Source organism: Ruegeria sp. AP7 (genome assembly GCF_056539905.1).
On record NZ_JBQFVT010000006.1, the window covers coordinates 109,575 to 164,669 of the forward strand.

Annotated in this window: 57 protein-coding genes, 1 other RNA gene and 1 riboswitch (2 of these 59 running past the window's edge); of the genes, 32 read left to right on the forward strand and 26 right to left on the reverse strand. The window is 56.6% G+C overall.

Annotation, left to right across the window (positions count from 1 at the left end; genetic code table 11):
* From ACR0KN_RS13035 to rarD, 3 genes are all read left to right on the forward strand, one after another.
* Positions 1–130, forward strand: the end of a protein-coding gene (locus ACR0KN_RS13035; protein ID WP_480654071.1) for a GlxA family transcriptional regulator. Its footprint begins 851 nt before the window's first position; only the last 130 of its 981 coding nucleotides appear in the window; its start codon lies beyond the left edge, outside the window; its stop codon occupies positions 128–130.
* A gap of 89 nt (positions 131–219) precedes the next feature.
* On the forward strand, positions 220–2,673 hold the full coding sequence (locus tag ACR0KN_RS13040; protein WP_170545184.1) for a GcvT family protein: 2,454 nt from the start codon (positions 220–222) through the stop codon (positions 2,671–2,673).
* A 160-nt stretch (positions 2,674–2,833) separates the two neighbouring features.
* Positions 2,834–3,739 (forward strand): EamA family transporter RarD, encoded by a 906-nt coding sequence (gene rarD, locus ACR0KN_RS13045; RefSeq protein ID WP_480617772.1) that lies wholly within the window; start codon positions 2,834–2,836, stop codon positions 3,737–3,739.
* Here the strand turns inward: rarD and ACR0KN_RS13050 are convergent.
* Both ACR0KN_RS13050 and ACR0KN_RS13055 read right to left on the reverse strand, forming a co-directional pair.
* Positions 3,730–4,365, reverse strand: coding sequence for an SGNH/GDSL hydrolase family protein (locus ACR0KN_RS13050; RefSeq protein WP_480654074.1), 636 nt, complete (start codon positions 4,363–4,365; stop codon positions 3,730–3,732). The genes rarD and ACR0KN_RS13050 overlap by 10 nt on opposite strands.
* A gap of 77 nt (positions 4,366–4,442) precedes the next feature.
* Positions 4,443–4,853 (reverse strand): nuclear transport factor 2 family protein, encoded by a 411-nt coding sequence (locus ACR0KN_RS13055; RefSeq protein WP_480654076.1) that lies wholly within the window; start codon positions 4,851–4,853, stop codon positions 4,443–4,445.
* Between the two features lie 97 nt (positions 4,854–4,950).
* Between ACR0KN_RS13055 and ACR0KN_RS13060 the strand changes: the two genes are divergently transcribed.
* Positions 4,951–5,598, forward strand: a complete 648-nt coding sequence (locus ACR0KN_RS13060) for an RluA family pseudouridine synthase (RefSeq protein WP_480654078.1) — start codon at positions 4,951–4,953, stop codon at positions 5,596–5,598.
* Between the two features lie 2 nt (positions 5,599–5,600).
* Here the strand turns inward: ACR0KN_RS13060 and ACR0KN_RS13065 are convergent, their stop codons facing one another.
* On the reverse strand, positions 5,601–5,792 hold the full coding sequence (locus tag ACR0KN_RS13065; RefSeq protein WP_480654080.1) for a hypothetical protein: 192 nt from the start codon (positions 5,790–5,792) through the stop codon (positions 5,601–5,603).
* A gap of 104 nt (positions 5,793–5,896) precedes the next feature.
* Here ACR0KN_RS13065 and ACR0KN_RS13070 point away from each other — a divergent pair, with 104 nt between their 5' ends.
* The 3 genes from ACR0KN_RS13070 (at position 5,897) to ACR0KN_RS13080 (ending at position 8,018) form a co-directional block, all read left to right on the forward strand.
* Complete coding sequence (locus tag ACR0KN_RS13070; protein ID WP_170476214.1) at positions 5,897–6,589, forward strand: helix-turn-helix transcriptional regulator; 693 nt, start codon at positions 5,897–5,899, stop codon at positions 6,587–6,589.
* A 118-nt stretch (positions 6,590–6,707) separates the two neighbouring features.
* Complete coding sequence (locus ACR0KN_RS13075; RefSeq protein ID WP_480654082.1) at positions 6,708–7,379, forward strand: YiaD family glycine zipper/OmpA-like lipoprotein; 672 nt, start codon at positions 6,708–6,710, stop codon at positions 7,377–7,379.
* 96 nt (positions 7,380–7,475) lie between these two features.
* Entirely contained in the window at positions 7,476–8,018 is a 543-nt protein-coding gene (locus ACR0KN_RS13080) for an NAD(P)H-dependent oxidoreductase (protein ID WP_170476210.1), read from the forward strand.
* Positions 8,019–8,021: 3 nt separating this feature from the next.
* Here the strand turns inward: ACR0KN_RS13080 and ACR0KN_RS13085 are convergent, their stop codons facing one another.
* Both ACR0KN_RS13085 and ACR0KN_RS13090 read right to left on the reverse strand, forming a co-directional pair.
* On the reverse strand, positions 8,022–8,501 hold the full coding sequence (locus ACR0KN_RS13085; RefSeq protein WP_480654085.1) for a GNAT family N-acetyltransferase: 480 nt from the start codon (positions 8,499–8,501) through the stop codon (positions 8,022–8,024).
* Positions 8,498–9,532: an NAD(P)/FAD-dependent oxidoreductase gene (locus tag ACR0KN_RS13090; RefSeq protein ID WP_480654087.1), complete on the reverse strand. Its 1,035-nt coding sequence runs from the start codon at positions 9,530–9,532 to the stop codon at positions 8,498–8,500. The genes ACR0KN_RS13085 and ACR0KN_RS13090 overlap by 4 nt, the downstream gene beginning before the upstream one ends.
* 55 nt (positions 9,533–9,587) lie before the next feature.
* Here ACR0KN_RS13090 and mnmC2 point away from each other — a divergent pair, with 55 nt between their 5' ends.
* Positions 9,588–10,253 (forward strand): tRNA (5-methylaminomethyl-2-thiouridine)(34)-methyltransferase MnmC2, encoded by a 666-nt coding sequence (gene mnmC2, locus ACR0KN_RS13095; protein WP_480654089.1) that lies wholly within the window; start codon positions 9,588–9,590, stop codon positions 10,251–10,253.
* A complete protein-coding gene (locus tag ACR0KN_RS13100) occupies positions 10,250–11,128 on the forward strand; it encodes a DMT family transporter (RefSeq protein WP_170476201.1) in 879 nt (292 codons plus the stop codon). The genes mnmC2 and ACR0KN_RS13100 overlap by 4 nt, the downstream gene beginning before the upstream one ends.
* Here ACR0KN_RS13100 and ACR0KN_RS13105 read toward each other — a convergent pair.
* Positions 11,093–13,066, reverse strand: a complete 1,974-nt coding sequence (locus ACR0KN_RS13105) for a lytic transglycosylase domain-containing protein (protein WP_480654091.1) — start codon at positions 13,064–13,066, stop codon at positions 11,093–11,095. The two genes, ACR0KN_RS13100 and ACR0KN_RS13105, sit on opposite strands and share 36 nt — an antisense overlap.
* Positions 13,067–13,188: 122 nt before the next feature.
* Here ACR0KN_RS13105 and dapA point away from each other — a divergent pair, with 122 nt between their 5' ends.
* Positions 13,189–14,061, forward strand: coding sequence for a 4-hydroxy-tetrahydrodipicolinate synthase (dapA, locus tag ACR0KN_RS13110; protein WP_480654093.1), 873 nt, complete (start codon positions 13,189–13,191; stop codon positions 14,059–14,061).
* A 131-nt stretch (positions 14,062–14,192) separates the two neighbouring features.
* Here dapA and ACR0KN_RS13115 read toward each other — a convergent pair whose 3' ends face one another.
* The 5 genes from ACR0KN_RS13115 to pdxR all read right to left on the reverse strand — a co-directional run bounded on the left by ACR0KN_RS13115 (position 14,193) and on the right by pdxR (position 22,172).
* A complete protein-coding gene (locus ACR0KN_RS13115) occupies positions 14,193–15,080 on the reverse strand; it encodes a dimethyl sulfoxide reductase anchor subunit family protein (RefSeq protein WP_480654095.1) in 888 nt (295 codons plus the stop codon).
* Complete coding sequence (locus tag ACR0KN_RS13120; protein WP_480654097.1) at positions 15,080–15,829, reverse strand: 4Fe-4S dicluster domain-containing protein; 750 nt, start codon at positions 15,827–15,829, stop codon at positions 15,080–15,082. Before ACR0KN_RS13120 ends, ACR0KN_RS13115 begins: the two co-directional genes overlap by 1 nt.
* The gene (locus tag ACR0KN_RS13125) at positions 15,826–18,642 is read right to left on the reverse strand and encodes a molybdopterin oxidoreductase family protein (RefSeq protein WP_480654099.1); all 2,817 of its coding nucleotides are present in this window, start codon (positions 18,640–18,642) and stop codon (positions 15,826–15,828) included. The genes ACR0KN_RS13120 and ACR0KN_RS13125 overlap by 4 nt, the downstream gene beginning before the upstream one ends.
* A 169-nt stretch (positions 18,643–18,811) precedes the next feature.
* A complete protein-coding gene (gene xsc / locus ACR0KN_RS13130) occupies positions 18,812–20,587 on the reverse strand; it encodes a sulfoacetaldehyde acetyltransferase (RefSeq protein ID WP_010440889.1) in 1,776 nt (591 codons plus the stop codon).
* A gap of 124 nt (positions 20,588–20,711) precedes the next feature.
* Positions 20,712–22,172 (reverse strand): MocR-like pyridoxine biosynthesis transcription factor PdxR, encoded by a 1,461-nt coding sequence (gene pdxR, locus ACR0KN_RS13135; protein WP_480654101.1) that lies wholly within the window; start codon positions 22,170–22,172, stop codon positions 20,712–20,714.
* Between the two features lie 125 nt (positions 22,173–22,297).
* On the opposite strand from pdxR, the gene ACR0KN_RS13140 reads away from it, so the two are divergent.
* Both ACR0KN_RS13140 and ACR0KN_RS13145 read left to right on the forward strand, forming a co-directional pair.
* On the forward strand, positions 22,298–22,606 hold the full coding sequence (locus tag ACR0KN_RS13140; protein ID WP_170476167.1) for an ArsR/SmtB family transcription factor: 309 nt from the start codon (positions 22,298–22,300) through the stop codon (positions 22,604–22,606).
* The gene (locus tag ACR0KN_RS13145) at positions 22,599–23,630 is read left to right on the forward strand and encodes a permease (protein WP_480654104.1); all 1,032 of its coding nucleotides are present in this window, start codon (positions 22,599–22,601) and stop codon (positions 23,628–23,630) included. The genes ACR0KN_RS13140 and ACR0KN_RS13145 overlap by 8 nt, the downstream gene beginning before the upstream one ends.
* A gap of 42 nt (positions 23,631–23,672) precedes the next feature.
* Here the strand turns inward: ACR0KN_RS13145 and ACR0KN_RS13150 are convergent, their stop codons facing one another.
* Together ACR0KN_RS13150 and ACR0KN_RS13155 are read right to left on the reverse strand one after the other, a co-directional pair.
* Positions 23,673–24,062 carry a hypothetical protein gene (locus ACR0KN_RS13150; RefSeq protein ID WP_480654106.1) on the reverse strand — a complete coding sequence of 130 codons (390 nt, stop codon included), beginning with the start codon at positions 24,060–24,062 and terminating at the stop codon, positions 23,673–23,675.
* A 54-nt stretch (positions 24,063–24,116) separates the two neighbouring features.
* Entirely contained in the window at positions 24,117–24,878 is a 762-nt protein-coding gene (locus ACR0KN_RS13155) for a DUF1013 domain-containing protein (RefSeq protein WP_170476161.1), read from the reverse strand.
* Between the two features lie 130 nt (positions 24,879–25,008).
* Between ACR0KN_RS13155 and ACR0KN_RS13160 the strand changes: the two genes are divergently transcribed.
* Positions 25,009–25,650, forward strand: coding sequence for a ribonuclease T2 family protein (locus ACR0KN_RS13160; RefSeq protein WP_480654108.1), 642 nt, complete (start codon positions 25,009–25,011; stop codon positions 25,648–25,650).
* Here ACR0KN_RS13160 and ACR0KN_RS13165 read toward each other — a convergent pair.
* Positions 25,647–26,135 (reverse strand): hypothetical protein, encoded by a 489-nt coding sequence (locus tag ACR0KN_RS13165; protein ID WP_260023241.1) that lies wholly within the window; start codon positions 26,133–26,135, stop codon positions 25,647–25,649. The genes ACR0KN_RS13160 and ACR0KN_RS13165 overlap by 4 nt on opposite strands.
* 149 nt (positions 26,136–26,284) lie before the next feature.
* Here ACR0KN_RS13165 and ACR0KN_RS13170 point away from each other — a divergent pair, with 149 nt between their 5' ends.
* Complete coding sequence (locus ACR0KN_RS13170) at positions 26,285–26,623, forward strand: ArsR/SmtB family transcription factor (RefSeq protein WP_260023239.1); 339 nt, start codon at positions 26,285–26,287, stop codon at positions 26,621–26,623.
* Positions 26,616–27,098 carry an SRPBCC family protein gene (locus tag ACR0KN_RS13175; RefSeq protein ID WP_480654110.1) on the forward strand — a complete coding sequence of 161 codons (483 nt, stop codon included), beginning with the start codon at positions 26,616–26,618 and terminating at the stop codon, positions 27,096–27,098. Before ACR0KN_RS13170 ends, ACR0KN_RS13175 begins: the two co-directional genes overlap by 8 nt.
* Positions 27,099–27,121: 23 nt before the next feature.
* Here ACR0KN_RS13175 and recR read toward each other — a convergent pair whose 3' ends face one another.
* The 3 genes from recR to ACR0KN_RS13190 form a co-directional block, all read right to left on the reverse strand.
* Positions 27,122–27,715 (reverse strand): recombination mediator RecR, encoded by a 594-nt coding sequence (gene recR, locus ACR0KN_RS13180; protein ID WP_170780804.1) that lies wholly within the window; start codon positions 27,713–27,715, stop codon positions 27,122–27,124.
* A gap of 64 nt (positions 27,716–27,779) precedes the next feature.
* On the reverse strand, positions 27,780–28,124 hold the full coding sequence (locus ACR0KN_RS13185) for a YbaB/EbfC family nucleoid-associated protein (RefSeq protein WP_039539825.1): 345 nt from the start codon (positions 28,122–28,124) through the stop codon (positions 27,780–27,782).
* A 200-nt stretch (positions 28,125–28,324) separates the two neighbouring features.
* Positions 28,325–30,085 carry a DNA polymerase III subunit gamma/tau gene (locus ACR0KN_RS13190; RefSeq protein WP_480654113.1) on the reverse strand — a complete coding sequence of 587 codons (1,761 nt, stop codon included), beginning with the start codon at positions 30,083–30,085 and terminating at the stop codon, positions 28,325–28,327.
* Positions 30,086–30,255: 170 nt separating this feature from the next.
* On the opposite strand from ACR0KN_RS13190, the gene ACR0KN_RS13195 reads away from it, so the two are divergent.
* Entirely contained in the window at positions 30,256–30,759 is a 504-nt protein-coding gene (locus tag ACR0KN_RS13195; RefSeq protein ID WP_480654115.1) for a protein-tyrosine phosphatase family protein, read from the forward strand.
* A 3-nt stretch (positions 30,760–30,762) separates the two neighbouring features.
* Here ACR0KN_RS13195 and ACR0KN_RS13200 read toward each other — a convergent pair whose 3' ends face one another.
* On the reverse strand, positions 30,763–31,170 hold the full coding sequence (locus ACR0KN_RS13200; protein ID WP_480654117.1) for a hypothetical protein: 408 nt from the start codon (positions 31,168–31,170) through the stop codon (positions 30,763–30,765).
* Positions 31,171–31,257: 87 nt separating this feature from the next.
* Positions 31,258–31,478: riboswitch (cobalamin riboswitch) on the reverse strand.
* Between the two features lie 121 nt (positions 31,479–31,599).
* Here ACR0KN_RS13200 and ACR0KN_RS13205 point away from each other — a divergent pair.
* A complete protein-coding gene (locus ACR0KN_RS13205) occupies positions 31,600–32,457 on the forward strand; it encodes an alpha/beta hydrolase family protein (RefSeq protein ID WP_480654119.1) in 858 nt (285 codons plus the stop codon).
* 34 nt (positions 32,458–32,491) lie between these two features.
* Here ACR0KN_RS13205 and rsgA read toward each other — a convergent pair whose 3' ends face one another.
* The 3 genes from rsgA to ACR0KN_RS13220 all read right to left on the reverse strand — a co-directional run bounded on the left by rsgA (position 32,492) and on the right by ACR0KN_RS13220 (position 35,733).
* Positions 32,492–33,520 (reverse strand): ribosome small subunit-dependent GTPase A, encoded by a 1,029-nt coding sequence (rsgA, locus tag ACR0KN_RS13210; protein WP_480654121.1) that lies wholly within the window; start codon positions 33,518–33,520, stop codon positions 32,492–32,494.
* A 158-nt stretch (positions 33,521–33,678) separates the two neighbouring features.
* Positions 33,679–33,777, reverse strand: an RNA gene (ffs, locus tag ACR0KN_RS13215) — signal recognition particle sRNA small type.
* A gap of 39 nt (positions 33,778–33,816) precedes the next feature.
* A complete protein-coding gene (locus ACR0KN_RS13220; protein ID WP_480654123.1) occupies positions 33,817–35,733 on the reverse strand; it encodes a bifunctional 2',3'-cyclic-nucleotide 2'-phosphodiesterase/3'-nucleotidase in 1,917 nt (638 codons plus the stop codon).
* Positions 35,734–35,870: 137 nt separating this feature from the next.
* On the opposite strand from ACR0KN_RS13220, the gene nudC reads away from it, so the two are divergent.
* Genes nudC through ACR0KN_RS13240 form a run of 4 tightly spaced genes read left to right on the forward strand, consistent with a single transcriptional unit; the run spans position 35,871 to position 38,441 of the window.
* Positions 35,871–36,854, forward strand: coding sequence for an NAD(+) diphosphatase (gene nudC, locus ACR0KN_RS13225; RefSeq protein ID WP_480654125.1), 984 nt, complete (start codon positions 35,871–35,873; stop codon positions 36,852–36,854).
* 39 nt (positions 36,855–36,893) lie between these two features.
* Positions 36,894–37,361 (forward strand): SRPBCC family protein, encoded by a 468-nt coding sequence (locus ACR0KN_RS13230; protein WP_480654127.1) that lies wholly within the window; start codon positions 36,894–36,896, stop codon positions 37,359–37,361.
* 14 nt (positions 37,362–37,375) lie between these two features.
* On the forward strand, positions 37,376–37,861 hold the full coding sequence (locus ACR0KN_RS13235; protein WP_480654129.1) for an N-acetyltransferase family protein: 486 nt from the start codon (positions 37,376–37,378) through the stop codon (positions 37,859–37,861).
* A gap of 37 nt (positions 37,862–37,898) precedes the next feature.
* On the forward strand, positions 37,899–38,441 hold the full coding sequence (locus ACR0KN_RS13240; RefSeq protein ID WP_480654131.1) for a chloramphenicol phosphotransferase CPT family protein: 543 nt from the start codon (positions 37,899–37,901) through the stop codon (positions 38,439–38,441).
* A 13-nt stretch (positions 38,442–38,454) separates the two neighbouring features.
* Here ACR0KN_RS13240 and ACR0KN_RS13245 read toward each other — a convergent pair whose 3' ends face one another.
* Positions 38,455–39,288 carry a prephenate dehydratase gene (locus ACR0KN_RS13245; protein WP_170476131.1) on the reverse strand — a complete coding sequence of 278 codons (834 nt, stop codon included), beginning with the start codon at positions 39,286–39,288 and terminating at the stop codon, positions 38,455–38,457.
* Positions 39,289–39,407: 119 nt separating this feature from the next.
* Here ACR0KN_RS13245 and ACR0KN_RS13250 point away from each other — a divergent pair, with 119 nt between their 5' ends.
* The 5 genes from ACR0KN_RS13250 to ACR0KN_RS13270 all read left to right on the forward strand — a co-directional run bounded on the left by ACR0KN_RS13250 (position 39,408) and on the right by ACR0KN_RS13270 (position 45,777).
* Positions 39,408–39,917: a c-type cytochrome gene (locus tag ACR0KN_RS13250; protein WP_029621890.1), complete on the forward strand. Its 510-nt coding sequence runs from the start codon at positions 39,408–39,410 to the stop codon at positions 39,915–39,917.
* Positions 39,918–40,092: 175 nt separating this feature from the next.
* A complete protein-coding gene (locus tag ACR0KN_RS13255) occupies positions 40,093–42,000 on the forward strand; it encodes an extracellular solute-binding protein (protein ID WP_480654133.1) in 1,908 nt (635 codons plus the stop codon).
* Position 42,001: 1 nt separating this feature from the next.
* Positions 42,002–43,096, forward strand: coding sequence for a microcin C ABC transporter permease YejB (locus tag ACR0KN_RS13260; protein ID WP_170476127.1), 1,095 nt, complete (start codon positions 42,002–42,004; stop codon positions 43,094–43,096).
* Entirely contained in the window at positions 43,097–44,203 is a 1,107-nt protein-coding gene (locus ACR0KN_RS13265; protein ID WP_170476125.1) for an ABC transporter permease, read from the forward strand.
* Entirely contained in the window at positions 44,200–45,777 is a 1,578-nt protein-coding gene (locus tag ACR0KN_RS13270) for an ABC transporter ATP-binding protein (RefSeq protein WP_170545080.1), read from the forward strand. The genes ACR0KN_RS13265 and ACR0KN_RS13270 overlap by 4 nt, the downstream gene beginning before the upstream one ends.
* Before the next feature lie 22 nt (positions 45,778–45,799).
* Here ACR0KN_RS13270 and ACR0KN_RS13275 read toward each other — a convergent pair whose 3' ends face one another.
* A complete protein-coding gene (locus ACR0KN_RS13275; protein WP_170476120.1) occupies positions 45,800–47,725 on the reverse strand; it encodes an elongation factor G in 1,926 nt (641 codons plus the stop codon).
* A gap of 212 nt (positions 47,726–47,937) precedes the next feature.
* Positions 47,938–49,293: an oxygen-independent coproporphyrinogen III oxidase gene (gene hemN / locus ACR0KN_RS13280; protein ID WP_480654136.1), complete on the reverse strand. Its 1,356-nt coding sequence runs from the start codon at positions 49,291–49,293 to the stop codon at positions 47,938–47,940.
* Positions 49,294–49,354: 61 nt separating this feature from the next.
* On the opposite strand from hemN, the gene fnrL reads away from it, so the two are divergent.
* Both fnrL and ACR0KN_RS13290 read left to right on the forward strand, forming a co-directional pair.
* Complete coding sequence (gene fnrL / locus ACR0KN_RS13285) at positions 49,355–50,098, forward strand: transcriptional regulator FnrL (protein ID WP_480654138.1); 744 nt, start codon at positions 49,355–49,357, stop codon at positions 50,096–50,098.
* A gap of 45 nt (positions 50,099–50,143) precedes the next feature.
* A complete protein-coding gene (locus ACR0KN_RS13290; RefSeq protein ID WP_480654140.1) occupies positions 50,144–50,398 on the forward strand; it encodes a GlsB/YeaQ/YmgE family stress response membrane protein in 255 nt (84 codons plus the stop codon).
* Between the two features lie 38 nt (positions 50,399–50,436).
* Here ACR0KN_RS13290 and ACR0KN_RS13295 read toward each other — a convergent pair whose 3' ends face one another.
* Complete coding sequence (locus ACR0KN_RS13295) at positions 50,437–51,276, reverse strand: universal stress protein (protein WP_010440955.1); 840 nt, start codon at positions 51,274–51,276, stop codon at positions 50,437–50,439.
* A 193-nt stretch (positions 51,277–51,469) separates the two neighbouring features.
* Between ACR0KN_RS13295 and ccoN the strand changes: the two genes are divergently transcribed.
* The 4 genes from ccoN to ccoP are packed head-to-tail and all read left to right on the forward strand — an operon-like array spanning position 51,470 to position 54,898.
* Positions 51,470–53,077 carry a cytochrome-c oxidase, cbb3-type subunit I gene (gene ccoN, locus ACR0KN_RS13300; RefSeq protein WP_010440957.1) on the forward strand — a complete coding sequence of 536 codons (1,608 nt, stop codon included), beginning with the start codon at positions 51,470–51,472 and terminating at the stop codon, positions 53,075–53,077.
* A gap of 14 nt (positions 53,078–53,091) precedes the next feature.
* Complete coding sequence (gene ccoO, locus ACR0KN_RS13305; protein WP_170476112.1) at positions 53,092–53,820, forward strand: cytochrome-c oxidase, cbb3-type subunit II; 729 nt, start codon at positions 53,092–53,094, stop codon at positions 53,818–53,820.
* A gap of 11 nt (positions 53,821–53,831) precedes the next feature.
* Positions 53,832–54,038, forward strand: a complete 207-nt coding sequence (locus ACR0KN_RS13310; RefSeq protein WP_480654143.1) for a cbb3-type cytochrome c oxidase subunit 3 — start codon at positions 53,832–53,834, stop codon at positions 54,036–54,038.
* The gene (ccoP, locus tag ACR0KN_RS13315; RefSeq protein WP_480654145.1) at positions 54,035–54,898 is read left to right on the forward strand and encodes a cytochrome-c oxidase, cbb3-type subunit III; all 864 of its coding nucleotides are present in this window, start codon (positions 54,035–54,037) and stop codon (positions 54,896–54,898) included. Before ACR0KN_RS13310 ends, ccoP begins: the two co-directional genes overlap by 4 nt.
* A gap of 152 nt (positions 54,899–55,050) precedes the next feature.
* On the opposite strand, the gene ACR0KN_RS13320 is transcribed toward ccoP, so the two are convergent.
* On the reverse strand, positions 55,051–55,095 hold the 3' portion of the coding sequence (locus ACR0KN_RS13320; RefSeq protein WP_480654147.1) for a hypothetical protein. The gene runs 114 nt beyond the window's last position; 45 of the gene's 159 nt are visible here — the last part of the coding sequence; the start codon falls outside the window, past its right edge; the stop codon is at positions 55,051–55,053.

A 55,095-nucleotide genomic window follows, 5' to 3' on the forward strand; every position in this document is an offset into this window, starting at 1 on the left:
GACGATGAGCGTGCGGGAAATCGGGCTGGTTTGCGGTTTTCCAAACGGATTTTCATCCGTCTACAAAAGTTTTTTTGGCATCACACCGTTTGTTCTGAGACGCCAGAAAAGACGCCCGGAATATCGGTGATTTTTGTATTTAAGCTGACGCTTTTGATGCTTTTATTGTCGATCCTTCGTGGCATTTTGCAGAAAACCTGAATCAGCGGAGACGTCAGGATGGTTGATCTTCCCACCAAGGCCCGAGTGGTCATCATCGGCGGCGGCGTCATTGGATGTTCGGTTGCGTATCATCTGACCAAGAAAGGTTGGGGCGATGTCGTTCTGTTGGAGCGCAAGCAACTGACCAGCGGTACGACATGGCACGCGGCGGGACTGATCGCGCAGCTGCGCGCGACGGCGAATATGACCAAACTGGCCAAGTACAGCCAGGAACTATACGGCGCGCTTGAAGAAGAGACTGGTGTTGCTACTGGGTTCAAGCGCTGCGGATCGATCACGGTCGCTTTGACCGACGAGCGTAAGGAAGAGATCTATCGTCAGGCCGCTATGGCCCGCGCTTTCGGGGTTGAGGTCGAAGAGATCGGCAATGACCGTGTGCAGGAGCTATATCCCCATCTTAACCTGGAAGGGGTTAAAGGGGCAGTTTACCTGCCATTGGACGGGCAAGGTGACCCGGCAAATATCGCTCTGGCTTTGGCCAAAGGCGCGCGTCAGCGCGGTGGTATCGTCAAGGAACGTGTGAAAGTCACCGACATCGTCAAACAAGGCCGTCAGGTGACGGGCGTTGATTGGGTCGCAGATGATGGCAGCGCTTCGGGCCATATCGAGTGCGACATGGTGGTGAACTGCGCAGGGATGTGGGGCCACGAGGTTGGCAAGATGGCAGGTGTGAACGTACCGCTTCACGCTTGCGAGCATTTCTACATCGTCACCGAGGGGATCGACGGTCTGACCCAATTGCCCGTGCTGCGCGTGCCGGACGAATGCGCCTACTACAAAGAGGATGCAGGGAAAATCCTGCTAGGTGCGTTTGAGCCGAATGCCAAGCCCTGGGCAATGAACGGCATCCCTGACAGTTTCGAATTTGACCAATTGCCTGAAGATTTCGACCATTTCGAACCCATCCTTGAAGCAGCCTGCAATCGGATGCCAATGCTGGCCGAGGCCGGGATTCACACGTTCTTCAATGGTCCTGAATCCTTTACACCGGACGACGCCTATCATCTTGGCCTCGCACCCGAGATGGACAATGTCTGGGTCGCGGCCGGGTTCAACTCAATCGGTATTCAGTCGGCGGGTGGTGCCGGCATGGCACTGGCCGAATGGATGGATTCGGGTGAAAAGCCATTTGATCTGGGCGATGTGGACATCAGCCGCATGCAGCCCTTTCAGGGCAATAAACAATACCTCTTTGAGCGTTCGAAAGAAACGCTTGGCCTGCTTTACGCTGACCATTACCCCTACCGCCAAAAGGCTACCGCACGGGGCGTCCGTCGGACACCATTTCACCATCATCTGTTGGAACAGGGTGCGGTCATGGGCGAAATTGCCGGGTGGGAGCGCGCCAACTGGTTTGCCAATGACGGACAGGAACGTGAATACCAATATAGTTGGAAGCGCCAGAACTGGTTTGAAAACGCGGCCGCAGAACACCGCGCAGTGCGCGAAAATGTAGGCATGTACGACATGTCGTCCTTCGGCAAAATCCGTGTCGAAGGGCCGGATGCCGAGAAATTCATGAACTATATTGGTGGCGGCGATTATTCGGTGCCCAATGGTAAGATCGTCTATACCCAGTTCCTAAACCGCGCTGGTGGTATCGAAGCCGACGTGACCGTCACGCGCCTGACCGAGACGGCTTATCTGGTCGTCACCCCAGCGGCGACCCGTCTGGCGGATCAGACCTGGATGATGCGTTATGCGGTCAATTTCAACGTCGTCGTCACGGATGTCACCTCAGGCGAAGGCGTTCTGGCTGTCATGGGGCCAAATGCCCGCGCACTTCTGGAAAAGGTTTCACCAGCGGATTTCTCGAACGCGACCAACCCCTTTGGCACCGCGCAGGAGATTGAGATCGGTATGGGCCTCGCCCGTGCCCACCGCGTGACATATGTGGGCGAGCTTGGGTGGGAGATCTATGTTTCATCCGACATGGCGGGTCACGTGTTCGAAACGCTGCATCAGGTCGGTCAGGATATGAACCTGAAGCTTTGTGGTATGCACATGATGGACAGCTGCCGTATCGAGAAGGGCTTCCGCCATTTTGGCCATGACATCACCTGTGAAGATCACGTGGTCGATGCAGGATTGGGCTTTGCCGTCAAAGTGGATAAGGGCGGTGATTTCATTGGGCGTGAGGCGGTTATAGCCCGCAAAGAAAGCGGGCCTCAAAACCGTTTGGTCCAGTTCAAGCTGACCGACCCCGAGCCGCTGTTGTTCCACAATGAGCCGATCATACGCGATGGAGAATATGTGGGGTATCTCAGTTCTGGCAACTATGGGCATACACTCGGCGGCGCGATTGGTCTGGGCTATGTACCCTGCCAAGGCGAGAAAGCGGCAGATGTTCTGGCTTCGAGCTATGAAATAGACGTTTGCGGCGTGAAAGTGAAAGCTGAGGCATCGCTCAAACCGATGTACGACCCAAAGTCCGAACGCGTAAAAGTATAGCCAAACTGTCGGGGCGCTGTGGCGCCCCGAATTGTTTGTTTGGCCTGCCTATTTCAGGTGAAACATATCAGGATTCCTGATGACCGGCTTCACAGTTTTGATGGTTCCCAAGCCCGTCTGATTTGCCGTAGAGAAATACAGTATCAGTCGGAGACCCATCGTGGCAGAGACCCCTGTAACGCCAAACAACACGGATACGCCCAAAGGGCTTGTGCTGGCCGTATTGGCCTATGTCCTTTGGGGCTTCCTGCCGCTGTACATGAAGGCGATGGAACATATCGGCCCGATAGAGGTCGTTGCACATCGCGTCATCTGGTCGGTTCCGGTGGCTGGGTTGCTGTTGGTTGCGCTTGGGCGTACCGGTGATCTTAAAGCTGCACTTCGCAATCCGAAGATGTTGGGCATGGCAGCGCTGACTGCGGCTTTGATTTCGGTGAACTGGGCGATTTATGTTTGGGCGATTTCATCTGGCCACGCGCTGGATGCGGCACTTGGCTACTATATGAATCCTTTGTTCAGTATTGCGCTCGGGGCGATCCTGCTACGCGAACCCTTAACCCGTACACAATTGGTCGCAGTCGGGCTGGCCGCATTGGGCGTGTTGGTTCTAGTGTTTCAAGCCGGAAGCCTACCTTGGGCTGCTTTGGGATTGATGATCAGTTGGGGATTCTATGCATTCTTCAAACGCTCTCTTCCGATTGGACCCAATCAGGGATTTTTGCTTGAAGTCCTGATCCTGCTTATCCCGGCTTTGGCCTATGTTACATGGTTGGGCGCAAGTGGAACGGGGCATTTTGGGGCGGCTGCGTCAGACACTTTGTTGCTGGCAGGTGCGGGTATCGTAACAGCCGTACCCTTGTTGATCTATGCAAACGGGGCAAAACTGGTACGCCTGTCGACCATGGGCATATTGCAGTACATCGCGCCCACTATGATCTTTATCACTGCGATCACCCTGTTCGGAGAACATATTGACCAGGCAAGAATGATAGCCTTCCCTTTGATTTGGTCCGGGTTGGTCGTCTATTCGATTCCGATGATCCGGCAGATACGGTCTCAGGCCTGACGAATAAGTCGAGTGATTTCGGCAGCCCAGATCGCGTAGGTTTTAGGGCTTGGATGATACCCATCCGGGGCGGCGAGGGACGGATCGTCGGGCAGATTCAATGACAGATGGGAAACCTGCTGGAAACCAGCAGCCACCTTTTGCAATCCTCGGTCCAACCGCGCGGCCTGTTGCCCCAATACCCATGCCAAGGGCTGAGGCAAGGCTGGGAATCGCGCCATCTGGGGAACGGCCGTCACGATTACATTTCGTGCTCCGATTTGCCCGGTCAGCAAGGCCAGAAGGCGTGATTGCTGATCTTCAAAGCGTTGTGCGGTCACGGCACGGGTCACGTCATTCACGCCAAGGGCCGTAACCACTACATCAAATTGGTCTTTTAGTCTCTGCAATCGGGCAATTGTATCTTGCGTGGTATATCCGGTCGTAGCTTCCAACCGCCATTCTACGGTGTGGTGTTTTGCCAGTAGGCTGACCAGTTGCCCCGACAGCGCTTGTTTTTGCGTACCTGCGCCTACACCGGCGGCCGAGCTGTCCCCGGCAATCAACAAGCGCAATGGCGGACCGCGCCCTTCACGCCCATCGCGAGGACCTTCTGGTTCAGGCAGCAAGCGGGCATTGCGTCGCACAGAGTGGCCCTGAACAGCCAGTACGGGCAATAACGGGATTCGGAGAATTTGGTCCGCAGCAACCGGGAAAGGCATCTTCAGTTCAGCGCATCCTTGAATTTCAGAAAACGCGCATCTTTCATGACCCGCGCCATCATGGCTTCACGCAGGGCGCCGACAGTCTTGTAGGGGCGCATGACAACTTCGAATTCTTGAATGAGGCCATCAGCGTTCAAAGTGATCAAATCAACCCCGACTGCGTCCAGATCTCCGACCTTGCATTGAAATTCCAACGCCCAATCGTTGCCGTCACCCATGATCCGGCGATACCGAAAATCTGAGAATACCTGACCTACATGACCCAGAACCGTCGCAACCGGTTCACGCCCTGTCCAGGTGCTATAATAGGTTGGGGGCAAAAACCGCACGTCCTCTGCCAGCAGCTCGTGGATCAAGCTTTCATCGCCTTTTGCGACAACGTCCTGCATTCGTTTGATCGTCGGGTGCATGCCATCTTCCTTCTTGTTGACCCGAGAGTTGCTGAACCGTTTCGTTGAGGCAAGGACGACGTTGCGGGAGGTAACGGGCTGGGATAGGCAGGCACGCATGAGCGAGACCTATGATCCCCCGCAAACACCTCTGGACGTGCTGTATGAAGACACACAGTTGATCGTGGTGAACAAGCCATCGGGTTTGCTGTCTGTGCCCGGACGGGGGGAGCATCTGGCCGATTGCCTGCTGACCCGTGTCCAGGCAGCGTTTCCTCAGGCTCTGCTGGTGCATCGTTTGGATCGGGACACATCGGGTGTCATGGTTTTTGCCCAGACGCCGCATGCGCAGCGGCATCTGGGGCTGCAGTTTGAAAACCGTCAGACCCGTAAGACCTATATCGCCCGTGTTTGGGGACAGGTCGAAGCGAAAACGGGGACTGTGGATTTGCCTTTGATCGTTGATTGGCCCAATCGCCCACGCCAGATGGTGTGTCGCGAGACGGGAAAGCCAGCGATCACCGAATGGCGTGTTGTAAAATACGAAGGTCAGTCGACCCGTATCCGCCTGTTTCCCAAAACCGGGCGATCGCATCAATTGCGTGTACATATGCAGGCGCTGGGCCATCCGATCCTAGGTGATCCATTTTACGCGGACGGCGCAGCGCGCGATTTTCCGAGGCTAATGCTGCATTCCGAAGAATTGCGACTGAAAAACCCAGAAGGCGGTGTATCAATGAAATTCCGCGCCCCAGCTGAGTTTTAAAGTTAGGCGGTGCTGGTCCACAATATCTTCAGATTACCTAAAGAAAACCGCTTGGTACGTTTGATGGGTCGCGCGGCTTTGCATTCTCGGGCAGCAGCCAGTTCGCGCTCGATTTCGAAGCCGCGTAATACGTGATCCTGAGACCAGCGATCTAACTTCAGGGTCATCATGACGTGATTGTCGAGGTAAGGCATGGGCAATCTCCTGATTGGTGTTTGACCTATCTTCGCTCAACACTCCTGACACCACCTTGTCAGTGGGGTGTGCTAAGTTGTCAGCAGATCGCAAGGAGCTTCTGATGCGTCGTTCAACCCGTCTGTTCGAAATCATACAGATTTTGCGTGCTGCCGAGACACCTGTGACTGCTGATGCACTGGCTGCAAAGCTCGAGGTGTCGGTGCGTACTGTCTATCGTGATATTGCTGCGTTGCAGGCGCAGCGTACGCCGATCGAGGGTGAGGCAGGTGTCGGATATCTGATGCGGCGGGGATATGATTTGCCGCCACTGAATTTTGACGCCGAAGAGGTTGAGGCCCTTTGGGTCGGTCTTTCGATGTTGGCGCGTACGGGCGACAGCACCTTGCAGCAAGCCGCAGACAGGGTATGTCGCAAGATCGAAGCGTTACGGGTTCCTGCGGATTGGCTGCAGGTTGCTCCATGGGGGGCTCCTATGGATGATCCTGAAAAGGGCTGTGTGCCAGTCGTAAACTATCGAGAAGCGATCAGGGCTGAACAAAAGATCCGCATCACCTATGTGAATTCGGAAGGTGAACGCAGCGAACGAACGGTGCGACCCGTTGCCCTGATCTACCACATTGAATGCACAATGTTGGCCGCTTGGTGCGAGCTGAGAAATGGGTTCCGCCACTTCCGCACCGATCGGATTTGGGCCTGCGAATTGACGGAAGATCACTTTTGTGGGCAGGGAGAGCCATTGCGCGCGATCTGGCAGGAGCAAAATCACTGGAGCGACCCTGTCGGAGCGGCCTAAATGGCGAGTATTCGCCGATCTCACCCAATTGTTGCTTGAGGCCCATTGTTCTCACCATGTTATACTGCGCGCAACGAGGCAAACCCGGTGAACGGGTACGTGAGCAGAAGGTGAATTTATGACGATTTCCAAATGTGTACTAACAGCCGGGCTGTGTTCGGCGTTTTTTTTGGCTGCGTGTACCGACCCCGCCACTCTAACCGTGCAAGAAGATCCCAATAAGAATGCGAAACAAGGCGCATTGCTTGGGGGTCTGATCGGTGCGGGTGTGGGCGCAATCGCTAATGATTCAGATCCGTTGCTGGGGGCGCTGGCCGGCGGTGCGATCGGTGCCGCAGGCGGTGGCGTGATCGGCAACCAGCTTGACCGGCAGGCGGCTGAGTTACGGCAACAGTTGGCCAATGACGGCATCACTATCGTCAACGCGGGTGATCGCCTGATCGTTACAGTACCGAATGATATCACCTTCGATACAGATAACTCCACCGTGCGTCCGGCCCTCCGCGCTGATCTGGTGAAGGTTGGACAGAACCTGGTTAACTACCCGAACTCGAACGTGCAGATTATCGGTCATACCGACAGTGACGGAGAGGCGTCATACAACCTGGGTCTGTCCGAGCGTCGCGCGAATGCTGTCGCCGATATTCTGCAGGCCAACGGTGTCAGCTTTTCCCGCATCACGACCGTGGGGCAGGGTGAAAACAATCCGATTGCGTCGAACCTGACACCGGAAGGAAAAGCCCAGAACCGACGGGTTGAGATTGTGGTCGTTCCCAGCGGCAATACCTGACCGGATGTTTCGCGCACAGTGACTGCGCGTCACGTGGGCTTTGGTTCAGGATCATCCCGGTCTAACAAGAGGGAAACACCACAGCGGAGTTTCCCCATGTCCGAACCGATCCTTCTTGGCCTTTCCGGCTCACTGCGAAAAGATGCCACCAATCGCAAACTTCTTCGCGAGGCTGCGCGTTTATTTGATGCCGGTACGTTCATCGAGGCAGATTTGAATCTGCCTCTTTATGACGGCGATGTTGAAGTTGGTGAGGGTATCCCCGAAGCGGTACATGTGTTGGCTGATCAGATTTCGCAGGCTCATGCGGTGATCATTTCGACGCCGGAATACAACAAGGGGCCTTCGGGTGTTCTGAAAAACGCGCTGGATTGGGTTAGCCGGACCAGCGGCAGGCCTTGGATGGATAAGCCTGTGGCAGTGATGTCTGCTGCAGCCGGTCGTGCCGGCGGTGAGCGGGCTCAGATGATCCTGCGGTCTTTCATGGTTCCTTTTCAGCCTCGCATTCTGCAGGGGCCTGAATTGCATTTGGCCGACAGTTCCAACGAATTCGATAGTGAAGGACGATTGTCTAATGAGCGCTACGAAAACACACTGAACGCGCTGATGAAGAAGCTGCGGGCCGAAGCCGGGTTTTGAACTTCAGCCCAACCTTTTTTGCATGGTAATTGAGGTCGGCCGATCAAAGCCCGGATGGGCCGTCTCACCGGTCTTTGAGAATCCAAGCCGGGCAAAAGTCGCGTGGTTTTCGACAAGCTCAACCCGGGACTGTAGTTCCAGTATATCAATCCCGTACCTGCGTGCTTGGACCTGAGCTTGTTCGATTAGTATACGGGCCAGACCGCGACCGCGCTGTCGAAGGTCTACAGCCAGTTTGCTAAGATATAATCGACCCGGTTTGGGTGTCAGAAAAACAACAGCGTCGGGGCGGTCTCCGATCACCCAAATCTCGCCCTCATCGATCTGCCTGCGCAGACTGTCCAGAGTTAGGCGGTGCATAGAAGAAGGCGGATCAATACGACCTTCCATATACGCAAAGCTTTCACGGATCAGGCGTAATACCTCAGGCAGCACAAGGCTGTCGCGGTTCAGTCGTGTGGGTTCAGAGTATGCGGCGTTCACAGCGACGCCTCGGGGTGAAAACCATCTGGTATTGCATCGCGATTGTCGAGAATCAGATCGGCGATGACCTCAGCTACCTTCGGGGCCATGCCAAAGCCGATTTTGAAGCCACCATTTGCGATAAATTGTCCTTTGTGCAACGGATGTGCACCCAGCATTGGCGCGCGGCTCTTGCTGCGCGGGCGAACACCGGCCCAACGCTCAATCACCTCGGCCCCGTGCAACACTGGCACTGCCCGCATCGCGCGATCCAGCAGCTCTTCCAATGCCGCATCCGTGCTGGTTGGGTCATCATACTCACGCTCGGACGTTGAACCGATGGCGAGTGTACCATCCGTATGGGGCACAAAGTGAATAGCATCAGCAAACAGCTGCGGGACGGCACCCGCATCAAATCGCAATAGCGCCGCCTGTCCCTTGACGCCATTACCGACTGTTTTGCCAAATGCTGCGCTTAGCTCCAGCAGGCCTGCAAGCCCTGTCGCGTGGACGACTTGCCCTTTGTCGGGTGCATTTGTGGTGACCTCGACTCCCATTACCGCGAGCGCTGCAACCAATGCGGCGCAGGCGCGCCGAGGGTGCATGCGGGCACTCAACGTATCGTGTATGACAAATCCTGTTGGGCTGGGTGGGCACCACGCACCGATCTCTTCCAACGCTCTGACGTTCCAGTCGGCTTGTCCCTGCCAGAGTTCCTTGGCCGTCAGTTCGCGTGCGCGGGCCAAGTCCAATGTCCGAGCGTCTGCAATGGGTTGCAGCCTGCCAAGCCGCGCGTATGTTGGTGACACCCCGCCTGTGGCCTCGACATGCTTCCAGAACGGTTCGGCCATGATGAGGCTTTCGAACTGAAACGCTTTTTTAGCGTTCCAGTTTTCGGGGACGTGTGGGGCCAACGCGCCGACCAAGCCGCCGCTGGAGCCCGCCCCGGGGCCAAAGGGATCAACGATCTGGACTTTGGCGCCGCGTCTTGCGCAGGTCCAGGCGATCGATAGGCCAAATATCCCTGCGCCGCGCACCGTCACATCGACCATTGCCAATCCCCTTTTCCTTGTTCAGTGTCGCGCCGCTTAGCTACAGGATTCCCCGATGGTAGACCAGCGTGCCGAACTCACTTGGACAGAGGATCAGATTCCGGTCTCTGATCGGTTCGATGATCCCTACTACTCGTTGCAAAACGGGTTGGAAGAAACGCGACATGTGTTTCTGGCGGGCAATGACCTGCCTGCGCGCTTTGCACCGGGATTTCATATCGCCGAGCTGGGCTTTGGCACCGGGCTGAACCTGTTGACCGTCTGGTCGGCCTGGGAAGCAGCGGGTCAGACCACGCCTCTGCGGTTCACGAGTTTCGAAGCCTATCCGATGGCGCCCGATGATATGGAGCGCGCATTGGCCGCTTTCCCCGAGGTGATGCCGTGGGCTGAGCGCTTTCTGAATGCCTGGAATGGGCAGAAATGCGTGCTGGATACATTGCATCTTGAGGTCATGGTCGGAGATGCACGTCAGACATTGCCCAATTGGGATGACACTGCAGAGGCGTGGTTTCTGGATGGCTTCTCACCGGCGAAGAACCCCGAACTGTGGGGTGCTGACTTGATGCAGCAGGTTGCTGATCACACGGCCCAAGATGGCACTGCGGCAACGTATACCGCCGCTGGTTTTGTGCGTCGCGGTTTGACCGATGCGGGGTTCGAGGTGACACGCACCCCCGGTTTTGGTCGCAAGCGGCATATGACGCGGGCGGTGAAGACATGAGTCAGAAAAACAACGTTAACGCTGGCATTGCCTTGATGATCGCAGCAACGATTGTCTTTGCGTTACAGGACGGGATCTCACGGCATCTGGCGGGCACCTACAACACCTACATGGTTGTGATGATCCGGTACTGGTTCTTTGCCGCTTTCGTGATTGCCGTGGCTGCAAGGTCAACCGGGGGACTGCGGGCGGCGGCGAAAACCGAGCAGCTCGGGCTGCAGATTTTCCGTGGCCTTCTGCTGGCCGGTGAGATTTGCGTGGCAGTTTTCAGTTTCACCATCCTGGGGCTTATTGAAAGCCAAGCGGTGTTCATCTGCTATCCGCTGCTAATAGCCGCCCTCAGCGGCCCTGTTTTGGGCGAGAAAGTCGGCTGGCGCCGCTGGGCCGCTATAGGTGTCGGTTGCATCGGCGTCCTGATAATCCTCCAGCCCGGTGCGGGAGTGTTCAACCCCTGGGCCGTGGTGCCATTGATCTCGGCATTCATGTTCGCGGTCTACGGCCTTCTGACTCGATACGCTGCACGGCGCGACAGTACCGCGACCAGCTTTTTCTGGACCGGCGTGGCTGGCGCAGTCGCAATGACGGCTGTTGGAGTGTGGTTCTGGGAACCGATGGCCAGAACCGACTGGCTATGGATGGGTTTGCTCTGCATCACAGGCGCGTTGGGGCATTGGCTGTTGATCAAATGTTATGAGATGGCCGAGGCCAGCGCAGTGCAACCTTTCGCCTATTTCCATCTGATGTGGAGCGCCATTCTGGGCATCACGATCTTCCACGAAACGCTGCGCCCTGAGGTGGTTCTGGGCGCAGCAATTGTGATTGCCGCGGGTCTGTTCACCCTATGGCGCGAAAGACGAAAGAGTCGAGCCGGTTAGCTCTTGTGAGAATGGCACCGGGAGCGCTGGCTGACCTAGCCGCGCGCGATAGACCGGCAGGCTTTCAGCGACGCGCATCACATAGTTGCGCGTTTCCTTGTACGGGATGGTTTCGATCCAGTCGATCACGTCCACCTGACCCCGACGCGGGTCGCCGTAGCGTTCCATCCACGAGATTGGACGCCTTGGCCCGGCGTTGTATCCAGCCGCCATCATCACAACATTGCCGTTAAAGTCCTCGGCCAGTGTCGCAAGATAATTCGCCCCAAGTTTGGCGTTATACTGCCAGTCCGAGGTCAGACGCCCTGTCTTGTGCCCTCCTAGTATGCCCAGATCCTGCGCCACAAGTTTGGCAGTGGCTGGCATGACCTGCATCAATCCGCGCGCGCCAGCGCCGCTGATAACAACTGGATCGAACTCGCTTTCACGTCGGGCAATTGCAAGTGTCATCTCCTTCGCCATGGGCAGACCCATATCAGCCACCGGATGCACCGGGTAATAGGCGGCAGGCAAAACCATGCCGGTGGTTGCAGCTCGTTTGGCGATCATAACGGCCAGATGCGGTTCATTCAGTTCGATTACGAGATCACCTAACTGAGCGGCTTGCGTTTGATCAAGGCTCTCTACCAGATGGGTCAGGAACCGCTCAGACAGGTTACCCTCGCCAGCGCGCAGCAACAGCAACCCAGCCTCAAGCACGCTTGAGTCCGCAAACGCGGCCTGTTTCCAATGCGGTGCACGGCGTGGACTAGCCAATTCGCTGTCAAACGGACGGCCGATCTGCTCTGCAGCGAGCAATCCGTAGAACGAGGTCTGATATTTTGCGCCTTCTGCATAGGCCTCGTGCGCCTTGTCCGCATCACCTTGCGCCGCGTGGGCACGACCCAGCCAATATCCACCGCGACCCTTCGAGATCGGCGATTGCACGGCACCCGAGAAATTCTGGAAATGCCGTACTGCTGTGGCCGGATCATTCAGTTTGCGCAGGGCCAGAAATCCGGAAAGCCATTCCAGATCTGCATAGCCATAGCCCATTTCAGGCGTCATGTGATGATTTGCGGCAATCGCATAGGCGCGCTCTGCATCACCGGTACGCATCTCGAGCCGCGCCAGCCGACGCCGGCCTTCCGCCCATTTGTCAGGCTCGCCCAGCGACTTTGGTCCGGTGGAACGTGCCAGCATCAGATCAATGGCACTGTCGTCCAGTTCCTTTCGATCCCGCCACACGAAACGATCAAAGGCCAGACCGGGATCCTTGGCCAGTGCCTTAGGTACGGCAGCGACCTTGCCATCCACGCCGTTCTGGCGTTTTTGCAGGGCAATACGGGCCTGGGCCAGTTTGCGATAGTCGGCATCGACAAGGGGCAGCATCTGCCCTGCACTGACCAAATGCCCGTCCCACAGCATCCGGTCCAATCGCGCCTCGTGATGCGGTTTCAGGAGTTTGCTAAAGTTCTCCAGGTAGCTCTTTTGCAGACCTGACCCCATCGGCATTGTCCGCCACGCCGTTACGATGTCGGCTTCGGCCTCACCGTTGCGGCCTTTGCTTTTCAATGCCACGGCATAGTTCAACGCGCCTTCGGCGGTTTGCGGAGGCATCCCCTCGTAGAAATTCAGAACCCGATCCGGATCGGCTGCGGTGAACGATGGCTCGCTCTTACGGCGCAACCAGGCCAGACCGGGCCAATCCGGACGCCGCTCCAGAAATACCAGCACGTCACCAGAGCTGCCAAAACCCTCGCGCAACCAATGCCAGACAATGATGTCCCGCGCCACCGATCCACGGTGACCTGCCACGCGCAGCGCGGCATTCCAGTCACCCTTGCGAATCTCATAGAGCCCCGCGCGCAAATCCTGCGTCGCATCCGCCCGAGTGGCCTGCGGCTGTAGCGCCAGCGCCAGAATCATCGCTATTCCAAGCGACAGAATACGTCTCATCCCTTGCATTCCCCAACAAACCAAGGATACAGCCATGCAGGATAAACCTTGCGCCGCCGGGATCAACTCACAAACCCTTAATCGTGACGGACCGGTGCGCAAAAACACCTAAGGAGCGTTCCATGTTTAAAGGCTCAATGCCAGCCCTGGTCACCCCGTTCAGCAACGGCGCGTTGGACCTGGATACGCTCAAACACTTGGTCGAATGGCAAATTCAGCAAGGTTCGACCGGTCTGGTGCCGGTTGGTACGACCGGCGAAAGCCCGACACTCAGCCATGAAGAGCATGAAACGGTGATTGCCGAGGTGGTCAAAGCCGCCGCGGGTCGCGTACCTGTCATCGCTGGTGCCGGGTCCAACAACACGGTCGAGGCCATTCGGTTTGTTCAATTTGCCCAGAAAATCGGTGCGGATGCGGCGCTGGTCGTAACGCCCTACTACAACAAGCCGACCCAGAAAGGGCTGCTGGCGCATTTCCAAACTCTGCATGACAGCGCCGATATCCCGATCATCATCTACAACATCCCGGGTCGTTCGGTCATCGACATGGCCCCTGCAACGATGGGTGAGCTTGCAAAACTGCCGCGCATCATAGGGGTCAAGGACGCGACCGGCGATCTGGCACGCGTCAGCCAGCAGCGCGCGAGCTGCGGGGCCGATTTCTGTCAGCTGTCCGGGGAAGACGCGACTGCACTGGGCTTCAATGCTCATGGCGGAGTAGGTTGCATCTCGGTCACCGCAAACGTGGCCCCGAAGCTCTGCGCCGAATTCCAGCAGGCTACGTTGACAGGCGACTATACTAAGGCTTTGAATTATCAGGACCGGCTGATGCCGCTGCACGAAGCGATCTTCATCGAGCCTGGCTTGGTCGGCGCAAAATACGCGCTCAACAAACTTGGCCTATGCAGCACCGAAGTGCGTTCGCCTTTGACCGAGCTGGAAGACAGCACCAAAGCCGCTATCGAAGCCGCAATGGCGCATGCTGGACTAATCTAAAGTCAACACACAGAATCGAAAGGGCGGCCTCGAAGATCGAGCGCCGCCCTTTTTAATTCGGGATCCAAACTTCATCTGGCCAAAAATATCTCGGGGGAGGCGCGGCTTGCCGAGACGGGGCAGAGCCCCCATCAGCGCTTGCCGTAGTACAACCCCACCACATGCTCAGCTTGCGCAAAGAACAACCAGCGTGAAACCGCGACGCCGGTCAGATGTAACATGACAGCAAACAAAGCCAGGATGTGTTTCAGGACAACGCCATCTGCTGGAAGGATAAGCAGCAGGATCGGCAACACGAAGGCCAGCGCGAAAGAGATGGCCCGCAGCTTTTGCGCGTGTTTGCGCCCGACCACATGCACGAATTCCCGCAGCAGATAGTTTGTACCGGTATGTGGCGGCTCGAACGCACGCACCGTGCCACGATTGCCAAGGCCGGTTGCGGTGCCCAGATCGGTACCAGCGTTTTGAAACGCATTGTCGCCCATGACCCAGTAAATCAGTTGCACAATGGCGGCGACGACCAGCAGCGTGGGTGCAATACTTTCCGCACCAGCGAGCAACGCGCCGCCGGCAAGGCTGAAAGTAATGAACATCGCCGGGGTCGCCCACATATTCCAGCGCGGGATGGTTTTGAGCTGGGTGTAAATCATCGAGGTCGTGAAGACCGTTGCAAGACTAAGGATGGAGCCGACAACCCCGAGAAGCGTCCACTGCTGCCCAAGGAATATCACGCCGATGGCATAAAGCCCCATCACCGACAAAGCTGCAACGGCGCAGACGCCTTCTCGGCTGAGCCAACTTGTTTTCCACTGGCTAAAGGCTTTCCATGCCCTTTCCGGGTGGCCGAGGTGGAAAGTAGAGGCCAGCAGCCCACCGATGGCCAGCGCAAAGGCGATGGCGAAGAACACGAAAGCGGTGATGCCCGAGACGTCAGGGGTGCCAAAGCCCAGAAAGTACAGCAGGCCAAAGCCGAGGCCGGACAGTGTGGTAAAGATGATAACGGAAGGGGCCGGGTGCATCAGAGCTTCTCCAGGGTCTTGTCGAGCCAGCCAAGGAAGCCCTTGGGCTCTTCGGCGACCGGGGCCAGCAGAGGGGCCAGAATGTCAATCTGCTCCTCAATTTTGTCCTTGGGTCGGGGCGGCAGGTATTTGTTGACGGGTTTGGTGCCCATTTCGGGCATCAGGTCCATACCGTCGCGTACGGCGACCAGCTTGCTGACATCGCTGTCAGGATCCCCGAGGTCTCCAAAATGACGCGCGCCCGCCGGGCAGGTGCGCACGCAAGAGGGTACACGATCCACTTCGGGCAGGTTCTCATTGTAGATCCGATCGACGCAAAGGGTGCATTTTTTCATCACACCTTCGGCTTGATCCAATTCGCGCGCACCATAGGGGCATGACCAGGCGCAAAGGCCACAGCCGATACAGTCGCTTTCGTTAACGAGAACGATACCGTCCTCAGCCCGTTTATAGCTGGCGCCGGTTGGACAGACCGTGACACAGGGCGCGTCTTCGCAGTGCAGGCATGATTTGGGGAAGTGGATCAGTTGGGCGTGCCCTTCCGCTGGCTGCACCTCGTAGGAATGCACGCGGTTGAGGAAAGTACCCGAGGGGTTTGCGCCATACGCATCCTGATCTGAAAGAGGTGCACCATAATTCTCGGTGTTCCAGCCTTTGCAAGAGATCACACAGGCATGGCATCCGACGCAGGTGTCCAAATCGATGACCAGACCCATTTTGCGGTCGGTAGATGTGGGGAGTTGGGTCATTTTCCTACCTTCCACGCCAGATTTTTGGGACCGGTGCCAACCGGGGATTTAATCGGATCGAACTCGGGTTGGCTTTCGGCGTCGCTTGGTGCGGCGGCTTTTTCGATCTTTACCTTCAGATCGAACCACGCAGCCTGACCGGTGATCGGATCAGAGTTTGCCCAGCGCAGACCGTCACCCTTCGGTGGCAGCAACTCGTGGATCAAGTGGTTGAGCAGAAAGCCCTTTGTGGCCTCAGGCGCATCTTCCTGAAGTGCCCAAGCGCCTTTGCGCTTCCCGATGGCGTTCCAAGTCCACACGGTATTGTCATTCAGTGCTGCCATTTCCATGACCGGCACGGTGATCTCACCATGCGGAGAGCTGACTTTGGCCCAGTCGCCGTCTTCCAGCCCATGTTCACGCATAAGCTTGGTCGGGACGTAAAGTGGGTTACGCCCGTGCAATTGCCGCAGCCATGCGTTTTGGGTGCCCCAGCTGTGGTACATCGCCATGGGGCGCTGCGTCAGGGCGTTGACAGTAAAGCCTTCATTACCGGTCTGGTCGGTTTCGTACCAGATAGGTAGCGGGTCCATCGTGTCTTTAATGCGCTGGCGCAGGTGTTCGGGTGGTTGCCGTTCGCCATGACCTTCGGCTGCCAGCTGGAACTTTCTCATGGGTTCGGAGTAGAGCTGGAACAGATAAGGTTGCGGGCTGTCATATATGCCCATGCCAACAGCCCAATCCTGATAGGCATTGTTCCACGGCTTATAGTAGTCGGCACCGTCGGGTATATGCGCGACATAGAAACCACCGTTCTCGATGTAGCAGTTTAGCTGATCGGGATTGACTTCGCCGCGGCCTTCCTTGTCGCCGTTTTCGCCCCGGAAACCGGCCAAAGGCCCGATGCCAGGTTTGCGCTCGTGATTCACAATGTAGTCGGCGTAATCCGTCCACTTGGCGCTGCCGTCTTCGTTGGTAAAGCCGGGCAGGCACATGCGGTTGGCCAGATCGATCAGAACTGACTGGAAGCCGCGCACGTCGCGGTCCGGTTCAATCACCGGCCAGCGGATCGCGTCTGCGGCTGCCTCGGCCTCGCAGATCGGGCGGTCCAGCAGAGAGATACAGTCGTGCCGTTCCAGATAGGTGGTGTCGGGCAGGATCAGGTCGGAATAAGCCACCATTTCCGAACTGTAAGCGTCGGAATAGATGATGTGCGGGATCACGTATTCGCCATTCTCATCCTTATCCGTCAGCATCTCCATGACACCTTTGGTGTTCATGGTCGAGTTCCAGGACATGTTCGCCATGTACATGAACAGCGTGTCGATCTTGTAGGGATCGCCCGCATGGGCGTTCGAGATCACCATATGCATCAGCCCGTGGCTGGACATCGGGTTTTCCCATGTGAACGCTTTGTCGATCCGCGCTGGGCTGCCGTCTTCTTTGAGCGCCAAATGCTCGGGGCCGCGAACAAACCCCAGATGCGGTCCGTCCAGAGGTGTATTCGGCGTCACCTTACAGTGCGGTGTCGGATGCGCCTCAACCGGCTTGGGGTAGGGTGGCTTGAAGCGGAAGCCGCCGGGGACTTCGACCGTTCCAAGCAGGATCTGCAACACATGCAGGGCGCGGCAGGTCTGGAAACCGTTCGCATGGGCCGAGACGCCGCGCATCGAGTGCATCGCGACGGGGCGACCGATCATCTTCGAGTGTTTCTCACCCCGGAAATCGGTCCATTCATGGTCCAGTTCGAAGGCTTCATCAAAGGCCACGCGGGCCAGTTCGGCTGCGATCGCTCGAATACGGTTCGCTGGTACGCCGCATTTATCTGCGATCGCCTCCGGCGCGTATTCGTCGGCCAGATAGCGTTCGGCCATCTGATGGAAAACCGGACGGTGCGTGACCCCATCTTTTTCGTATGTTGCCGAGAGATCGGGCCGCACGCCCGGTTTGTCGAACGCTGTCAACTCGCCGGTTTTGCGATCAATGACCAGCGGTTTGTCGTCTTCGTCTTTCAGGAACAGACCTTTTTCCGGGCCTTCGGATGCGTTGATCAAGACCGGTGCGTTGGTGTAGCGGCTGAGGTAATCCAGATCGATTTTACCGGCCTTCATAAGCACATGGATCAGCGACATGATGAACAGGCCATCGGTTCCGGGGGTGATGCCGACCCAATCATCAGCCACCGCGTTGTATCCCGAGCGGATCGGGTTGACCCCGATCACACGCGCGCCGCGGGCCTTGATCTTGCCGATGCCCATCTTGATGGGGTTTGAATCGTGGTCTTCTGCCACGCCGAACAGCATGAACAGCTTGGTGTGATCCCAGTCGGGCTGACCGAATTCCCAGAATGCGCCGCCCATCGTGTAGATGCCACCGGCTGCCATGTTGACCGAGCAGAACCCGCCATGGGCAGCATAGTTACAGGTGCCAAAATTCTGTGCCCAGAAACTGGTGAAGCTCTGGCTTTGGTCGCGGCCCGTGAAAAAGGCCAGTTTCTCGGGATTGTCTTCGCGGATCGGTTTTAGCCAACCGACAGCGATCCCCAGCGCCTCGTCCCAGCTGATTTCCTCGAACTCACCCGAACCGCGCGGCCCTACCCGTTTCAGTGGTGCGCGCAGCCGCGACGGTGCGTTCACCTGCATGATCCCTGCGCTGCCTTTGGCGCAAAGCACCCCTTTGTTCACCGGATGATCCCGGTTGCCTTCGATATAGGCGACCTTTCCATCCTTCATGTGCACGTTGATACCGCAGCGGCAGGCGCACATGTAACAGGTGGTGCGGCGAATCTCATCTGACACAGGCGGGGATAGGTTGAGGTTTGGTTGTTGGTTCACGTTTTCTCTCTCCCTGTGGCGAATCGCCTTGGTGCCTGCGCGCGTTGGACGCTCTGGGGCGTAGGAACGCGGGGCTTAACCACTCAGAGGAAGAGAGCGCGAAAGCCTCTTCCTCTGCTTTTGTTTGACGGACCGGTTGAACCCGGTCCGGACTTTGACTTTACAGCGATCAAACCTGCTGTGGTCGCATGTCGGCCGCGTCGATTCCGGCAACTTCAACTGGCTTCTTCATCGCGTCACGGCGGAAGGGTTCACCCAGTTCCTGGTTGATCATTGCTTCGATCAGTGTGGTGATGCCGTTCTTCTGGTCTTCGATCGCCTGGCTCAGCGCAGCGGTTAACTCGTCCTGAGTGCGTGCGATGACGCCTTTCAGGCCGCACGCATTGGCGATGCCAGCATAAGACACTTTGGTGTCCAGCTCTGTGCCGACGAAGTTGTCATCGAACCACAGGGTCGAGTTGCGCTTTTCCGCACCCCACTGATAGTTGCGGAACACAACCTGCGTGATGGCGGGCCATTCTTCGCGGCCGATGGCGGTCAGTTCGGTAACTGCGATGCCGAAGGCACCATCACCCGAGAAACCGACAACAGGTACATCAGGGCAGCCGATCTTGGCGCCGATGACCGAAGGCAGACCATAGCCACAGGGGCCGAACAGGCCGGGGGCCAGATATTTGCGGCCTTCTTCGAATGAAGGGTAGGCGTTGCCGATGGCGCAGTTGTTGCCGATGTCGGACGAGATGATCGCCTCTTTTGGCAGAGCGGACTGGATTGCGCGCCATGCTTTACGGGGGCTCAGCCAATCCGGCTTGGCAGCACGGGCACGTTCGTTCCAGGTGGTGCCCGGATCGTCCTGCTCGTGATCCATCGAGGTCAGTTCTTGTGCCCAACGCGATTTGGTTTCTGCGATCTTCGCTTTGCGCGCATCACGACCTTCGTCACCGGCTGTATCAGACAGCTGATTCAGAATGTTGGTGGCAACAGTTGCCGCATCGCCCACGATACCAACCGAGACCTTCTTGGTCAGGCCGATACGGTCAGGGTTGATGTCGACCTGAATGATCTTCGCGTCTGCCGGCCAGTACTCCATGCCGTAACCCGGCAGGGTCGAGAACGGGTTCAGGCGGGTGCCGAGGCACAGAACAACGTCTGCTTCCTTGATCAACTGCATACCGGCTTTCGAGCCGTTATAGCCCAGCGGGCCAGCGAAAAGCGGATGCGAGCCGGGGAAGGCGTCGTTGTGCTGGTAACCAACGCAAACCGGAGCGTCCAGACGCTCGGCCAGTGCTTTCGACGCTTCGATGCCACCATTCGACAGAACTGTGCCTGCACCGTTCAGGATGACAGGGTTCTTTGCGTTCGACAGCAGCGCGGCAGCTTCGGACACAGCCGTTGCGCCACCCGAAGGCAGCTCGAATTCAACAACAGCAGGCAGATCGATGTCGATGACCTGAGTGAAGAAGTCGCGCGGGACGTTTATCTGCGCAGGGGCCGACGCGCGTTTGGCGTTCATGATGACGCGGCTCAGCACTTCGGCCATACGGCTGGGGTCACGCACTTCTTCCTGGTAGCAAACGCAGTCTGCGAACATGCGCATCTGCTCCATCTCCTGGAAACCGCCCTGACCCATGGTCTTGTTGGCGGCCTGCGGAGTGACCAGCAGCAGCGGGGTGTGGTTCCAGTAAGCAGTTTTAACAGCGGTGACAAAGTTGGTGATGCCGGGGCCGTTCTGGGCGATCATCATCGACATTTTTCCGGTCGCGCGGGTGTAGCCATCAGCCATCATTCCGCCCGAACCTTCGTGCGCGCAATCCCAAAAAGTGATACCAGCTTTCTCAAAAATGTCAGAAATTGGCATCATCGCAGAACCGATGATTCCGAACGCATGTTCGATGCCATGCATCTGCAGGGTTTTTACAAAGGCTTCTTCGGTGGTCATCTTCATCTGCGTAATCTCCGATCATAGATGGCGGGACCAGGGTTAGGGACCCGGTTTTCTGGTCGGTTTTGGCGTACGGGTGTCTGCGGCGTTAGGGCCAGAACTGGTGGTGACTTAGGTCCAGTACGCCTCAAGACTGACGAATAGTCTCAGCGATTTGCTGGATGCCGGGTCCGATGCGCGCTGACGAAATTGCGGAATACCCCAATCGATAGTAGTTCTGCGGTCGGTTCGGGCCGGAAAAGAAGGGCTCGCCCGGTTCAATGTGGACGCTTTGACGCTGCAGATCGCTTGCCAGTTTCGTCGTGTCGATACGTTCTGGTGCCCGCATCCAGATCGAAGAGCCGCCAAGCATGCCGCGACCTGCTACCGTCAGGCCATACTGCTTGATCGCTTCTTCAATTGCTTCACGTCGGCGTTGCAGTGTTTTGGACATTCGCCTGATCTGCGCGTCGTAGTGACCAAGCGACAGAAAATAGGCTGCTGTGCGCTGCATGTGGCCAGGAGGGTGGCGCAGTACGAGTGACCGGAGTGCTCGGGCTTCGCGGATAAAGGGCTCGGAACCGACCATGTAACCCAGACGAAGCCCCGGAAACAGAGATTTTGAGAAGCTGCCTACATAGATCACCCGCCCGTCCCGATCCATCGATCGCAACGCTGGCGACGGGGCACCCAGAAATGACATCTCGAACTCATAGTCATCCTCGACAATCATTGCGTCCAATTCCCGGGCGCGGCTCAACAGGGCATTGCGGCGATCAACCGGCATCGTTGCGGTGGTAGGGCACTGGTGGCTGGGAGTGGTGAAAATTACGTCAGTATCGTCCGGTATCGTATCTGGGAGCAAACCCTCACGATCAACCTTCAGATAGGATAGCTGGCAGTCTGAGTGGATCAGAAGATCACGCAAGGCGTAATAGCAGGGATCCTCAATCGCGGCTCTTCGATTACGGTTAAGCAAAATGCGCGAGGCCAGCCAAAGCGCGTTCTGAGCACCCAGAGTGATCAGGATTTCCTCGGGCCGAGCCACAATGCCTCTGCGTGGCAGAGTGTGTCTTGCAATGAATTCAAGCAGCAGAGGATCATCCTGGTCGACATAGTCCCCGGTCAATGAATGGAAATCTTTGTGTCCAAGCGCCCTTACTGCACAGAGGCGCCAGTTTGCGTGGTCGAACAGTTTTCTGTCGACCTGACCATAGATGAACGGATAGCGGTAATCGCGCCAGTTGCTAGGCTTGGTCAATACATCGCCATCCGAAAAACGGCGGGCAAAGGCACGGTCCCAGTCTACATTCTCGTTATCACGCCGAACCGGGGCATAGGTTGGCGGCACCGGAGCGTTTTCCGACACATAGTATCCCGACCGGCCTTTGGCGGTCAGATAATCGTTTGCCAGAAGCTCAGTGTAGGCAAGGGTAACGGTTATCCGGCTGACACCCAGATGAGCCGCAAGTTTGCGGGACGAGGGCAGTTTCTCGCCAACATGAAAACGCCCTGAAAGAATGCCTTCGGCGATCAGCTGCTGAAGCTGCGCCTGCAACGTGCCTTGCCCGTTGCGCTCAAGAAAGAACGTGTCGACCGAAATGCCCATGGCGTCGTTATAGGCTGGACTTAAGTTGGAAGCAATCTGGACTTATAGCCGTTCGCATCTGTTTGGTTGACGTTGGTTGGTTATTGAGCTAGAAAACTAGAAAACTAGTTATATGGATAAAGCTTGTGTGGGAAGAAGCCGCTGCTGGTTTTTCGGCCATGGGGTCCGAAGCCCGGCTGAAAGTTCTGAAAACGTTGGTGCGCGCCGGCGAGACCGGGCTGACTGTCGGAGAAATCCAGTCTCGTACGGGCATCGCGCCGTCGACATTGGCACATCATCTGCGGTTTCTCGCTGCTGGTGGTGTTGTTGAACAAGAAAAGATCGGGCGCACTACAATCAATCGGGCGTGCTTTGATGAGTTGAGAAATCTTGCGCAGTTCATCCTCAGCGAATGCTGTGCAGATGAGGTAGAAAAGGCCGCGAACGATGGCTGAGTTGACCCAAAACCCCAAACACTCGGCGAGAAATCTGGTCAGTCTGATCAAAACGCCGTGGGCGCTGATCGTGGTCATCCTGGTGCTGGTGGCCGTTCTTGACCCAAGTAACTGGGCCGAAATCGTGACATTTGCCGGTAAGGCACTTGCGCATACAGGGCAATACATCCTGTTTGCCGTTTTGCTGCTGTCCTACCTCAAGGCAACCGGAGCTGAAGTGATGGTAGCCCGTGCGTTTGAAGGGCGTGAGACGCGGATGATCTTTCTTGCTGCCTTGTTTGGCGGACTGGCGCCCTTTTGTTCCTGCGAAGTCATCCCGTTCATCGCGGGATTGTTGGCCCTGGGTGCGCCCTTATCGGCAGTCATGGCATTCTGGCTCAGTTCCCCGCTTATCGACCCGCCGACATTGCTTATCACAGCTGGTGCGTTGGGCTGGCCATTTGCGATCGACAAAGCCGTGGCCGCCGTTGCCTTGGGGCTGTTCGGCGGATTCGCAGTACGCGCCCTGATGAAGGGCGGCGCGTTCGCACAGCCGTTGCGCGAATACAAACCAGCGGGATGCTGTGGATGCGGACCAAAGAAGGATGACAAGCCCGTATGGCAGTTCTGGAAGGAGCCTGAACGCCGTACACGTTTTCGGGCTGAGTTTGTCCACAACGGTCTGTTCCTGCTGAAATGGCTGGCATTTGCATACGTGCTCGAAGCACTGTTGGTCAGCTATGTTCCAGCGGACCTGATTGCCAGAGTCGTCGGCGGTCAAGGCGTTGTTCCCATCGTTGTCGCAGCATTGGTCGGAATGCCGGCCTATCTGAACTCTTACGTAGCGCCACCGCTGCTGGCAGGCCTTATGGAACAGGGTATGAGCGCAGGTGCAGCGATGTCATTCATGGTGGCCGGAGCCGTCAGCTCAATCCCCGCAATGGCGGCGGTGTGGTCGCTGGTCAAACCTCGCGTATTCGCAACCTATCTGGGGCTGGGCATCAGCGGGGCCATCATCGCAGGCATCGCATTCCAGATGATCTGAATGAAAAACCGCCCGGTGCAGACACCGGGCGGTTTTGCTTTGCTAACCTGCTTCGCAGTACCGTGGCAGCTTGAACCTGTATCGCGGCTCACCGCTCGCCACGTACACACGTTTTTCGATGCAGGCCTCAGTGCCCACTGAACGCGCAATAGGGCTTTCTGTAGACGTAATCGAAGTTGCCGAACCATCAGGCAGGCGCACCGATGCAATAACCCCGTTTTTGAGATCTCCATTGATCGGCGTTGCTGACAAAACGGCAACGATTAAAAACGCTTCGTGCTCGTGCTTGCCGTCGTCATTCAGCAACAATAAGCCTGCAACGATGGCAATCATCGCGATGGCGCCGGTGATCGGCAACCACCAGGATTTCAGGAACACATAGATCGATACGGCGCGGTGCGGTCCAAAAACTGCTGACAGAATGCTAAGCATCAGTTTCCCTTGGGAATGTGACCCCGATTATTGGGTAACGGGGCCGTGAGCGTCTTAGGGGCGCAGATCGTCTTCGTCTTCTTCGTCGCCGCCACCTTTGGGCAGGTTGAAGAAGCTATCGGCATCAACGATTGGCTCATCGTCTTCTTTGTCTTCAGGCTCGTCGGACAGCGAGAACGTCTCTAGGCCTTCAATCGCGGTCGGGATCTTTGGTGCAGAATCCATTTCCAGCGATTGCTCGGTCGACACCAGCTTGCGACGCTCATCATCGCTCATAACGCCGCCTTCAGCAGCTTTCTTGGCCGCCGCCTTCTGCACGATGGCATCCAGTTCGGACTGTTTGCATAAGCCCAGAGCAACCGGATCGATCGGCTGCATGTTCGAGATGTTCCAGTGCGTCCGCTCGCGGATCGACTGGATGGTCGGCTTGGTGGTGCCAACCAGCTTGGCGATCTGACCATCGCTGAGTTCCGGGTGGAACTTGACCAGCCACAGGATCGAGTTCGGACGGTCCTGCCGCTTGGACAATGGGGTATACCGCGGGCCGCGGCGCTTTTCTTCGCCCGAAGCGGCTGGGTTGAACTTAAGTTTCAGCTTGTGCAGCGGATTGTTCTGCGCGGTATCAATCTCTTCCTGAGTCAGCTGATTGTTGGCAATCGGGTCAAATCCTTTGACACCAGCAGCCACATCACCATCCGCGATGCCCTGCACCTCCAGCTCGTGCATCCCTACGAAATCCGCGATCTGCTTGAAGCTGATCGTGGTGTTGTCCACCAGCCATACGGCGGTTGCCTTGGCCATAAGCGGTTTTGCCATCAGCCCGTCTCCTATAAATACATCTGTCCCGTCGCCGGAATGCGGCGGCCCCGAGGCTTTGGGGCAGGTTTCCGTTGTCGGGGAACTTGGCGCCTATATAGTCGCGACAGCTAAAGAAGGGAAGAGGCGAATGCGCCAAGTTATTCTGGGGCTGGTATTGTGGTTCTTCAGCGCGATGGCAGCGCTGGCCGATGGCGAGCAAGCAGGAGAATTCGACTACTATGTCCTGTCGCTCAGCTGGTCACCCAACTGGTGCGCCCGCGAGGGGGATGCGCGCGGATCGGATCAATGCGATGCCCGGCACGATCACGGATGGATCCTGCACGGGCTATGGCCGCAATATCACCAGGGCTGGCCCTCTTACTGCCGCACGGTTGAGGCTCCGCCATCACGCCGTATGACGCGGGAAATGGAGGACATTCAGGGCTCATCCGGGCTGGCATGGCATCAATGGAAAAAGCACGGAACCTGCTCGGGTCTGAGTGCGCCAGACTATTTTGCGCTGTCACGAAAGGCCTATGGAGGCGTCACGCGACCCGACGTGTTTCGTAAACTCGATGCGTCGGTCAAATTGCCTGCTTCGGTGGTGGAAGAAGCATTTCTCAAGGCCAACGCCAATCTGGAACCAGACATGATCACGATCACCTGCAAGCAGGGATATATCGAAGAGGTCCGCCTGTGCCTGTCCCGCGATCTCAAACCCGTTCCATGTGGCCGGGATGTTATCCGCGACTGCACTGCCAAAGACGCCGTGTTTGATCCGATTCGTTAAAGCTTTTTGTTCTGGCAATCGCGCGCATATTCCAGCGCTTTGGCCGTGCCTTTCAGATCAATTGCCATGACAGTCTGACCCTCTGGGTTGTAAACGGTCATGGTCTTGTTCTGCGCAATCGAGGTGACGAAGCTCCGGTCGGTAAAGAACACCGTCGCACCGGGCACGCGATCCTGTTTGAACCCGATGGCGGTGGCATCAAAGCTCTTGCCGTCCAGATCAAACCGGATCGGATAGCTCTGCCCTGGTTTGATGTCGCCCCAAGCCTTGTTGTAAACGGTGAAATATCCACGATTGTCCAGCGCGTCATAGCCCAGCCGCACCACCGAGAGATCCTGATAGACCGTCTGGATCAGGCACCCATTTCCGAGGTTGGGGTCCATCATGATGTTCCAGCCTTCGACAAAGCCTTTGTCGATGAGTTCCTGCGACAGGGCGGCGGTGGCGCTGAAGGCGGCCAGGGTCAAGGCAAAAAGTCGGGACATCAGATCATTCCAAATCGCAAGTGATACTGACCCTTAGTAACCGCAAACCATTCTCTTCCAAAGAGAATTCGAGAGATTCAAACTGTATGGTGATTTATCCTGTTATTTTACCAGTTGATTAATTAACCATGTGGTTTATTAATGGGATTATGACTGACGACAAAAAATTGGATTTTGCATTTGCCGCTCTTGCGCACCCTGCGCGCCGCGCCATGCTGGCGCGATTGGCACAAGGAGAAGCAACAGTAAAAGAACTGGCCGAGCCGTTCGATGTAAGCATGCCGGCAATCTCTAAACATCTCCGTGTTTTGGAAGAGGCCGGGCTGATTGAGCGTTCAAGAAACGCTCAGTTCCGACCCTGCAGACTAAACCCGGAGCCTTTGGAATCGATTGCAAACTGGACTGACCAATATCGTCATATTTGGGAGGTTCGGTTTGAAGCGATGGAAAAACTACTTAGCGAAATAAAGGATTTGAATGATGAGTGACTCAGAAAACTGGGTGCGAATTGTGCAGGAATTCCAGGCTCCGGCGAAACGGATCTGGCGTATGTGGACCGATCCGGCGCTTTTTCAGAAATGGTATGGGCCCAAAGGGTTCTCAGTTCCAACTGCAGAGATCGATTTGCGTGTTGGAGGTATACGAAAGGTCTGTATGGAAATGAAAACGCCGGATACCACCATGAGGATGTGGTTTACTGGCGTTTATAAAGAAATCTCAGAACCGTCCCGGTTGGTCTATACCGAGAGCATGTGTGACGAGGATGGAAATATTCTTTCGCCAAAAGATATGGGGATGCCCGAGGGAAGCCCAGACATAACCGAGGTGATTATTGATCTTCTCGAACAGGATGGTAGGACACGCATGACCATGGTCCATCGGGGTGTGCCCGCCGGAAGTGCAGGCGAAGGCGGATGGAAGCAAGCATTCGAGAAGCTGGATGCTGTTCTCAAGGAAAGATGATGCTTCGGCCTTGATCTGACGGTCTAAAGTTCCTTCCTTGCCCTAAGCGCTGCTGTGATCGTCCCATCATCCAGATAATCCAACTCGCCTCCAATCGGGACGCCCTGCGCTAGGGAAGTCAGGCGGACCTGCCCATCGAGTTGGTCGGCGATGTAATGTGCGGTGGTTTGGCCATCAACGGTGGCGTTTAGGGCGAGGATGATCTCGTTGATACCCTCGGCCAGAACCCGATCCTTTAGCCGTGGGATACGCAATTCATCCGGGCCGACACCGTCCAGTGCTGACAATGTGCCGCCCAAAACATGGTAGCGACCCTTGAAAACCCCGGCGCGCTCCATCGCCCAGAGGTCGGCGACGTCTTCCACGACGCACAGTTCCCCGGTTGCACGGTCTTCGCTATTGCAGATGTCGCAGATATCGGTCGTGCCCACATTGCCGCAGTTTAGGCATTCACGGGCCGTGACAGCCACCTGCTGCATGGCATCCGAAAGCGGCGTTAGAAGCAGGGCGCGTTTGCGGATCAGGTGCAGGACGGCGCGTCGGGCCGAGCGAGGGCCGAGGCCGGGCAGCTTGGCCATAAGGTCGATCAGATTGTCGATGTCGCTGTTCGAACTCACCGCGAAGCTCCTGCAAAGAGGCCGGGTAAGTAAGCCCCGGCCATTGATCCGTCAGGAGGGTGTATCAGAACGGCAGCTTGATGTCTGCGGGCAGACCCATGCTTTCGGTCAGCTTGGCCATTTCAGCCTGCGAGCGCTCCTGCGCCTTGGTCTGGGCGTCCTTGATCGCAGCGAGGATGAGATCCTCGACCACTTCCTTGTCATCGCCGTTGAAGATCGACGGGTCAATATCCAGACCTTTCAACTCACCCTTGGCGGTTGCGGTGGCTTTGACCAGGCCGGCGCCCGATTCACCGACAACCATCAGGTTGTTCAGTTCTTCCTGCATCTCGGTCATCTTGGTCTGCAAGTCCTGCGCAGATTTCATCATTTTGGCCATGTCACCCAGGCCGCCGAGTCCTTTAAGCATCGGTAATCTCCTGTCACTCGATTTGAGGCCTAGATACGAAGCGTAACCGCGCGACACAAGAGGTCAGGACACTCCCGCCCGTCGTCAAGACCTTTGACAAGACCTTTCCTCGGTTTGGCCCGGGCAGGATCGTCGGCGTCAGCCGAGGAGCCGTGGCGGCACGGGAGCACCTGGCTGGATTGAGGAGATCGCTTACAGGATCAGTCTTCCTCGAACGGATCCCATTCGTCATCTACTTCGGGCAGGGCTTCAGTTTCGACCTGAGCAGCGCGTTGCTCGGCTGTTTCGATGCTTCTGATCCGCGCTTTCGGGAAATGACTCAGAACCGCTTGCACCAGTGGATGCTTTTCCGCTTCGGCTTTGAGAGCCAGATCAGCAGCATCCCGAACTTCCGCAATTGTCGGAGCGTCGCCTTCTGAGACAATCGATACTGCCCAACGGTTACCCGTCCAGCGTTGCAGCGATGCACCCAACCGTTGAGACAGATCGGTCGGGGCATTGTCGGCCGGGGTAAATTCGATCCGTCCCGGTTGGTACGACACGAGGCGTACCCCGTTTTCGACCTCGACCAGCAGTTTCACATCCCGGTTGGTACGGATTAATTCAACCACATGTTCAAAAGTGGGATACCGCGCTAGTGCTGCCTGTACGTCCTGAGCCAGAGCTGTACTCGGTCCGCCTGCATTCCCACCGATGGCCGAAGAGGTATAGGCCGGTCGGGCAGAGGCCTGTGGCGCAGCGCTCGCCTGGCCTGGCACTCCGATACCCGAACCCGGCGCGGGATTTGGGGATGGAGGTGCATCCTTTAAGCGCTTGATCAGTTCTTCCGGACTTGGCAGGTCGGCCACATGGGTCAGGCGGATCACAGCCATTTCTGCAGCCATCATGGCGTTGGGTGCAGCCGAGACCTCTTCCAGAGCTTTGAGCAGCATTTGCCACATGCGGGTCAGAACACGCATTGGCAGCGCTTCGGCCATCTGTTGGCCGCGGGCACGTTCGTCGGGTGAAACGGTTGGATCTTCGGCGGCATCGGGGGTGATTTTGACCACCGAAACCCAATGGGTGATCTCAGCCAGATCGCGGAGCACAGCCAGAGGATCAGCACCTTCTGCATATTGTCCGCTAAGTTCGGTCAAAGCACTGGCCGCATCACCGCGCAGGATCATGTCCATCAGATCCAGCACTCGACCCCGATCCGCCAGCCCGAGCATGGCGCGCACCTGATCTGCGCTGGTTTCACCCGCACCGTGCGAAATCGCCTGATCCAACAGCGAGGTTGCGTCACGGGCGGATCCTTCGGCGGCTCGGGTGATTAGCGCCAATGCGTCATCGGCGATCTGCGCATTCTCGGATTCAGCGATCTTGCGCAACAGGCCGATCATATCTTCGGGTTCGATCCGCCTCAGATCGAAACGTTGGCAGCGCGACAAAACCGTGACCGGGACCTTGCGGATCTCGGTCGTGGCGAAGATGAATTTCACATGCTCGGGTGGTTCCTCAAGCGTCTTGAGCAGCGCGTTGAAAGCGCTGGTCGATAGCATGTGGACCTCGTCGATAATGTAAATCTTGTAGCGTGCGCTGGCGGCACGGTAGCGGACACTGTCGATGATTTCACGGATGTCGTTCACACCAGTCCGGCTGGCGGCGTCCATCTCCATCACATCGACGTGGCGGCCTTCCATGATGGCGACGCAATGCTCGCACTGACCGCAGGGTTCGGTGGTGGGTTTACCTTCGCCATCAGGCCCAATGCAATTCATCCCCTTCGCGATGATCCGGGCTGTGGTTGTTTTACCGGTGCCACGGATGCCGGTCATGATAAAGGCCTGAGCGATCCGGTCCGCCTCGAACGCGTTTTCCAGTGTGCGTACCATCGCGTTCTGACCGACCAGATCGGCAAAGGTTTCAGGACGGTATTTGCGGGCAAGAACCTGGTAGGCGGGGCTTGGCGTATCGGTCATGTCTGCTCTGTCGGATTCGAGTTATGCCGCAGCGTAGAGGGCCCCGCTGTCCGCGTCCACAGCAAGCCGCGAGGATTTTCATTTTGGATTGCTGGCCGACGCGGTTAATATCGTACAGTCTAAGACCAGCCAGAAAGATTTTCTGATCAGCGTTTCGGGGGGAGCGTAGAATGGCTCAGATTGTTATCCATGCACTTCAAGTGGGCGGGGGCACGCTTGCGTTAACTTCAATGCCAGGGCGAGGAGGAGACTATTCCGGTGATCTTGATGCGGTTACCGGATGGAAGCCCGGCCTTATTCTGTCAATGACTACCGAGGTCGAGATGATCCTTGATGGCGCCAGGGATTTTGGGGCCGATGTTCGCAGCCGCGCTTGTCGCTGGGTTCATCTGCCAGTCGAGGATTACGGTATACCTTCCGACGACATTGATATGCGCTGGGTGGATGCCAGCGAGTCCGCTCGCCACGCATTATCGGGTGGAGGCCGAGTACTAATCCACTGCAAAGGCGGATGTGGCCGTTCTGGTATGGCTGTATTACGCTTAATGGTCGAGTGTGGAGAGCACCCGGACGAGGCATTGAATAGATTGCGAGCGTTACGCCCATGTGCAGTTGAAACCGACGCGCAGCTGCGCTGGGCGACTGCGCCTGCCAGTGTCTTGGTAGCCGAATAGCGATCAAGCCGACGGACGGTATTCAGCCTGCGCCCGAGTACTTCCGCCCAGGGTTAACACTTCCAGCATCGCGCAAGGCGGTCGGGACAAGGTGCCTCCAGGGATGGGGTGCGAGTCCGTGCCAAACATCAGGTCTGCATAGCTGTCCAGATGGTCGATCGCGACGTCTGAATCCGCATCACAGAACACTCGGGTTTCTTCGGGACCGGAGCGAAATCGGGCGGTGCACCCACTAGCGCAATGAGTCAAATCGCAGCTTCCTTCGATTCCGAATCCTGCGGTGGTAGTGGGGCCAGCTTTTCCAACCGAAGTGGCCAGTGCCCGTGCCATTCGTGCCAAAGCGGGGCAGTTTTTCCCGGTCCGTTGGCAAATTGTTGCCGAGAATTCATGCGTGTTGGTCTTCCAGATCATTCATGCGCCCTCCGCGCAGGGCAGGGGCATCAATCAGGAGGGACAGCATGCATGCGGTCTTGCCCTGCCCGGACACCCCGCCCGAGTTTCAGTTTCGATTTGATGGCAGGTCTCCTGACTTGCGGGTCATTGCTTTGCCGACCTTCCCGACCTTCAAGGCCAGTGGCATTTCGACATCGCTCTCCGCTTACAGTTGCGGGGGCAGTCTCGGACTGGGTTCGTTCCGGTTTTATCCGGGCAGAACCGCACCGTGTTCCCTTTTCATCCCGGCCCGGTTGGGCGCGAGAACCATCACGTCATCGCTAGCGGTACAATCGTTCGGGAGTCAAGAAGATTGATGATGGCATGTGACGCACGGTCCAGCCACGTCAACCTTGACTCGGCGCGCCTTGGGTGAACTGATCGGTTCAGTTGATTTCAGAGGGCACCATGTTGGACACACAGCAAGCGGTTGTCACCGAGGACATTCAGTTTCAGTCCGGCCCGGCAATACTGTCGGCACGGCTCTATCACCCTGTCGCAGAACCAGACAAAGTTGTTGTGATCAACGGCGCAACCGGTGTGCCCAGAGATTACTACCAGCATTTCGCAAGTTGGCTTGCAAAAGCGCACGGCATGGCCTGCCTTACCTATGACTACAGGGATTTTGGTCACTCTCTGACAGGCTCACAAAAGCAATCGCGTGTCACCATGGCGGATTGGGCGCTGATCGACATTCCGGCTGCACGGACCGAAATGCGGCGGAGGTTTCCACAGGCCAAGCTTTGGAGTATCGGGCATTCTTTGGGCGGGATGTTTGGTCCGGTCCAACCCGATATCAATCAGATCGACAGGATGATCTGTGTCTGTTCCGGTCTGGTAACGCTGAGGGATCATCCTTGGCCTTACCGTGCTTTGGCGACGTTGTTCTGGTACGGTCATGCGCCCCTGGCGGTACATGCGCTCGGGTATTTGCCCGGAAAGGCTTTGGGTTTTGGAACAAATCTGCCATCCCGAGTTTACTGGCAATGGCGCAAATGGTGCACAGCGCCCCAAAGCTATGTACCCGAAATCGGAGATACCTTGCCGGCAAACCGCTGGGCCGACATGGGCAAGCAAGTTGACATATTCGCCTTTGAGGATGATCAGGTTGTGCCCCCTGAGGCGGTTTGGCGGCTTGCCGATCTCTATGGTTCAGGTGTGCGGTGCCATCTGCTTTCGGCAAGTGAATTCGGGTTATCCGAAGTCGGCCATATCGGCGCGTTTGCCCGGCGAAACGCTGCCGTTTGGCCCCGGTTGATCGCCTAAAATGCTGGGCACCGGTAACCGGTGCCCAGAAAGGTCAAAGTCCCTTGCGGGATTTTTTCTCGTGCATCACGCTGCGCACCATTTTTCCAAACGCTTTATCGCGTGCGCGTGCCTGCGCCACCGAAGCCGAATTGTGCTGATCTTCGCGACGCAGCTTGCGCCATCGGTCCAGCCGTGCGGGATCAAGTGCCCCGGTTTCGATTGCAGCCTGTATCGCACAGCCGGGCTCGGTGTTGTGCTGACAATCTGAGAATCGACAGTTCATGCTCAGGTCCGAGATATCAGAGAACACCTCGTCCACACCCTCTTGCGCGTCCAACAGGCGTAACGCACGCATGCCGGGTGTATCGATCAACCAACCTCCGTTGCTCATTCGATGTAACGCACGCGCCGTTGTTGTGTGCCTGCCACGCGCATCATCTTCGCGAATGGCTGCGGTGGCTTGATTCTGCCCGGTGATCCCGTTGGCAAGTGTCGTCTTGCCAACGCCAGAAGATCCGACCAGGGTGCTGGTCTGTCCTTTCGGGCACCACGACAGGACCTGTTCGATATCGGACTGATCCAAGGCATTTACGGCCAAAACTGTCAGAAACGGGGCCAGTGACTGGGCCTGTTCGACATAAGCAATTGCGTTGTCGCAGGTGTCCGACTTGGTCAGAACGATCACCGGATAGCTGCCTGCCTGATGGGCCAGCGCAAGATAGCGCTCTAGTCGGGGCAGATTGAAGTCGGCATTGCAGGAACTGACGATGAACAGCACATCCACATTGGCCGCGATCAACTGTGCTGCGACGTCTGTGCCCGCGGCCCGGCGCTGCAGCAGGCTGCGCCGTTCCAGAACACTGCGAATGCGTTTGTTTTCATCGGTCAGCACCCAATCTCCGACCGCAAAAGCACCAGTCGATTGGTCTGGGGAGAGTAGGGGAGTCTCGCCTTCTGGACTCAACCCGATCAACCGATCCCGGTGAACGGCTGCGATGCGAAAGGGGAAAAGGGACGGCTCAGCCGCATGCTGAGCTGCAAAGTGAGAGGACCATCCGAGGTCCGATAAGGAAAGTGACATGTGTCTGCCTGTGATCAGAAACAACAATCCTGTCGAATGGCGAACGCGCATTCGCAGGTGAGGTATTCAGGCAGTCAGCTGGAAAAAAGAATCAGAACCGGTCTGCCCGAAGGGTCATTGCTACAATCATAAACGCCCTCCTACGGCTAATGGGTTCAAAGTGAGAGGTTGGACATCGACCCAAGCGGGGCTCGTTGTGGCTGCTTCCTTCCGGACCTGACCAGGTTGGCGAGGCGCTCGCCCGCGCCAACCTCTCGAACAACGATATAGGCCTCCGGCTGTAAAATGGCAACCCGTCAGAAGGTCAGATGAATGCGCATAAACCCATCAGTATCACGGGGCAGTATCTGGGGATCATAATCCGCCAATTCTTCCAGGTATTTGTCCGCGCCGGGACCGGTGGTCAGAATTGCTCCACGGCTTTGGGTCGGCACAAACGAAAACGGCTGAGGAGCTTGTTCCAGTGGGTCGAGGGGCGATCTTCCTGAGATGTAATCGCACAGGATTTCGTGAATGCGCAGCGACGGCAGGTTTATCTGATCTGCTTGAAAGTCGACAGGAAAATGACCGCCCCCGCTGGCGCGATAATTGTTGAGTGCAACAACAAACCTTTGATCGGGGGCGACAGGCAACCCTTGAAATGTAAGATCGCGAACGCGGCTATGGCCGGGATCTGTGATCCGTCCGGTTGCATCGAAACGAGCGGGTTGAGACAGGTCGAACCGGCAGGTCACGCCATGCAGTACATCAAAATAATACCCCGCCCGCAGAGGATCGATGAGGTTGACGGGATCATTCAGCAAAAGCTGATTGAACAGTCCGGCGGACATCTCAAGCCAGTCACGAACCTGTTCCCCGGTGATCAAAGTGGCGCGCAACTCGTTTGGAAACACGCACAGATCAGCCACATTGCGTACCGAGATTCTTCCCGCCGGGACATCGGTATAAAATCGAGTGCCTGCGCGGCCTCCGAATTTGGTCGGGGCGGCGGCTGACAGGACGGGATGGTCTGCCCATTCAGTACTCAATAGGTACGGCCGAAGCGCTGCAGCTTGAGCGGTTGCGATAAGCGCCAACCCACGATCAGGGGCGCAGAACGAAAAATAGCTGTGTAAAGGGTGTGGGACATTGCCGACGGGCTTGGCTGCGCGGACGCGTGTTGCTGTGTGGCCTTGGGCAAACAACTGCGCCAACTCCGGGCAATCGGTCACCGGCGATTTTGCTTGATTGACTGCGCGTAATTCGGCTTCGCTCTTGACGATGTGCCAGCCGTCAATATCTCGACCCAGTGTCAAATCAATGAGGCCGAGGTGTGAGCCTCCCCAACCCGGCATCACCACCGGTTTGCCATTTACAAGTCCGCGATTGCTGTCGACATGTTTCAAACCGACATGCGCCGCCCCCGGCAGAGTCAGGTGTGTATGGCCAGCAACGATTGCATCAATGCTTGTCAGGGCCGCAAGCGGAATAACGGCATTTTCCAGTTCTGGCTGTGCCTCTGCCGAACCGAGGCCTGAATGAGCCAGCGCGACGACCAAATCGCATCCATCTTTGCGCAGTTCTGCTGCTGTACGTTGTGCTGCGGTTAGGATATCGGCAATTTGCACGTCATCCCGCAGCATATGCGCCTCCCACCGCGCGGTCTGAGGTGGCAGGACAGAAAGAACACCTATGCTAATAGGAACATCTTCTCCGCCGATACTGATTGTGCGCTGCAGAATTGCTTGGGACACCCAGCCCTGTTCGGGGGTATTGCTTTTCATGTTGCTGCAAACAACCGGACACTCGAACTGACCTGTGATGCGATTGATGAACTTTAGTCCAAATCCAAAATCGTGGTTGCCCAATCCGACTGCATCATACCCCAGGACATTGAACGCCTTGGGCAAAGGGTGTTGGGCTGGCACGGCTTCGGCCGCCCAGTCGCCAAACGGGGTACCTTGCAGGCTATCGCCATTGTCGAATAGCAAAACCAGCGCCCCGTTGCATTCCGCCTGTTCTTGGGCGACCCGGATCATGCTTGCGGTGCGGGCGAGGCCGACATCAGGATCGGGGCGATCGGCATAATAGTCGTATGACGTCATGTGCATATGAAGATCAGAGGTCGCCAGGATCCGAAGGTGCGCGCGACCTTTGAAATCTCGATTTTGAGGCGGGAAAACTTCGGCTTTCAATATTTTTACTTCTGGATGATTGGGTAACGTAAGCTTCACTATGAGTTGTATTTAGTGCAAATTCCGAGGCATTGCTGCGGTCTTTCGACGGCGTAAGAAATATTGATCTGTGAATACCCCGTTGCACCGGTGGTCAAGACATGGCAGCCCTTTGCGCAAATACAGGAATGACAGGCATGAAACGCGCAGAACAGGTAACTTTTGGCGGCTCTGGGCTGGACCGGGCAGGATTGCTGCGAGGCGATGCGGACAAATTGGCGCAGGCCCATGCTGACCCGTCAGCAACATGTGTTCTGCTGTGGCGCGGCAAAATTTTGGCTAAGGGTGACGCTGTGGATCAGTTGGCGCTGCTTCCCATGTCCCACGATATTCTCAAAAATGGTCCAGGTGGCGTGATCGAAATGCCCGTACTGCTTGGGTGTATGGACGACGGATCGCCACAGTTTGCTTTGGATATATCTGATTGGGCGGCCGAGGGGCTAGACCTCTCTGCCGTCGGGAAGTTTGTGGATGGTAGCGAACAACAGCACCCCGACATGCCCAAAGGACATGTGTTTGTCGAGCTACGCCGGATCATGGCACGGCTGAATCCGCGTGATGCAGAGTTGGCAGCAACCGCCAAGGCGGTGATCGGCTGGCATGAAACGCATCAGTTTTGCGCCCAGTGCGGTGCACATAGTGAGATGGTTCAAGCTGGATGGCAACGCAGTTGCCCATCCTGTGGCGGTCAGCATTTCCCGCGCACAGATCCGGTTGTTATCATGCTGATAACGAACGGAAATTCGGTTCTTGTGGGCCGTTCTCCTGGTTGGCCCGAGGGGATGTATTCACTTTTGGCGGGCTTCGTTGAACCAGGCGAAACGCTCGAGGCCGCAGTACGGCGCGAGGTGATGGAAGAAGCCGGAGTACCTGTGGGCGAGGTGCGCTATCTTTCCAGCCAGCCTTGGCCCTTTCCTGCATCCCTGATGTTTGGCTGTGCAGGCGAAGCCCTTTCGCGCGATATTCAGATCGACCCGGTTGAAATCGAAGATGCGATGTGGGTCACCCGGACCGAGATGATGCAGGCCTTTGCCGGGGACCACCCCAAGCTCCTGCCAGCCCGAAAGGGCGCGATTGCACATTTTTTGTTGCAACACTGGCTTGCAGACACACTGGACTGACGAGAAACTGGACTCAATCAAGGGCAGAGTAAAACGAACATGCAGTTTTCAGCGCAGGAAGATATCGAAGTTCCGATTGATACGGTCTTCACCATGATTTCTGATTTCGAGCGCTTTGAACGCATGGCCTTGCGGCGCGGGATTGAAGTGAGGAGAATCGCAGATTCTGCGGTGCCACAGACCGGAACCGCATGGGAGACCGAGTTCAAGATACGCGGTAAACCACGTCAGATTGCCATAGAGATGACGGAATATGACAGCCCGTCTCTGATGCGCTTTATATCCAGTAGCAAGGGAATGAACGGTGATACGGTTGTCGAGCTTTTGGCACTGTCTCAACGTCGGACACGTTTGCGGATTGAGACATCGCTGGGCGCAAAAACCCTTCCCGCACGGCTATTGCTACAGTCTTTGAAGCTCGGGCAATCCAGGTTCCGCCGACAGTTTCAAACGCGGCTCAGCGAATTTGCGCGGGACATGGAAGAACGGCACCTGCATGGTGCCTGAATATGAGGGAGTAGATGAGTAGATTGGATCAACCGATCATCCGCGAAGCTGTTGAGGCTGATGCTGATGGAATTGCCAAGGTGCTGACCGAGCTCGTGGCTGCCGGTAAGCGAAGCAAAGACAGCAACGCTGTTTTTGCTTTGGGGCATTACATCAGCGATCCCGAACGTATTCGGTGTAGTGTTGCTGTCACGCCAAACGGAGAAATTTTGGGATTCCAATCGCTGAAACTTGCCACCGAAAACAACCCCTATGAGGTTGCGGTCGGCTTGGGTATCATCGGCACACATATTCGGCCGTCTGCTGCGCGACGCGGTGTGGGGCGGGCACTATTTGAATCGACGCTTGAGGCCGCTCGACATAAGGGTTTACCTGCTATCGACGCGACGATTGGGGCCGCCAATCCCGAGGGGCTTGGGTACTATGAAGCCATGGGATTTCGAGAATATCGCCGGATGGAAGGTGCAGTATGCAAGATCTTTCATGTTCCCAAAGTCTGAGCCTGGCAACACCCAAATGATAAGCACGCCCTAAAACATGTCGCAGATCATCTTTCTTCACGGTGCATCCAGCAGTGGGAAAACGACACTGGCACGGGCATTGCAAAGGGCGGCAGAGGTGCCATTCTGGCACATCTCGATTGATCATCTTCGGGACTCTGGCGTTCTGCCCATGCGGCGCTTTCAAAGCAGAGAATTCGATTGGTCGATCGAGCGTGGCAAGTTCTTTGATGGTTTCCATGCGACTTTGGCGGCCTATGCAAATGCAGGAAACAATCTGATCATCGAACATATTCTGGATACGCCTGAATGGGCAGAAATGCTAAAGCGGCATCTGGCAGGTCATGATGTATTGTTTGTGGCTGTGCATTGCCCCACCGACCTCCTAATCGAAAGAGAAATGGCGCACGGTGACCGCGAACAAGGCAGCGCGGTGAGTGACCAACAGGTCATTCACATAGGCAGGGTCTATGATCTGGAAGTCAATTCGATGGATGACATCGATGGAAATGTCGATCTCATCCTCGATGCATGGCGCAATGGGACACGGAGCTCTGAGTTTGCCCCGCAGGAGGGGTAGCGACAGCGAAATGTTACCCGCGGGGCTGCGCCGCCGGGTAGACGCCAAGCACCTCAACATTGGTGGTGAAATGCTCTAGTTCATCCATCGCCAATTTTACATTGCGATCATCCGGGTGGCCTACGATATCCGCATAGAACTGCGTCGCAGTGAATGAGCCGTCGACCATGTAGCTTTCCAGCTTGGTCATGTTGATGCCATTGGTGGCAAATCCACCCATTGCCTTGTATAGCGCGGCCGGGATGTTTCGGACCTGAAAGACGAAACTGGTGATCATCCCATGTTCGCCACGACGCGAATCGTCGACCTCTCGTGACATCACTAGAAACCGGGTCGTATTATCTCCCTGATCTTCAATATGTCGCGCCAATACGTTGAGGCCGTAGATTTCGCCTGCAAGTTCACTGGCCAAAGCTGCGGAATGCTTGTTACCAGCCTCAGCAACTTCTCGCGCGGCGCGGGCATTATCTGGGCTGACCCGTCCGCGAATTCCGTGCTCTCGCAGAAATCCTGCGCATTGTGGCAGCAAAACAAGGTGTGAATGCGCTTCGGTGATGTCTTCCAACTTGGCGCCGGGTACGGAAAGCAAATTGATATGCACCCTCACAAATGCCTCATCGATAATATGCAGCCCGCTATGGGGAAGCAGGCGGTGGATATCCGCGACGCGGCCATAGGTGGTGTTTTCAACCGGCAACATTGCCAGATCAGCTTCGCCCGAACGCACCGATTCGATCACATCTTCGAATGTACGGCAGGGCAGTGCGTCCATATCCGGGCGCGCGTTGCGGCAAGCCTCGTGGCTATAGGCGCCAGGTTCTCCCTGAAATGCTATGCGATTGGTCATTTGGTCGTTTCCGTGCAACAAGTTCTTGAATTGGGCGTTTAGTCGCGGTGTCTATACCTTGCCTCTTGTCAGGGGAAGCCTTAGACACCCGGAAGACAGCTAAAGTGGACTCGCGATCAATGTTCGACACGATGACAGTTACCAAGGCCGCAGCAGGCCTGTTTGGCACCTTCCTGGTGCTGCTTCTGGCAAAATGGGGGGCGGATGTCCTCTATAGCAGTGATAGCCATCATGCCGAGGCTGCCTACGTTATCGAATCCGAAAGCTCGGGCGAAAGTGCCGACGGTGAAGAGGTGGTCTTCGAAGAGATTCTGGCAGCAGCCGATCCTGAAAAAGGAGCAAGGGTGTTCCGTAAATGCACCGCTTGCCACAAATTGGAAGACGGCGCGAACGGCACTGGCCCGTACCTTTATGCCATCGTAGATCGCCCTGTAGCTTCGGCAAAAGGGTTTACCGGCTATTCTGCAGCTATGCAGGCGCATGGCGGCAACTGGACGCCTGAAGCGCTTGATGCCTTCCTGACCCGACCCAGCAGCTATATCTCGGGCACCTCGATGAGCTTTGCGGGCCTGAAAAAACCACAGGATCGCGCCGACTTGATTGCTTACCTGCAGACCATCGGCAACTGATCTTTTGATCATTACGCAAGAATTCAAAGCCGCTGCGCCAAGCAGCGGCTTTTATTTTTTACGTGAGAAAAACTTCACAAAGCGCTCACGCATTCTAAACTTGCAACTGACAGTGCTGGACCTTTAGCTGGCTGGCACAACAATGAAGATGACAGATATTCAGAGGACGAGCCCAATGAAACCCCTTCTGCCTGCGATGCGCTTTACTGGAATTCATTCTTGGACTGCGGCGTTAGGAATTTCGGCAGCGGTTGTTTTCGGGGGTATTCAAGCCAGCGCGAGCGAGGATGGTATCACTCGAACCCACGGCTATTCTTACTTTGGAAACCTGGATTACCCGGCGGATTATCCGCACCTGAATTATGTCAATCCCGATGCGCCAAAAGGTGGCGAGCTGTCGCTGGCGGGATCAGGTACGTTTGATTCCCTGAACCCCTACTCGCGAAAAGGTCGCGCGGGCGCGTTGACGACGATTCAATATGACCCGCTGATCGAAAGCACATCAGACAGTGTTGGCCAATACTACGGTGTTGTCGCCGAAAGCATGGAGTATGACGAAGGCCGCAACTACGTGATATTCCATTTGCGCCCCGAGGCGATGTTCTGGGATGGAACCCCAGTGACGGCCGAGGATGTAGTCTATAGCCACCGCCTGTTTATCGAGCAGGGCTTGCCATCTTATGCACAGGCAGTCGGTCGGATGGTCACGGGTGCCGAAGCGCTGGATGATCACACCGTCAAATTTACCTTCAGCCCGGATGTCACACGTCGTGGGCTAATCGAAACAGTTGGTTCAACTCCGGTCTTCTCGAAGGCTTGGTTTGAAGCTGATGAAAACCGCCGCCTTGATGAACCTCGCCTTGAGGTCGCCGTAGGGTCCGGCCCGTACAAGCTGGACAGCTACGACATCAATCGCCGCATCGTTTACAAGCGTCGTGATGACTATTGGGGCAAGGACTTGCCGATCAATGTTGGTCGCAACAATTACGACATCATTCGGATCGAATATTTCGCTGATCAAACTGCCGCATTTGAGGGTTTCAAGGCTGGTGAGTACACCATGCGTGTCGAAAGTGATCCGAAGCAGTGGGCCTCGAGTTACGATTTCCCGAAGCTCGACGAAGGGTATGTTGTGCAGGATGAGATCGTTGACGGAAGTCCTCCGACACCATCTGGGTTTGTGTTCAATCTGGGAAAACCGCAGTTTGCCGACAAGAATGTGCGCAAAGCACTAGCGCTGGCGTTTAATTTCGAATGGGCAAATGAGTCGCTGATGTTCGGACTGAACACGCCTCGGAATTCGTTTGTGCAAGGCACTCATCTCGAGGCGACAGGTGCGCCAGAAGGCGCGGAACTGGCGTTCTTGGAAACACTGGGCGATATCGTCCCGGCCGATGTCTTAAGCGAGCCCGCGCTTGTTGTTCATGAATCCAACCCGGCCCGCCTGAACGATCGTCGCAATCTGCGGAAAGCGTCGAAACTGCTGGATGAAGCCGGATGGCCGGTCGGTGAAGGCAATCTGCGCCGCAATTCCGAAGGGCAGACGCTGAAAGTGAATATTCCTTACGCGTCCAGTATTCCCACCTCGACTTCGACGATGATCGAGACCTACGTCCAGAACCTTCAGTCAATTGGTGTGGATGCTTCTGCAGAGAAAGTTGACCCCTCTCAGTTCACGCTGCGGCGTCGTGAGCGGGATTACGACATGGTGTATTCGAACCGATATGGCTCGTTCCTATCCACCGGTGGCGGCCTAAGCCAGATGTATGGATCGGAAGAGGCTGCATTCAGCCTGTTCAATCCGGCGGGTCTTGCCAGCCCTCTTGTGGACGCGGTGATCGAAGCGTCCTTTGATACAACAAATCAGGCAGAGCAGGATGCCGCATTGATGGCGTTGGACCGTGTGCTGCGCTATGAGTTCTTTGTCATACCCGATGGGTATGTGGCGGACTACTGGACGGCTTACTACGACATGTATGAATACCCTGAAAATCTACCTCCATTCTCGCTGGGGTATCTCGATTTTTGGTGGATCAACCCTGAGAAAGAGGCTGACCTGAAAGCCAAAGGCGCACTGCGGTAAAATGGGCGCCTATATTCTAAGACGCCTATTGCTGGTCATACCGACCCTTCTGGGCATCATGATCGTCAATTTCACGCTGGTGCAATTTGTGCCGGGCGGACCGATCGAACAGATCATTGCGCAGATCGAAGGTCAGGGCGATGTCTTTGCAGGATTCGCCGGTGGTGGCGATGCCGGGGCAGGCGCCGAACCTGCTGGAGGTGCCTTTGACGACAAATACGTCGGTGCGCGTGGGTTGCCGCCTGAGTTCATCGCTGAACTGGAAAAAGAGTTTGGATTCGACAAACCGCCACTCGAACGTTTTCTAGGCATGATGGGCAATTACCTGACGTTGGATTTTGGTGAGAGCTACTTCCGCTCGATCAGCGTGATCGATCTGGTGCTCGAAAAAATGCCCGTGTCGATATCACTGGGTCTTTGGTCGACCCTGATCGCCTATCTGGTTTCGATCCCATTGGGAATCCGCAAGGCGATCAAGGACGGTTCAAGTTTCGACACTTGGACCAGTGGTGCGATCATCGTGGCGTATGCGATCCCCGGGTTCCTGTTTGCCATTCTGCTTCTGGTGCTCTTCGCCGGTGGGTCGTATTGGCAGATATTCCCGCTGCGCGGCCTGACCTCGGACAACTGGGAAAGCCTCAGTCTGTTTGGCAAGATCGCCGACTATTTCTGGCACATCGCGCTTCCGATCATCGCACTGACGATCTCGGCCTTTGCGACGCTGACACTGCTGACCAAGAACTCGTTCCTGGATGAGATCAAAAAGCAATATGTCATGACCGCCCGTGCCAAAGGGCTGAGTGAGCGCAAAGTGCTGTACGGCCATGTCTTCCGCAACGCGATGCTGATCGTGATTGCAGGGTTTCCGGCAGTGTTCATCGGCGTTTTCTTTGGTGGCTCGATCATCATCGAGACCATTTTCTCGCTCGATGGTCTTGGGCGACTGGGCTTTGAGGCCGCAGTGGCGCGCGACTATCCGGTGATTTTCGGCACGCTCTTCATCTTTGGCCTCATGGGCCTGGTTGTCGGCATCATCAGCGACCTGATGTACGTTCTGGTCGACCCGCGCATCGACTTTGAAAAGCGGGAGGGATAATTGGCACTTTCTCCTCTAAACCAGCGCCGCTGGCGTAATTTCCGGCGTAACGGCCGTGCCTTCTGGTCGCTGATCATCTTCTCGATCCTGTTTGGCCTGTCGCTGTTTGCCGAGTTCATCGCCAACGACAAGCCGATCCTGGTGAAGTACCGGGGCGAATTCTACACGCCGGTCTTCAACTTCTACGCCGAGACCGAATTCGGTGGCGATTTCCAGACCGAGGCGATTTATCGCGACCCCGAGGTCATGTGCCTGATCGACAGCGGAGGGCTAGATCAGTGTTTCGATGATCCTGAAGGGATTATCGAAGAGATTCAGGCTGGTACATTCGAGGCCGACGGCTTCGAGCGCGGCTGGGCTATCTGGCCACTGATCCCTTATTCCTTCAACACCAGCGTGGACCGACCGGGTGCTGCACCGCTGCCGCCCAATAGTCAAAACCTTCTGGGCACGGATGACACCAAGCGAGATGTGCTGGCCCGCGTGATCTATGGCTTTCGCCTGTCGATCCTGTTCACGCTAATTGTGACCGGGGCAGCCAGTTTGATCGGCATCTTCGCAGGGGCCATTCAGGGCTTTTTTGGCGGCTGGCTCGATCTGATCTTTCAACGGATTATCGAAATCTGGTCATCAACTCCCTCGCTCTATGTGATTATCATCATGTTTGCCATTCTCGGCCGAAGTTTTTGGTTGTTGGTGGCTCTGATGATTCTCTTCGGTTGGACCGGGTTGGTTGGCGTTGTGCGGGCTGAGTTCCTGAGGGCTCGAAATCTGGAATATGTTCGTGCCGCGCGCGCGCTAGGCGTGGGTAACATGACGATCATGTTCCGCCACATGCTACCCAATGCGATGGTTGCCACGCTGACCTTCATGCCGTTCATCGTGACCGGCACGATTGGCGGACTGGCGTCGCTAGACTTCCTTGGTTTCGGTCTTCCGTCTTCGGCCCCATCGCTCGGCGAGCTGACCTTGCAGGCAAAACAAAACCTGCAGGCCCCGTGGCTGGCCTTCACCGCCTTTTTCACCTTCGCCATCATGCTGTCGCTGCTGGTCTTCATTTTCGAAGGCGTACGTGATGCGTTTGATCCCAGAAAGACCTTTTCATGAGCCTGCTGGATGTGAACAACCTCAAAGTCTCCTTCCGGCAGGACGGCCAGGTTTCTGCGGCGGTGAAAGGTGTGTCCTTTACCGTGGACCGGGGTGAAACGGTTGCTCTGGTAGGGGAATCGGGCTCAGGCAAGTCCGTGACCGCTCTCAGCACCGTATCACTGCTGGGCGATAGTGCGATCGTTGAAGGCTCGGTCACCTATGACGGCCAAGAGATGATTGGCGCGTCCGAGAACAAGCTGATGGAAGTGCGCGGCAACGACATCAGCTTTATTTTCCAAGAGCCGATGACCTCGCTAAACCCGCTTCATACGATCCAGAAGCAGATGGCCGAGTCTCTAGCATTGCACCAGGGGCTGGCTGGTGATGCGGCGCGAAATCGGATTATTGAACTGCTGAACAAAGTTGGCATCCGCGACCCGGAAGAGCGTTTGGACAGTTATCCGCATCAGCTGTCGGGTGGGCAGCGTCAGCGCGTGATGATCGCCATGGCATTGGCCAACAAGCCGGATATTTTGATCGCAGATGAACCAACGACCGCGCTGGATGTGACCATTCAGGCGCAAATTCTGGAACTGCTGGCTGAACTGCAAAAGTCTGAAAACATGGGAATGCTGTTCATCACCCATGACCTTGGCATCGTCCGGCGCATCGCCGACCGGGTCTGCGTAATGAAGGATGGTGAGATCGTCGAAACCGGCGTGACCTCCGAGATTTTCGACAACCCGCAGCATCCTTATACGCGCAAGCTGCTGGCGGCTGAGCCGTCAGGACACCCCGATCCGGTGGCAGCTGATGCCGAAGAGGTCGCGCGCACCGATCACCTGAAGGTCTGGTTTCCGATCCAACGGGGGTTTCTGAAACGTACAGTCGGGCATGTGAAAGCCGTCAATGACGCGACGCTCAGCGTCCGCGCCGGGGAAACGCTAGGGATCGTAGGCGAGAGCGGGTCGGGCAAGACAACGCTGGCCCTGGCCATGATGCGTTTGATCGCCTCCGAGGGCGGGATCACTTTCCGCGATCAGGACGTTCGCCGCTGGTCAACGCGTGAACTCAGACGGCTGCGCAAGGATATGCAGATCGTGTTTCAGGACCCGTTCGGCAGCCTCAGCCCCCGGATGACCTGCATGCAAATCATCGCCGAAGGGTTGGCTATCCACAATGTTGACCCCCATCGCGCCCCGCGCGAATTGGTTGCCGAAGTGATGACCGAGGTCGGATTGGACCCCGCCGCGATGGACCGCTACCCGCATGAGTTTTCAGGTGGGCAACGCCAGCGGATCGCCATCGCGCGCGCCATGGTGTTGCGGCCCAAGCTGCTGGTTCTGGATGAACCGACCAGTGCGCTGGACATGACCGTGCAGGTGCAGATTGTTGATCTGTTGCGGGACCTGCAAAGAAAGTATGGGCTGGCCTACCTGTTCATCAGCCACGACCTGAAGGTCGTGCGCGCAATGTCCCATAACGTCATCGTCATGCGAAACGGTGATGTGGTCGAAATGGGCGCTGCTGAGGATTTGTTCGAACACGCCCAAACTGATTACACACGCGAACTGATCGCGGCAGCGGGCTGACGAGCAGCCCGCCCCGCTAGCCTCAGGCCATTTCCTTGTTCTTTGCAGAGGCAGGAACAGGGCCGCGCAGTTCTTCATAATGATCGAACTGCAGTTTGACCCAACCGGTGCCACGGGTGGCGCTGGCAAGGGTTCGGTGCAGTTCATCCTCGGCAACGGCCGGAAGCTGCGCGTTGAATATCTCCCAACCCGAAGCGTTCGGATTACCCTCGAATCCTAGCACCTGACCCTGCAAAGAACTGATCGTGGGGACTAGATCACCGACGAAGGTTGATGGCAGATGGATCTCGGCATTCAGGATCGGTTGCAGGACGACGGGTTTGGCCTCGGGTAGCGCTTCACGCACGGCGTTCTTGCCAGCGGTGCGGAAGGCATAGTCCGAACTGTCTACGTTATGGTGCTTGCCGTCGCTGAGCGTCACCTTGACGTCCACGACAGGGAAACCTTCAGGGCCTTCGACCAGTGCGTCCTTGGCACCGTGTTCAACCGAAGGAATGTAGTTCCGGGGTACGGCCCCGCCTTTGACTACTTCTTCGAACTGGAACCCCGATCCGCGCGGTAGTGGCGCGATTGAGATCACCACATCAGCAAATTGACCTGCGCCACCGGATTGCTTGCGGTGGCGGTGACGATGATCGACTTTGGTGCGGATGGTTTCGCGATAGGCTGTTCCGGCGGCCTCGGCTTCAATCTCGATCCCAAAATCTTCGTCTAGTTTAGCTGTCACGCGGCGCATGTGTTGTGGGCCTTGCGAACTTAGAATGGAATGACCGCTTAATTCGTCCTGTTCCAGATGCAGTCCGGGATCGATTTCAACCAAACGGGTCAGCGCGTTCGACAGACGCACATCGTCGCGTTCATGCGCGGGTGAGACAACCTGACGATGCGCAGCGGGATGCGAGGAGGCCCATTCCGGCAGCGGCGTAGCAGCAGCGCTATCATATATGAAACCAGGGTTGAGATGATCGGATTTAACGGCCAGACCAATCTGTCCAGCCTCAAGCGCTCCGATCTGGGTTTTGGCGTCGAGTGTGGTCAGGTTCCCAACAGTTTCACCGCCCAGAGGCTCGTGCGCTTTGACGCCATCGCCCAGTCCGCGCAATACGGTGATCTTACCAATATGCTTCTTCACATCCGCAAAGCCTGCGATGGCGCGCGCTGTATCTTCAGCCTCGTCTCTGTCTGCCGCGATGTTGAACTCCGGGGCCTCATGACGCAGCGCTTTCATAAGGCGCGTCAGGCCATTGCCATGGCTGGCAGCACCCAGGCAGGCGGGGATCAGCTGGTGGTTCTGCAAAACCTGCGCAGCCAACTCGTAGACTTCCTCGCTGGGTGGCTGCTTGTCTTCGATCAGTTGTTCCAGCAAATGGTCATCAAAATCTGACAGGGTCTCGAGCAACTCGGTGCGCGCTTCCTGTTCGCGATCCTCCACCGATTGCGGTAGTTCGATCAAGGCTGAGGGCTGGCCTTCTTGATACTTCCACGCGCGTTCCGAGATCAGGTCGACGGCCCCGATGATGTCTTCTCCTTCGCGAATCGGAACTTGACGCAAAGCGATGTGGTGACTGCAATAGGTCTGAAGCGCTGCTACGATGTCGCGTATGCGGCCATTGGGGCTGTCCATGCGATTGATGAAGAGGAAACTGGGAATACCTGCTTCCTCAACCAGTCTTAGATAAGGGGCACAAAGGACTGCGGCGTCCGGATCGGGGGGGACCACAACCACTGCTGCGTCTGAAATGGCCATCGCCGGGCCGACATAGGCCAGCGCATCGCCGCCTCCGTCCACGTCCACCGCGCACCACGGTTCGTCTAAATAAGAAAAACCGTGCAAATGCACGGTTCCGGAAACATCGAATGTTGTAGGCCGCCCGTCGAGGCGGCTGATCGCTTCGACCAAGGTGGATTTGCCCGATTGACTGGGGCCGAGGACGGTGAAAACGCGCATGAGTGCTGTCCCTGTTTCAGTTGCAACTTGGCTGCACGAAAAGGGCTGTCGAACGCATGCGCGTCGGCAAGAACTGTCTGCGTTTGCCTGCCTCAGGCTGTGAAGAGGCGGTCCTCTCCACCCCTTGAGTGTGGAGAAAACCAACGGCATGCGTCAAGCCCCCGTGCCGGTTTGGTAGGGTGGGTCGCGAAAAACGACCTACCAAAGAGTTTTCAGATCGCCGAACTGTGCCCAGCTTTGCTCAGGTCGTAGGCATCAAAGCTGCGCGCGATCATGCGGGTAAGTGCGCGCGCTTCGAGCGGGATGAACAAGCCGTTTTCATCAACGCGCAGCAATCCGTCAAAGGCTGCATTCGCCTTGGCGTACATCTGCTGCAGCTCAGCGGCCGAGATGTCGTAGTCGCGTAGAATCTCGTTCGAATTGATTTGGAAATCACACATCAGCGCCTCGATCAGGCGCGACCGCAGGATATCTTGACCTTTGAACAAGTGCCCACGCGACGTCGAGAACCGCCCTTCGCGAATGGCCTTCGTGTGGGCTGATGTTGCCGGAGCATTCTGCGCGTAGCCTTGCGGGAAACGTGAAATTGAGCTTGCGCCTAGGCCAATCAGGATCGGGGCCTGATCGTCCGTGTAACCCTGAAAATTCCGTTTCAGGCGGCCAGCGCGCAGCGCATGGGTCAGACCATCATCCTGTGTCGCAAAGTGGTCGATCCCAATTTCAGCGTAATTGTCCCACAGAAACAGTCGCCGGGCAGTTTCGAACAATTCCAGTCGCTGCTCTGGCGTGGGGAGCGCATCTGATGGAATCAGTTGCTGGCGCTTGGCCATCCAGGGCACGTGCGCATAGCCATAAAGTGCGACTCGATCCGGGTTCAGGGAAAGTAGCTTTTGCACGCTTTCGGTCATGCGCGCTTTGGTCTGGTGGGGCAGACCATATAGGATATCCGCGTTCAGGCTGGCAATTCCACGTGCGCGGATCATCTCGGCCGCTTTGCGAGTGGTATCGTAGCTTTGAATGCGGCCGATGGTTTTCTGGATTTCATCATCGAAATCCTGCACGCCGATCGAGGCGCGGTTCATCCCGGCCTCGGCCAGCGCATCCAATCTGGCTTCGTCGATCTCATTCGGATCAATTTCAACCGAGAATTCCGCATCTGGACCCAGCGGGACGACCTCAAGAATCCGTCCTGCCAACTCGCGCATCAGGTCCGCATTCAACAGGGTCGGCGTGCCGCCACCCCAATGTAGCCGAGACAGCGTAACACGCTCGGGCAAACGCGCGGCCAGCAGGTCCAGTTCGGCTTTCAGAACGTCCACATAGGCAATAACAGGGTTATCCGTCTGGGTGCCCTGGGTCCGGCAGGCGCAAAACCAGCACAGCCTGCGGCAGAAGGGTACGTGGATATAAAGCGAGATCGAACTGCCGGGGGCAATCCCGGAAATCCAGTCGGCAAACAAGTCAGCCCCCACGTCATTGCTAAAGTGGGGGGCGGTGGGATAGCTTGTGTAACGCGGTACTTTCGCGTCAAAAAGTCCAAGCCGTGCCAATTGAGGTTTCAGTGTCATGGCGATATGACTATAGCGGGAGGGCCCAGGGTACTTTGACCGAAATCAAATGGAAACGCGAATGACACTCAAGGCCCAATTCGACCACACAAATTGCGCAGAATGCCCGATACGGCATCGCGCGGTGTGCGCGCATTGTGAAAAGGATGAGCTGGAGGAACTTGAGAGCATCAAGTACTACCGCAGCTTCGAGGCCGGGCAGACAGTCATCTGGTCCGGAGATCCGATGAACTTTGTCGGTTCTGTCGTATCCGGAATTGCGTCTCTGACACAGACGATGGAAGACGGGCGCACACAGATGGTGGGCTTGCTCTTGCCTAGTGATTTCGTTGGGCGACCCGGGCGTGAAAACGCGGCGTACGACGTGGTTGCGACCACCGATCTGGTGATGTGCTGTTTTCGGAAAAAACCTTTTGAAGAACTGATGGTGACGACACCGCATATCGCGCAGCGTCTGTTGCAGATGACTCTCGACGAGTTGGATGCCGCGCGTGAATGGATGCTGGTGCTTGGGCGCAAAACGGCGCGGGAAAAGATTGCCAGCCTTCTCTCGATCATTGCGCGTAGGGACGCGTCACTTCATTCGTCCGGCACTTTCGGCCCGATTGTATTCGACCTTCCTCTGACACGAGAGGCGATGGCAGACTACCTAGGCCTGACGCTTGAGACTGTCAGCAGACAAATCTCGGCCCTGAAGAAGGATAAGGTCATCTTGCTGGAAAGCAAACGCCATGTCACGATCCCAGATATGGGGCGTTTGATGGAAGAGGCGGGTGACGATTCGGATGGCGGATTTCTGGTCTGATATCCAATGATCTGACTAAGGTCCCAAAACAAACAGGAGCCAACAATGGAATTCAGCGGTGTATTGGCCATGTTGTTCATCGGCGCGATTGCCGGGTGGCTGTCCGGAAAGATCATGGAAGGCCGCGGGTTCGGCCTGATTGGCAACATCATCGTCGGAGTCGTCGGCGCATTTTTGGCCGGCACGATTTTTCCCGCTTTGGGCTTTGGCGTCGGTGGTGGGCTGCTCTCTTCGATTTTCTTTGCGACGGCCGGCGCAGTGATTCTTCTGTTCCTAATCGGCCTGATCCGCAAGGATTGAGAAAAAACCGCCCCGATAGGGCGGTTTTTGCAATTTGATCAATGCGCCAGAAAGACCGGCACTTCGGATTGTTCAAGCATGTTCCGAGTCGCACCGCCCAGAATGGCCTCGCGAAAGCGCGAGTGCCCGTAGGCGCCCATTACGATCATGTCGGCCTCGGTATCGGCAGCGTGACGATTAAGAATATCCGAAACGCGTGTCATGGTTTTGCTCAGCACATCAATCTCGCATTTCACGCCGTGCCGCGCCAACATTTGAGACAACAGCCCACCCGGGTCCGAGCGATCGGGCCCATGACGTGGCGGGTCAATGACGACAATCCGTGTAAGCTCGGCCTGCTTCAGGAAGGGAAGGGCGCAGCGGATGGCGCGCATCGCTTCGATGCTTTCATTCCAGCCTACCATTATGGTCTTGGGTGAGGAGATCGGCTCAATTTCGTCCGGTACCAGCAATACCGGGGCGTGGCCCTCGAACATGGCGGCCTCAACAATCGGTTCGGCCTCGGCGTCGCGATCCTTTCCGTATGGGCGCGGCAATATCACTAGATCTGAAAAACGCGCGCGGCGGGCGACGTGTCGGCCAATATCGGCAATCTGTGCTACCCCATTTTCAGCCGACCAACGCACCCCCGATTTGCCAAGATAGTCCTGAGCAAATTTGAGGATTTCATCGGCCTCGGCGTTTGCGCGACTCAGGGTTTCCTGCAGGATCAGTGCATTGGCCCCGGCGTAGTAATACCCGGTCTGACTGCGGTCGACCCCAAGGCACAGCGCTTCGGCGTGGGCGTCTTGCCCGTCGGCCAAGGCGACCATCTGTGCCAGAGCCGTTTGGGAAATCTTGGTTTCTGTCATGACCGTAAGCAGGGATTTATATGCCATGTCGACCTCATTATTCCGACGCTCCTTAGTGCGGAACGTGTGTTTGTCTCTGGAAAATACCTCTCACAGAAAACAGGGGGTTGTCTTGACACAGATCAAAGCAGCACAATTGGCATCACTGCATTACGACACGCAGTCAAAAGGGTTCCGTGTGGCATGAAGAATCGCGCGGGGCATGGCAAAGGGACGCAATATGTCAAATTACATCAAGCTGATCGTGCTTGGGCTGGTTGTGCTGTTCGCAGCCATTGGGTCCAATTATGCACGGGATTTGGCGTATCAGGTGCACGCAATTCTGGTGATGATCATCGCTGCCGGATTGTTCATTTGGACGCTTAGAAACACCGATGAGCCAGATATTCTTGTAGATCGCTCGGCGGAATATATGGATGGCGTGATCCGCTATGGCGTGATCGCAACTGCCTTTTGGGGTGTGGTTGGGTTCCTTGCGGGGACTTTCATTGCGTTCCAGCTGGCCTTTCCGTCGCTGAACTTCGAATGGGCCCAAGGGTATATGAACTTTGGACGTTTGCGGCCATTACACACGTCGGCGGTTATCTTCGCCTTTGGTGGTAACGCGCTGATCGCAACCTCGTTCTATGTCGTACAGCGCACAAGTGCCGCACGTCTGTGGGGCGGAAACCTGGCCTGGTTCGTGTTCTGGGGCTATCAGCTGTTTATCGTTCTGGCGGCGACCGGTTACCTGCTGGGTGGAACCCAGTCGAAAGAATATGCGGAACCTGAATGGTATGTCGACCTATGGCTGACCGTTGTCTGGGTTGCTTATCTGGCTGTCTATCTGGGCACGATCATCAAACGGAAAGAACCCCACATCTACGTGGCCAACTGGTTCTATCTGGCATTCATCGTGACCGTCGCCATGCTGCATCTGGTCAATAACATGACCATTCCAGTCAGCATCTGGGGTTCGAAATCGGTCATCGTCTGGTCAGGTGTCCAAGACGCCATGATCCAATGGTGGTATGGCCACAACGCCGTGGGCTTCTTCCTGACCGCAGGCTTCCTGGGCATGATGTACTACTTCATCCCGAAACAAGCCGAGCGTCCGGTGTTCAGCTACAAACTGTCGATCATCCACTTCTGGGCGCTGATCTTCCTGTATATCTGGGCCGGTCCGCACCACCTGCACTATACCGCGCTACCGGACTGGGCCTCGACGCTGGGCATGGTTTTCTCGGTGATCCTGTGGATGCCTTCGTGGGGTGGTATGATCAACGGTCTGATGACCCTGTCGGGCGCATGGGACAAGCTGCGTACAGACCCTGTGATCCGGATGATGGTCATCTCGGTCGGCTTCTACGGCATGTCCACTTTCGAAGGTCCGATGATGTCGATCCGTGCGGTGAACAGCCTGTCTCACTACACCGACTGGACTATTGGTCACGTGCACTCGGGTGCGCTGGGCTGGAACGGAATGATCACCTTCGGTGCGCTGTACTATCTGGTGCCCGTCCTGTGGAAACGGGACCGCCTGTATTCGCTGCAGATGGTCAGCTGGCATTTCTGGCTCGCCACAATCGGTATCGTGCTCTACGCCGCGTCGATGTGGGTCACCGGTATCATGGAAGGCCTGATGTGGCGTGAAGTGGATGCCAACGGCTTCCTGGTGAATTCGTTTGCTGACACCGTGGCTGCCAAGTTCCCAATGTACGTCGTACGTGGTTTGGGTGGGGTGATGTTCCTCGCTGGCTCGCTGATCATGTGCTACAACCTGTGGATGACTGTGCGGAAGGCACCGGCCAAAGAGGCCAGCCTGACCGTTGCGGTCCCTGCTGAATAAGGAGGGCCGGAGCAATGGCAATTCTCGACAAACACAAGATCCTCGAGACCAACGCGACCCTCCTGCTGATCTTCAGCTTCTTGGTCGTAACCATCGGTGGCATCGTTCAAATCGCGCCTCTGTTCTATCTTGAGAACACCATCGAGAAGGTGGAGGGCATGCGCCCTTACACCCCTCTGGAATTGGCTGGGCGTGACATCTACATCCGCGAAGGGTGCTATGTTTGCCACAGCCAAATGATCCGCCCGATGCGGGACGAGGTCGAACGCTATGGCCACTATTCTCTGGCGGCCGAGTCGATGTATGACCATCCGTTCCAGTGGGGATCGAAGCGTACCGGACCTGATCTGGCACGCGTCGGCGGCCGATACTCGGATCAATGGCAAGTCGATCACCTGCGTGATCCGCAGTCGGTGGTCCCGGAATCGGTGATGCCCAAGTATGGTTATCTCGAGCGTCGCAAGATCGACGGTAAGTACATCGGTGATGTCATGGCCGCGAACGCAATGGTCGGCACGCCTTACACTGATGAGATGCTGGAGAACGCGCTGGCAGACTTCCGTGCTCAGGCGGATCCGGACAGCGACTACGACGGTCTTTTGGAGCGCTATGGTGACAAGGTGAACGTGCGCAACTTTGATGGTCAGCCCGAACTGACGGAAACTGACGCGTTGGTCGCCTATCTGCAGATGCTGGGTACATTGGTCGACTTCTCGACGTTTACGCCAGATGCAAGCCGCTAAGGAGGGATAAGATGGAAGAATACACTCTCCTAAGACAGTTTGCGGATAGCTGGATGCTGTTGCTGCTGTTTACGTTCTTTCTGGGCATCGTAATCTGGGTTTTCCGCCCCGGTGCCAGCAAGGAATACAAGGACACGGCCAGTATCCCGTTCCGACATGTGGATGCCCCTGCACCTCAGCAAGACAAACCCGCCACATCCAAGGAGGCGCGGCAATGAGCAAGACACCTGGAAAACAGCCGGGCGATCCAAACACCACAGGTCACAGCTGGGATGGTATCGAAGAGTTCGACAACCCGATGCCGCGTTGGTGGCTGTGGACTTTCTATGCGACCATTCTCTGGGGCGTGATCTATACGATCATGTATCCAGCGTGGCCTTTGGTCCAATCGGCAACCGCCGGTGTATTGGGCTGGTCTTCGCGCGAGCTGGTGCAGCAGGAAATGGTCGCTTTTGAAGAAGCGAACGCGCCGTGGAATGCCAAGCTGGTGGAGACACCGCTGGAAGAGATTTCGGCGGATGCAGAGCTTCAGCAATACGCTGTTAACTCTGGCGGTGCCGTGTTCCGGACCTGGTGCGCGCAGTGCCATGGCTCAGGTGCGCAAGGCGCGCCGGGCTTCCCGAACCTGCTGGATGACGCCTGGCTGTGGGGCGGTACGCTCGAAGATATCGAGTATACCATCGCCCATGGTATCCGGAACGAGGAAAGCGACGATGCGCGCTATTCTGAGATGCCAGCCTTTGGTGAGATCCTCGAGCGAGACGATATCACTCAGGTAGTCCAATACGTCATGTCTCTGACAAATGCGCAGACCGATGATGCGGCGGCGCAGGCGGGCAAGGTTGTGTTCGAGGATAACTGTGCATCGTGCCACGGTGAGGATGGTAAAGGAGACGTCACGCAAGGTGCACCAAACCTGACGGATGCGATCTGGCTTTATGGTGGCAGTGAAGAGGCTCTGACTGAAACGGTCACCTACAGCCGCTTTGGTGTGATGCCCCCATGGGAAAATCGTTTGACTGACGCGCAAATCCGCGCCGTTACGTCCTATGTCCACCAGTTGGGTGGTGGTCAGTAGAGGCTAAAAGAACACCTCCGGGCGGTTTTCCGCCCGAAGGCTGAGGCACCGGCTGTTCAATCTGTTCGCGCGTTTCCAGAACAGCCGGTGCCGATTTTCCAAACAATAGGGCCACGTCAGGCTGCGGTCTAGTGTGGGGATCTAAGACGCCATCAGAGGTTGTTCAGATCCACCCCGCGCGGGCTTTCTCTCCACCA

Bases quoted from the DNA above. Each gene is read 5' to 3' on its own strand.
- ACR0KN_RS13040 (WP_170545184.1), top strand. From the start codon at position 220: ATGGTTGATCTTCCCACCAAGGCCCGAGTGGTCATCATCGGCGGCGGC.
- ACR0KN_RS13055 (WP_480654076.1), bottom strand. From the start codon at position 4,853: ATGCACCCGACGATCAAACGAATGCAGGACGTTGTCGCAAAAGGCGAT.
- ACR0KN_RS13060 (WP_480654078.1), top strand. From the start codon at position 4,951: ATGAGCGAGACCTATGATCCCCCGCAAACACCTCTGGACGTGCTGTAT.
- ACR0KN_RS13065 (WP_480654080.1), bottom strand. From the start codon at position 5,792: ATGCCTTACCTCGACAATCACGTCATGATGACCCTGAAGTTAGATCGC.
- ACR0KN_RS13070 (WP_170476214.1), top strand. From the start codon at position 5,897: ATGCGTCGTTCAACCCGTCTGTTCGAAATCATACAGATTTTGCGTGCT.
- ACR0KN_RS13075 (WP_480654082.1), top strand. From the start codon at position 6,708: ATGACGATTTCCAAATGTGTACTAACAGCCGGGCTGTGTTCGGCGTTT.
- ACR0KN_RS13080 (WP_170476210.1), top strand. From the start codon at position 7,476: ATGTCCGAACCGATCCTTCTTGGCCTTTCCGGCTCACTGCGAAAAGAT.
- ACR0KN_RS13090 (WP_480654087.1), bottom strand. From the start codon at position 9,532: ATGGTCGATGTGACGGTGCGCGGCGCAGGGATATTTGGCCTATCGATC.
- mnmC2 (WP_480654089.1), top strand. From the start codon at position 9,588: ATGGTAGACCAGCGTGCCGAACTCACTTGGACAGAGGATCAGATTCCG.
- ACR0KN_RS13100 (WP_170476201.1), top strand. From the start codon at position 10,250: ATGAGTCAGAAAAACAACGTTAACGCTGGCATTGCCTTGATGATCGCA.
- ACR0KN_RS13105 (WP_480654091.1), bottom strand. From the start codon at position 13,066: ATGAGACGTATTCTGTCGCTTGGAATAGCGATGATTCTGGCGCTGGCG.
- dapA (WP_480654093.1), top strand. From the start codon at position 13,189: ATGTTTAAAGGCTCAATGCCAGCCCTGGTCACCCCGTTCAGCAACGGC.
- ACR0KN_RS13115 (WP_480654095.1), bottom strand. From the start codon at position 15,080: ATGCACCCGGCCCCTTCCGTTATCATCTTTACCACACTGTCCGGCCTC.
- ACR0KN_RS13120 (WP_480654097.1), bottom strand. From the start codon at position 15,829: ATGACCCAACTCCCCACATCTACCGACCGCAAAATGGGTCTGGTCATC.
- xsc (WP_010440889.1), bottom strand. From the start codon at position 20,587: ATGAAGATGACCACCGAAGAAGCCTTTGTAAAAACCCTGCAGATGCAT.
- pdxR (WP_480654101.1), bottom strand. From the start codon at position 22,172: ATGGGCATTTCGGTCGACACGTTCTTTCTTGAGCGCAACGGGCAAGGC.
- ACR0KN_RS13145 (WP_480654104.1), top strand. From the start codon at position 22,599: ATGGCTGAGTTGACCCAAAACCCCAAACACTCGGCGAGAAATCTGGTC.
- ACR0KN_RS13150 (WP_480654106.1), bottom strand. From the start codon at position 24,062: ATGCTTAGCATTCTGTCAGCAGTTTTTGGACCGCACCGCGCCGTATCG.
- ACR0KN_RS13155 (WP_170476161.1), bottom strand. From the start codon at position 24,878: ATGGCAAAACCGCTTATGGCCAAGGCAACCGCCGTATGGCTGGTGGAC.
- ACR0KN_RS13160 (WP_480654108.1), top strand. From the start codon at position 25,009: ATGCGCCAAGTTATTCTGGGGCTGGTATTGTGGTTCTTCAGCGCGATG.
- ACR0KN_RS13165 (WP_260023241.1), bottom strand. From the start codon at position 26,135: ATGTCCCGACTTTTTGCCTTGACCCTGGCCGCCTTCAGCGCCACCGCC.
- ACR0KN_RS13170 (WP_260023239.1), top strand. From the start codon at position 26,285: ATGACTGACGACAAAAAATTGGATTTTGCATTTGCCGCTCTTGCGCAC.
- ACR0KN_RS13175 (WP_480654110.1), top strand. From the start codon at position 26,616: ATGAGTGACTCAGAAAACTGGGTGCGAATTGTGCAGGAATTCCAGGCT.
- ACR0KN_RS13185 (WP_039539825.1), bottom strand. From the start codon at position 28,124: ATGCTTAAAGGACTCGGCGGCCTGGGTGACATGGCCAAAATGATGAAA.
- ACR0KN_RS13190 (WP_480654113.1), bottom strand. From the start codon at position 30,085: ATGACCGATACGCCAAGCCCCGCCTACCAGGTTCTTGCCCGCAAATAC.
- ACR0KN_RS13195 (WP_480654115.1), top strand. From the start codon at position 30,256: ATGGCTCAGATTGTTATCCATGCACTTCAAGTGGGCGGGGGCACGCTT.
- ACR0KN_RS13200 (WP_480654117.1), bottom strand. From the start codon at position 31,170: ATGATCTGGAAGACCAACACGCATGAATTCTCGGCAACAATTTGCCAA.
- ACR0KN_RS13205 (WP_480654119.1), top strand. From the start codon at position 31,600: ATGTTGGACACACAGCAAGCGGTTGTCACCGAGGACATTCAGTTTCAG.
- rsgA (WP_480654121.1), bottom strand. From the start codon at position 33,520: ATGTCACTTTCCTTATCGGACCTCGGATGGTCCTCTCACTTTGCAGCT.
- nudC (WP_480654125.1), top strand. From the start codon at position 35,871: ATGAAACGCGCAGAACAGGTAACTTTTGGCGGCTCTGGGCTGGACCGG.
- ACR0KN_RS13230 (WP_480654127.1), top strand. From the start codon at position 36,894: ATGCAGTTTTCAGCGCAGGAAGATATCGAAGTTCCGATTGATACGGTC.
- ACR0KN_RS13235 (WP_480654129.1), top strand. From the start codon at position 37,376: ATGAGTAGATTGGATCAACCGATCATCCGCGAAGCTGTTGAGGCTGAT.
- ACR0KN_RS13240 (WP_480654131.1), top strand. From the start codon at position 37,899: ATGTCGCAGATCATCTTTCTTCACGGTGCATCCAGCAGTGGGAAAACG.
- ACR0KN_RS13245 (WP_170476131.1), bottom strand. From the start codon at position 39,288: ATGACCAATCGCATAGCATTTCAGGGAGAACCTGGCGCCTATAGCCAC.
- ACR0KN_RS13250 (WP_029621890.1), top strand. From the start codon at position 39,408: ATGTTCGACACGATGACAGTTACCAAGGCCGCAGCAGGCCTGTTTGGC.
- ACR0KN_RS13255 (WP_480654133.1), top strand. From the start codon at position 40,093: ATGAAACCCCTTCTGCCTGCGATGCGCTTTACTGGAATTCATTCTTGG.
- ACR0KN_RS13260 (WP_170476127.1), top strand. From the start codon at position 42,002: ATGGGCGCCTATATTCTAAGACGCCTATTGCTGGTCATACCGACCCTT.
- ACR0KN_RS13270 (WP_170545080.1), top strand. From the start codon at position 44,200: ATGAGCCTGCTGGATGTGAACAACCTCAAAGTCTCCTTCCGGCAGGAC.
- ACR0KN_RS13275 (WP_170476120.1), bottom strand. From the start codon at position 47,725: ATGCGCGTTTTCACCGTCCTCGGCCCCAGTCAATCGGGCAAATCCACC.
- hemN (WP_480654136.1), bottom strand. From the start codon at position 49,293: ATGACACTGAAACCTCAATTGGCACGGCTTGGACTTTTTGACGCGAAA.
- fnrL (WP_480654138.1), top strand. From the start codon at position 49,355: ATGACACTCAAGGCCCAATTCGACCACACAAATTGCGCAGAATGCCCG.
- ACR0KN_RS13290 (WP_480654140.1), top strand. From the start codon at position 50,144: ATGGAATTCAGCGGTGTATTGGCCATGTTGTTCATCGGCGCGATTGCC.
- ACR0KN_RS13295 (WP_010440955.1), bottom strand. From the start codon at position 51,276: ATGGCATATAAATCCCTGCTTACGGTCATGACAGAAACCAAGATTTCC.
- ccoN (WP_010440957.1), top strand. From the start codon at position 51,470: ATGTCAAATTACATCAAGCTGATCGTGCTTGGGCTGGTTGTGCTGTTC.
- ccoO (WP_170476112.1), top strand. From the start codon at position 53,092: ATGGCAATTCTCGACAAACACAAGATCCTCGAGACCAACGCGACCCTC.
- ACR0KN_RS13310 (WP_480654143.1), top strand. From the start codon at position 53,832: ATGGAAGAATACACTCTCCTAAGACAGTTTGCGGATAGCTGGATGCTG.
- ccoP (WP_480654145.1), top strand. From the start codon at position 54,035: ATGAGCAAGACACCTGGAAAACAGCCGGGCGATCCAAACACCACAGGT.